We start from the raw sequence: 57,671 nt of genomic DNA on the forward strand, positions 1-57,671 counted from the left end.
TGAGAAAATTGATAAGTAAATTATTTTTACGACGAGCGACAGAGGACATATCCCCCAATACCAGAGGTTTCTCCGGAACACCCCGATTGGAGAAGGTCTTTAGGATCAGGAACATCGGAATCGCCATGGTCCTTCTGTTTGTTGGATCGTTGCTTTTTAAGTTGTTTTTTGAAGGTAGTGAGCAGGGCCACGGTGGTGAGCAGTCCTTTTTCCTCACAGGAGCCTCCTTACTCGTCTTGACTAGTGGCTACCTTATGCTACTTGCTATTTGGGCAGGTCTGCGCCGCAATCGGCTCTTCCTGCTCCGGCATGTGGTATCCGCCACGGCCATGTGGTTCCTCGTAGTTCTGTATCTTAATGCCTTCGGCGGCTTCGGATTCAACATCCACAGCTGGAATCGGTCATTTGCCAACGCTTCTGTTGTCCTGTACGCGGTGACGCTCGCAATCGGCCCCCTCGCCCGACTTTGGCAGTCAGCCACCCAAGCATTGGTATGGCGTAGGGAGATGGGCATTTGGGCGACCATCGCGGCTGCCATACACATAGGTATATTCTGGGAAGGAGCCTACGGCTGGTCAGGTTGGCGAAGCTTCTTCTATCCTGGGCGAGGCGAAGCGGACACGCTAATCGGAGGGGGAGCTATCAACATTGCAAACGTCGTCGGGCTGGTCGCTCTCGTCTATGCCATTGTCTTGGCGATCACTTCTAACGATGCTAGTCAGCGCTTGCTCAAAAGCGGTTGGTCATGGATCCAGAAAAGATCAACCACGATGTGGTTCTTGGTACTACTACACACATGGCTCTTCGCGTACTACATCGAGGGATTTGTGTTCACAATCAACACACTCTGGATCAGCTTCTGGACAGTGCTTCTTCTACAGACGGCGGCATTTATAAAGACCGTTTGGTTCCGTCGACGAAAACGATAAAAGGTAATGTGAGTAGTGAACGCACGGAGACTGTTTCTCTCCGGCTCCCGAATAGGAATTGAAAATAGGATTTAGAATTATCGAAATGCTAATATACACTGCTATACTTGATTTGTACACTTTGATTGTAAAAAAGGGAGGAAACACAATGAATAAGTTCCGAAACTCCAGTAACGATAATGGCGAAAAGTCGACCGAGAATCAGCCACCAGGCATGCCACGCTGGTTGAAGGTTTCTGGGATCATCGCAATTGTCTTTGTCCTACTGTTCGTTATTATGCATCTCTTCAGTGGTGGAAAAATGGGTCCTGGGAGCCATATGCCTGGGGGTGCTTCTGCCGGACAGATTAAGCAAGAGGTGGTTGGAGAACAGAAACCGCCCAGAGGTGGCTACTGATGATTATGAGACCCGCACTACGCAAGTTCGCACTGACCGCGCATATTGCTTTCTCAGTGGGGTGGATTGGTTCGGTCATTGCATACGTGGCTCTTGCCATTGCTGTTCAAGCTAGTCAAGACGCTCAGACGGTACGTTCCGCTTGGATCGCGATGGAGTTAATCGGCTGGTATGTTATCGTCCCGTTGGCTCTCACCTCTTTACTTACCGGGATTGTAATGTCTTTGGGCACACCGTGGGGTTTATTCCGACATTATTGGGTTCTTATCAAATTGTTACTAACGGTCTTTTCCACCATCGTCTTGCTGCTGCACATGCCATTAGTGAGCTCATTAGCTGACATAGCAGCAGAGACGGATTCCGCCGGTCTCAGTAGGTTGCCGAGTGAACTTTTCCACCCTGGGGTAGGCTTGCTAGTGTTGCTGATTATCGTGACACTGTCGGTGTACAAGCCGCGGGGCGTGACCCGGTACGGGTGGCGTAAGCAGCAGGATCAGCGTAAGGGATCGCAGCCATAGATGCAACAACACCATACTCGGTATTACTAGTACAGCAGACAAAAATTTATGCTTAACAGGTCAAAAGTTTTCTTCATTCACAAAGTTTTTTGGATTAAACAACCTACTTACTAGAAACAGCCGCATTTAACATAGAAATGCGGCTACAAATTATTGACTTTATTTAGGATCATACCATTCAGATAAGTTGGTATCCAATACCAATCCAATAATTGAAAGGACAGGATAATGACAATCAATATACTAAATCTTCCTAGCTTAAATATTATAGATATGACTGAGAGTGAGGATGATTACAGATTCCTAGTGGAGACGACATCTCCATCTCCCTCATACTGCCCAAAATGCGGTACGGTTCCGAACTTATATAAGCATGGTAAGAAGAAGCAGCTATTCTTTGATTTGCCCATGCATGCTAAACGGGTAGGCATATATGTGAAACGGCAGCGTTATAAGTGTCGTGAATGTAATGTAACATTCTTTGAACACTTACCTGATATGGATGAAAGTCGTTCAATCACTAGACGATTGATTAAAAAGTAGGGTACCAAAGGCACCCTACTTTTCTATTAACAGCTACTGTCATATTGTCATATTTTTAGAAAAAAGACAGAGAATTACTATTAGATTCGAAGGTACTATAAGAATAGCCTTAATCTTAAACCATTCAAGGTATTATTTTAAACTATGATTCGAATAATAAATTAAGTGAAATCATAGATCCTAGTGGAAAAACTATTTCATATGGTTATTCTTTTAGTGGATTAACGATTACCTAACCAGATAACAAGGAATCCACGTTTACATTTGACTCCAAGAACAACCTAAAATAGGTATTCACTCTATTGATGGTTATGTTGAGGAAGGCAATGGTTTTTCAGAAAATATGAATCTATCTCAAAGAGCAAACTTATCCCTATTAATTAAAAGATCGTGTGAAAATGACTCCAGCTATGATTTGTAAAATAATATGGGTATGAAGAAAGTGCAATGGTGCAAAAAAGATAGAGATATCCAAACCTAATAAAATGGAAAGAAGATTAACTGGAAAAATGCTAAATAGAATTAGGATAATGGAAAAAGAGAAAGATAATAAATTTATTTTCAATTTTTTCCACACATAAAAATCTTTATTGACCAGTAATATTCCAAGAAAAATTCCCATTATACTAACTTTTAGATTAGAGAAAAATGCTTCTTCCAATCTAAAACTTTTCATTTCTCGTGTGTATTGTTCATATGCATTATCAATAAATAAAACTATGAACAAAATAACCATGATTCTGATTATTAAATAAATATAAGTCCGACTAATGATTTCCACTCCTTTACATAATAAATAAAAACCAAAAGCCATGAATATAATCCATAGCTTTTGATTCGTCTAAAGTTTTTAATCTATAGAATCACTATCCAAAAAGCTTTTGTCCGGCTTACCCCAGGAACCATCCGGTTTATCTGCAAATTTTCCTTCTTGGTATGCCTTTCTATTTTCGTTACTCCCTAAATAGATACCAATTCTCCTTTCTATCTCTGCTTTTCTTTCATTTAATTCTCCCTGTGTAGTTTCAATAAGCACATTTCCTTCTGGGCCAATTATCCTAACCTTAGCTTTTTTAGATAATTTAGGATCAGTTTTTATTTTATCTTGATTATTTAATATCCATTCTTTATCTTTACTATGATCACTAAAATTCGCAGCACCTACCGCACTGCCAACAATAACGATACCACTTATAAAAACTAATATAATTGAAAAAGCTTTTAATTTTGTCATAACTATAACCTCCTTAATAGCCGATTGTTAAAGGACCATCTAAATACTCAATAGGGTCAGTCGGAAAATCACCGTCTACAATTTGACTAAACATCCCGTGGTAATTGGAATAACTACCAAAGTGTTGCCAATCAAATGTGTCTCCCCACCATGGCCAATCAAGCACCCCATACCCAACATCTCCTCCACCTAATGAATACTTTAGAATATAAGTGACTTTTGTAGAATCGGATGAATGCTTAACAATATCTGTTGATGGTACCTCGTAATCCTGTGAAACCCTTAGATTAGGATAACCTACGTAGTCTGTATCAAAGGTAGTGCGCCAAGCATAGTTATAAGTACTATCCATATAATTTCCCATCCATACTTGAGAGTGTAATTCATCATTATAATCTGCATACCTAGTAGTTTCTTCTTGCGCCCAAAACATGTTATTACTAATATTTACAAAATACCATTCTCCTTGAGAACTGTTATAAGTTGCAGTTGTAGTTGTAGTTCCAGCATTTAAAACGGGTACAGCAATTAAAGTAATCATAATTGTTAATAAAAGTGTTTTATATATACTACTCATCTTCGATCAATCCTCCCAACTTTTTTAGATTAGTTATCATCTTATGAATGTTTTTCCAAAATAATACCATTTTATGGATTAACTTTTATTTAAAAGGAGTTATTAAAAGTTATAAGTTTATCTGATAAGTTAGTACAATAACTTTAATCATAATATATTTTTACATTAATTTCCAATTGTAATTTTGAACTTTATAGAAAAAGATCGCCATTGACGATCCTCTTCTACAGAAGAGGGTATACTTGAGAGGGCAAATTTTTTACTATTATAGTGTGATTTATAAGCATTTACCTGATGATAATCCTCTATCACCATTGGGGATTACTCCTATGTCCCAAAGAAGCGATTAAGAGAGTTACGTACTTAATATGAAATAATAAGCCGGATATTTCATAACCTTAGAGTAATGAAAATCGGCTTTTAACTTCCAAATATTGTATTATCGTACATTTTCCGCTTTTTTCAGCCAAGACCCCAAATAGAAATAGAAGTGGATGAGGCATACCATCAAGACAATCACGAGACAGATAAACTTCGTATGGATGATATTATTTCTGCTGTTAATGAGGAATCTATTGAAGACTTTTTATGTCTTAGAGTTGGTGCTACTAAAACAATAGAAGAGATTACTGTTAGAATCAATGAAGTTGTATCAATTATCAAAAATAAGGCTTCAAAAACCCCTTTAAAATGGCTATCATATGAAGAAGAATTAGACAAAGTGAGACAACAAAAATATCTATCAATTTATGATGATGTCTCGTTTAAGTACATAAAAGATATTGCCAATATTATATTTGGTAGGAACGTTAAAGGTTTTCAACATGCTGTTTTTAAGGCAAAAGATAATGGGTGGGCATGGTGCCCTAAACTATCCATTAATGCAGACGGGGATCTCAAATCTATGGCTGGTGGTTGGATTAATTTCTTGGCAGAAGACTGGACATACATCGATGAATCACACCAAGATGGAAAAATAGTTAAAGAAAAAAAGTAAATATATGGAGGAAATGAACTCTGATCGTGAAAGAGCGGTATTTGCAAAATATAAAGACAATCTCGGTTATAATAGATATAGGTTTGTGGGAGTTTTCAAAAGTTCTGGTTTATCCCCTGAAAACGAAAACTGTATCAGATATACACGTATAGCTGATAAGATAAAAATAGTGAAGTAATATATGCAGGGACTTTATTTGCGATGAAACCATATAGTTGTAATAATCTGACTTGTAAAGACAACCTTTATTTATGCTTATGTTTATTGTTTCTCATTTCCTTTAGACGTATCAAATGGGTTTCAACAATATGGCGCTAACCATGAAAAGGTTAGTGTCTTTTTATTATGTATGTAAGGTTGTATAATCTGTAAAATTCCCGATTGTTGAATAAAATTAATAAACAGTGAACATACTGATCCTAGTTTTAAATCCGATTTATAGGAGTTGAAGAGATTGCTAGTATCACAGGTTTGGGATAGATATGTGTCTGATAAGAAAATTGAAGGGTATTCAGCCCTCACTATGAGAAACTATCATTATCAGTTTTGTGTATTGATTCGGTATTTTGGGGACATAGACTTAAATGAATTTTCTACAGAGTTATTGAAGGGATTTTTTGTTAAGGAGGGGGCAAATCTAAAACCATCCAGTTTGGGCCATAAGATAAGATTTCTAAAATCTTTATTTAACTGGGCTTATGAAGAAGGGTACTTATTAAAAAATCCAGCAGCAAAAATTAAAGAACCCAAATTGGGAAAAAGAATCCCTAAGTATCTTTCTGAACAAGAGATTGAACTATTACGGGAAGCTTGTCAAAATTCAATGGAAAAAGCTCTATTCGAGTTTATGTATTCAACGGGCTATAGAATTGGTGAAATTACAAAGCTTAATCGAAAAGACATTAATCTTCAATCTCAGTCTGTTATTGTTAGTGGTAAAGGAGATAAAGAGAGGGACGTTTATTATAATGTCAGATGTGATATTTGGCTGAAGAGGTATTTGGATGAGAGGCATGATGACGATCCTTCCTTGTTCGTAACGGAGAGAAGACCTCAACATCGGATGAGTGTTGATTTAATGAGATACATCATAAAGAGAATTTCAAAACGTGCTGGCATAAACAAAAATATTCATCCTCACCAACTTAGGCACAGTTATGCAACACATTTAATGAATAATGGTGCTCCTATAGAAGTAATTCAAAGTTTGTTAGGACATGAAAAAAGCGAAACGACTAAAGTTTATGCTCAATTGAGTGGGAAACTAAGACATACGTTTTATAGTCAATATTTTTAAGAGGAAAACAATACAGTTGTGCTCTTTTTTTGTGTTTGGACCAGACTGTAAAGTAATTATTGTGTTACGTAGTAGACTCTTACTGCGCAATAAGCAACTTCTGTTTTAGAAAATTCACTCCGTCACAAATATGGCTCGGTCTGTTTGTTCTTGAATGTAACGATTTAACCAAATATCACATCTGATATTAAAATACACTTTCCTTATCTCCTTTCCCTTTTATAATCGCTAACCAATATCCCAATTAAGAAACTTCTTATTTACTGAAACAATCTCTCCAATTCGACAACCCTATAAATACATTTTGAGTGTGTGAGAGGAATTGTTTTCATATTTATGGAAAATAAGAACGAAATTTATCTATTTTCTGGTAAAATTATGTTATGTAGAATTTTGATTTTGTGAAGTAATGTGGAATTAGAAAATAGTGATTTTTAACTGCTGAGTAGACGTTATAGTTTACAATAAGTAATTTTGCTTAAAAAGAATGTGCTTTAGAATAAAGAAGTTTTATTTATAAGTGCTAGGTATATAAACAATCAGGTCAATAAGTGGATGACTTAATGGTCGTTACGTTTATTTGTTTCTAACCATTTATTTTATAGGAGTTGAATTTATGTCTAAAGAAAACTTACCATTAAGACATATTAGTCATGAACAAGAATTTGAGAGCCGTATAAAGTTCGAAAATCTAATTCCAATGAATAAATTTATATATCGAGAAGAATCAGGAGGTGATTATGGAACAGACTCGATTTTAGAAATAATAAAAGAGAGTGGTATGGTGACTAATTATAGATCTCATGTTCAAATAAAAAGCAAAAGAGTAACCAAACGTTTAAAAAATGGGAGTGTTAGTTTTCCGGTAGAAGTAAAAACAATAAATTACCTAATAAACACACCAAGTTCGCTTTATTTTTTATATTTAAAAGATGAAGGAAAGTTTCTTTGGGAATGGGTAGCAAATATTTATGAACGATTTCATAGAGATGGTTATGATTTAGCAACAACACCTAAAAAAAAGATTAATTTTCACTTTAATAAAGAGTTAGATTCAGCTTCATTCGATACAATTTATAATACTATGCGAGAAGCAGACGAAAAATTAAGAGAATCACTAAAATCTAACATTGCCTTTCAACCGATATCACAATTAAAACTAATATATGCTAGACATTCTTCCATTTTTAGTGATTTTGAGGAAGATGAGTCTAGTATTCTAAAGAGTTTTGAGGATAAATACCAAACAGCAGAGAAGTTATTTGAACAAGAACAATACAATGAAGCACTACAAGAGTATAAAAATATATTAACTTTTTTGAAATCAAATAAACAAATAAATTTGAAATGTGCCGCTCTGACAGAAATTTTAGGAAAATATGATGAATGTATTGAATACTGTGATACTTTATTAGAACATGAAGAAATTGAAGAAGCTTATATTATGAAGGGGACCTGTAAAGGATTTAAAAAAGAGTATGATGAAGCAATTAAACTTATCTTAAAGGCTATCGAGATACGACCTTCAATAATATCGTACCATAACTTAGGTTACATTTATTTATTAAATGAAAAGGTGAAGCTTGCTATTGAGAGTTATGAAAAATGTATTGAGATTGATCCGTCATATTCACCAGCTTATTTAAATTTAAGTATTTGTTATTTAGATCAATATAAAGTTGATAAATCAATAAAGTACATAAATAAAGCAATTGAACTGGATCCTAATTCACATTTCGCATATGCTGCTAAAGGAGATATTAATAAGTTTTTAGGATTGTATAATGAAGCAATAAAAGAATATGAAAAGTGTTTGAGTATTGACTCTAGTCATTATCCAGCTTTATTAAATATTTCTCTAAGTTTATTTGCGCTAGGAAAAAATAATGAAGGTTATATTCATTTACGAGATTTATTGAAAAATCATGAAAATAAGTTATTTTCTAAAGGGAAAAATGCATTAATATTTGATTTAGGATGGGATAATACTGTAAGTTTTGCTATGGAAAAAATTGCTGATGGTAAGGTGAAAATTTCTAATTTAAATGGTTATGAACGATATCTTGAATATAAGACTAATGATTTCATTCAAATTGGTGTAATATCACATGGTAAGATTGAAGGCTGTCTTCCTATTGTAGGGAAAAAATTTGAAAAAGATAGAAGTTATAAGGAAGTAATTACCCAAATAAAAAAAAGTATCAAATTAAAAGAAAATCACCATCTGCTAATTAGTGAAGAAAATGATATTAAAGTGAAAATAAAGGAAAAGGAGAAAAATGTTTATCAAGAAATAGACTTTGGAGGTAAATATTGTATAAGCGGTATGACCTCTCTTGAAGAAAAAGAGGATGGTAAGTATAAGTCTGGATTTAATTTTTTTGCTTTCTTTTATAAAATTGGAGGAGAAGCTGCAATTTTATTAGAGAATTTAGAAAAAGGAGAGGAAGTACTAATAGGTCCGATTAAAGAAGTTGAAATTGACTCCTTTGAAAAATAAAGTTAGAATTTAAAAATTACTAGACAGGACTATTGTTTTTTTATTTTTAAATTTCTAGGAGGATATGACAGTTCGAAGGTCTATGATGGCTGGAATTGCTATATGAACAATTAAATGTTTATGATACTTGAGAATATGTTAACAGGAGTATAAAAAGCATTCGATTCGAATTATTGCGCAGTACAAAGATACTGTTCAGCAATCGAGGCGCGATTGTGGAAGAAAACTTAGATTTTTAAACGAATTTATTGTTATATTTTAAAGTACAGTGAAGTATCTACATCTCTTTGATGGAGAATATATGGATCCTTCTCGTCAAAAAGTGGAACAGATCTGAAAGAAGTGTCTACTGTAACCTTAGAGTTTGTGGTGGAGTATTCAACTGGAGTTATAAAAAATCACCTTGTTGATGTAAAAATCATTGTTAATGTATATGATGCTGCTGATTTACACCGTATAAACTAAGAAGGGAAGCGGGATACTGTGGGTATCCCCTGCCTTTTTGTTATGTCACTTATAGACTGTAGACAATAATAAGGTGTAATAATACGCTTACTTTTATGGAGAATAAAGAAGCAATGCCATCAATTAAACAAATCTTTGGAAATAATATGAGGAAAAATCGGTTGGAACGAAATTTGTCCCAGGAACAATTAGCTTTTGAAACCAATTTACATCGGACATACATAAGCGAAGTGGAAAGAGGAAAACGGAACATTTCAATAGAAAATATAGAGCTGATCGCAAAAGCTTTAGATATTCCTATAGCTGAACTTTTTAAATCGCAGTAAATTATGGAAATGGAAGGTTGCATCATTTAGATTCGTTGTTCTATGATATAATATAAACGGATTTTTTATTTTTTTATTTTTTTGTTTTTTATTGCGGAATTCTACAATTTGAAAATAAATAAATACATATACTATTAATATAATAAATACCGTTTTATTCGATATAATATAAGAAATGATTTAGTATAAGGGGTTTTTTAGTATGCCGGTGTTAGAGGATGTAATGCACATGAATCCATCAACAAATGATGAAATGAAAAATAGCAGTTATATTTATCGGAAATCTTTCTTCCTAAAAAATGAACATACTATTGTTGAGACGGCCTCTCTATCGGTCGAGACGATAGAAGTTTTAGATGATGTGGTTGATCGAACTTTAGATATGGGCGCTTCTGATATCCGGGAACATCCAATAGGTACGTTAACGGTAGAAGTACAAGAAAGAGTAAAAAGATTAGAAGAATATGAGGAAATATATGTAATGCCGAAAGCAATTTATAAAAAATTAGTAGAAGAGTATTCTCATAACTTATTTGATATTCCAACCGAATATATGATTTTACTAAATTGATTGAAGTTTGACTGTAGGGTTTGCTATACTAAACGTGTATTCTTTTACTTTTATTTTAGTTAGCAACCTTTTATGGTTAGCGGGTGAATAACAAATAATAAAGCCTTTGGGCTTGGTTTTATGCACCATTTGTGTATGAAAAACCTTGTCCAAAGGCTTTTTTTGTTTTTGGAAAAAGGTGCTGCACAAAGAGAGGTAAAAGAGTGCAAAATCAACAAACGAAAGGGTGGTAAGATGTACAAACACGAATTTCAATTTACTGTGTTTGTCAATCACAAGGAGAGTCTCATCGAAAGGGGATTAAAAGGGTTACGCTTTCGTAAAAAAGGGGATTCCTTTACATTAGATATGGATTGTACATATTTTCATGTTGTCCCTTTTCAACATCAACCTCGGTCTTCTTTAAACGGCTATAGATGTTATTGTAATGGTTCCATCGAAGGGGCAACTTATTTATTAGATACGTCCTTTGGTTGGACCGATCCAGAGGTAACAGGTATTTTATGTACGATCAAAGATGATGATAAGACACAAGAGGATTGGATCCATCATTTACAAAATCATGTGCATTGTCATATGGTCGATGCGAGAGGATTGTTCCGTTATAAAAAAACAATGGTGTCAATTGTTCCGGAGGGAATTTGCTTACATCTACATGCTCCGAAAGGAAAAAAACTAGACACGTTAAAGAGTTTACAAGAGATCGATTCAATGCGAGAAAACATTTCGCCATTGAAATACGATCTCTTTTCTTTTTTAGAAGAGGAGGATGCAGTGTGACACAGTTTTTTACGAATCAAGGTAAATATGAGGTTCAAATAGGTGGTGTAACCGTCAAGTAGAATTAAACAATTTTCCACAAATAATGTCCAACAGTTTTCCCCAATTAAGACTCAACACCTGAATCTGGAAATAGTACTTGTCTATATTTCATTCTTATACTGTCTTGATTCTCATCAAATGTGATGATTTCACTTCTATGGAGGAGGCGATCTAAGATCGCCGTTGTTAATGTTGTATCTCCAAGAAACTTTCCCCATTCACTTGGTCCTTTGTTGGAAGTCAAGATAAACGCGGTTTTATCATACATCTCATAAATAAACTGAAAGAATAGCTGGGCATCCTGTGTTTCGTAAGCCATATACATGACATCATCAATTATGATTAAATCGGAAGTAGTAATTCGTTTATGTCTTGTTCTTGATTTACTAATATATTCTTTTGTTTTTAATACATAAAGTAAACGTTCCATTGATACAAAAGATACTTGATAGCCTTGTTCAACTGCATGTATGCCTAATCCAGTAGATAGGTGAGTTTTGCCCACCCCAGGTGGGCCCATCATAATTAATGTGAAGTTTTCTTCTACCCAGGATAGTTCTTTTAACACATTTAATTGCTTTTCTCCAATCGCTGATTGTTCTTCTAAGTGAAATTGATCTAGTGTTAATTGCTGCGGAAACTCTGCCCATTTCATCAACTTAGCGCAGTTCTTCTGTTCACGACAAGTCAATTCATATCCTAGTACATGATCAATAAACTCATGGTATGTCCACCCTTTCGACTCTGCCTCTCTAAGCATACTTGGTAGTTCTTTAGCGGTTTCTGCTAATCTTAACGTTTTGCACTTATCTTGGAGTACTTTGTAGAATTCGGTCATTTCACACTACCTCCTTGAAGTACTTTGAGGTAGATATCTTGATTACGTTCAGGTGCTGTTATGTCTTTATACTTCTCATTAATCACTTCTTTCTGTGGTAGTTGTTTGTTCCTTCGTATCTCCAATGAGATTGCAATATCTCTTAAATCATTAGCACTTGTTAAACCAAGTCTCTTCATTTCCTTAACGGCATCATTTACATACCCTGGATACTTGTCGATGGTTTTTATTACAACCTTGTATTGATCAATAACATGCCGAGGATAATGCTCAAGTAGAATCTTAATGAGCCACTCTGAATCTTCTGAGTTAGCTAATAGATTCACTATCTCTTGAGCTAGTGCGTCTTTTCTTGTTTGGGTTCGTTTTCGATGGTCAGGATCCGTTATAACCGATCCTTTGTCTTTTGATAATTTGTGCTTTGCAATTGGCTTACTATTTGGATGAAGAAAAATACTCAAAAATTCATCGGTTACAGATACATAAGCGATATTTTCTTTACCATTTTGAAATGTTCCAAGCGGAACACTATAACGATTCCCTTCAAAGCGAATTACATTGTCTTTATGAATCTTTCTTGTTATATTTAAAGAGGATACATTTTCAAAAATGTAGTTTGTATTGATCTTTTGAAGGTGCTGCTTTTCCAGGGCGTGCACCTCGAAAGGTCTTTTCTTTGTATTATGATGGATTTTATAGTTTCCCGTTCTTTTGAGCCAGTTCATACATGAATTCTGCCATGACTCTAAAGTTTCAAAAATACGATGTATTGCAAAATTATTTTTAACATACTTTACAACCTGTTCTATTTTCCCTTTTGACTCAGGATCACTTTTCCTGCATAAATAAATTTTGAAACCTCTGGTTTCATGATATTTCGTAAACGATTCTGTCAATATTAAGTCTCCAGAATTTTCACTGACTGCTAATAGCCGGTCTTGATCATAAACAATTTCTTCAGTCATCCCCCCAAAATACCGAAAGGCATTTTCCTGCATTCTTATCAGGTCATCTGTACGTAGAGGTCTATCTATCCACTCTACATATTTGTATCTTGAATGAGATAAGACAAATCCAGCTAAATATAATTTCTTTTTTTGGCCTGATTTCGTAAATATGTATATCTCTCCAAAATCTACTTGCATTTGTTTTCCCATGGGAAGCTCGTTTACAGTACCATAGATTCGCCCCGTGGTTTCTTTAGGAATTTGGTATTTATCTCTTAAGTCATTTACATAGTTTCTTACTGTGTTCTCAGCTACTGATTTAATCATTAACCTTTCTTGGAGCCAGTCATGTATTTGAGCACTTGTCATGTCTGGATGTTCCTTTAACCAGCTCAGTATATGATCCTGGTAAGGGTCAAGCTTTTTTGTTCGGTTCTGTAACGAGTGAATAAACTTGTTAAAATCTTCTGGTGTCATATTCAAATATTCAATGACTCTATTTCTTGAAATCTTCAATTTCCTTGCAATTTTGATGTTTGAAAAACCTTTTCTTTTTAACCGATGTATTTCTTGATAAACCATCCACTTTTCCACTCCTCGTATCCTCCCTTTCGATACACGATGATTCAAGTATATCGAAAGTGGATTTAAATAAGTAAACTGTTTAGTCTTATTTGTAGAAAACTGTTTACTTTTAATTGTGGAAAACTGTTGAGTCTAGTTTAGCAGTTACAGGTGGTTTGTATTTCAATGGCCATTGTATAGCTGAGGGATCTGTATATGTTCAAACGCTATTGCTTGGATTAACTGGTCATGTTGTCATAGCTGCTAACCATGAAAAAAATGTAGAGATAAAAACAGGTGTGGTAAAAGCGGTATTGCAGGAACATGAAGTATATCGAGGAGAAAAGACACCTTTTAAAGAGTTATACCAGGTTCAATGGTTGGATGATGAATATGTCATTCCTGCTGTACATGAAGAACATGCTCACGTCCTAGCTAAGGTGTTATTTGGTGACCAGCCTTATCATGTTTCGAGATACTGTGATCATAATAAAACCTCTAATCAAAAGGTGACCGCTTATGTTGGATAAGAAAGTATCGAAGGCATATCGTAAGGTTAAAACGGCTGAGAATGAATATAAAGCATTTCAGTTAATAAATCGTATGTCTCCAACATTGGCGAAGAAAGTATTAATAAAGTATGTCATGCAAGAGAAAAAAGTATAAAAATATATGAGAGGAATGGAAATAATGAAAACTGCAGCAGAGTTATTCGAACAATATATGGAGGATGGTCAGTATCCACGTAAGAAATTCTTGGAGAAACAAAAAGAGGCCGTTCATACTCAAATGAAAAATTGTCTGAAGGATAGTGAAGCGAAACGCATTGCTTTTGATAAGCAAGGCATGGTGGCAAAGTTTATTAATAAAGGGATTTATCATACACATACACAAGCGTTAAATGAGTATTTATATCAAAAAGGATTGTTACCTTATATTGTGGAGATTGACAGTAAGAAAGTGAAAAACAATCCTTATTGGGCAGAGGAATTAGAAGACTTCCAACACGAGACATCCTATTTCGTTGCACCGTATTTTAATAAAAAGGGAAGGGCCTTAATTAATAAGAAAAAAACAGATACTTTTGAAGATGTTGCTGCGAAAGATTTGTTGCTTAAATATTCTCAAACTAATGAGGAATTAGAGCGCGTGTTGCATTCTTATGAAATCTTTAAAGAGAAATTAATGAAATGCGCGGAATTAAGAAAAAAAGAAAAGGTCACACATCAATATGGATCGCTTAAATTAAGAGCACATGATCCAACCTTTGATAATCATGCTATTTTACATGAGTTGGGAGAAGAAGTTCTAATAGAATATGGTAAACCAAACAACAAGAGGATTCAAAAAGTAATGGAGAAAGGATTGTTAACAAAGGCTGAGCTGAATCAATTTAAAACTTTAATGGATCATCGCCTAGACTTTGTCATCATGACATTAGAAGCTGAAGCACGAATGTTTGATCACTTGAATGACAGAGCTGGGGAAACTTAAAAAAAAAGCCTAAAGAGTCAAAGATGGCCAAAGAATTATTGGCCATCTTTTATTGTTTTTACCTTAGGAATACAATAGACTGAAATGGGAGGAGAACACATATTATGAAAGAGAATAAAAATTATCATAGTAGACTATTAGGCTTGAGTAGAATATTTGATGATGTCATAGAGGAGATAAAAGATAGTTATCGTGATGAAAAGTATTCTAATTGGCTTGTGTATTTATTATGCAGTCCTTTACTCGAAATTGGTAAAGTTAATAAAAGAAGAAAAGGAATTGAAAAGTTTTTTAATCTTTCCCTAGTACAAGCAGTTTTCCCTATGATTACGGGAACATCAGGTGTAGTACTTGCTTACTTTCAAAATATAAACCCGTGGATGTTGTTGGGGTTAGGTTTTTTGTTAGGATACTTTTTTATGTTACCGATCTATTATAGTCAAATGCTTACATTTAAAAGTGGTCATTTTCATGCAGGTGCATATCGTAAGTTCAGAAGACAAGAATATAACCTTTTTAGATCTGCATTCTTAGATGACAAAAGAGATTTTTTCTTCAAAGGTTTATATGATTATGTTGGCGAAATGGCATCCCACAATAGCGATGCTCTACAGATATATGGAATGATTGAAGATAAGTTGGATCGGCATCTAGAAAGGGAGAAGAAACAACTACAAACAAAAGTGTCTGTATTAAAAGATCGATTAAAAAGAAAAGATAAGGATCACCATAAAGCCACAGAGAAGTATGAGAACTTTATAGACAGTTTACTTAATAGAAGACAAGACTTGATAGAAGGTCTTGAATTCATTATTAGTTTGATAAAGGATATCAACATTATTCTATATCGTATGCGGAATGGTGTGTTTTCTACAAAAGATCTGAATATATTAAGCGGTTTTACCATTTTTCAGCTTGAAAATAAAAAATTAGTGAAAATAGAGGATGTAGGTACAACAGGTTCTACCCCAACCGTATTATCACTAAATTCAAAAAGAAATTGGGGAGCTATTGAAGTGGTAAAGAAAAATCTAGATAATCCGGTTGTTAACACACCTTATCTTAACCATACGGTCATTTCTTATAAAATGAAAATGGGCATTGATAGTGGTGGTACTTGGGTATATAATTTTCATTTCGATTCAGATGATAAGAAGGCCATGCATTTACTGGAAAAAGATGATATAATGGATTCAAGGGAAGTTTATCGTTTAATCCATGCTCTTTGTTTGTTATCACAAGGAGAGTTTCAATTTACCAGTAAAAAGGAGGCTCTACGAAATGACCAATAAAAATACATTCAAAGTATTAGAGTTTAAATCACAAAAAGAAATCAATGATGAAAACACAAGAAAGATCGAAAAAGAAAGACAGGCGTTACGTCGAGAAGTAGAGTCGATATGGAATCGAGGAAACAATAATCATCGGACTCGCAATAAAAGTTTAATTTAAGAACTATATAAATGTAAGGACATCCAAATGAAAATCAAGGGTGTCCTTTTTTATGTTAGTATCTTTTAAAAAGGATATCTCTTACTTCTTTTTTTATGTCTTCATATTCTTTACGAATGTTTTCTTCTCGTCTCTGTAACCTTTCTTTTCTTCCCCCTAATTTAAGAGGGATAGGCTTTGTAGAAAAAGGTAAGATTTTTCCCATAAATAATAACCTCTCCTTTGTATTTTACGCCTGAAAGTCATATTCACTATTATGTTATTTTTATGGATAATAAATGTTCTTTTTAATATTCCCGCTCTATTTTATTTTAGTCTTTCTATACTTATTGATTAGGAATTTCATTGAAAAGGTATCGATTTTCTTTTTATTTTGTAGGCAACCTTTTAGGTTAGCGGGAAACTACGTTAGGAAAAAAACCGATCTAAAGATCGCCTTGTATGATTATTACTTAGGTTTAAAAAATCTTTCCGAAGATCGTCTTTTTTTTTGTTTTTAAAAAGGTTTCTTCTTTTAAAAACATAAAGGGAAGATGGGTGCATTTTGGAAAGGGGGAATGTTATAGAATAGGAGGAAACGGCATGGTCAAGGTGCTGGATATTCTAATCAACAGTGAAAAAGAAGCCATTTCGGAAATACGAGAATCAATGAATAATACCTGGACCAAAAAAGGTGGAGACCGTTACCATCAACAGATTATAAATATTATAGAAGAGGCAAAGGAAAGATATCAGAATAAAAAAGATCATGCTTGGTAGATATACGAGTATGATCTTTTTTTGTTGTATTTTATACTGGGCCATAGTACAATAATAGTGTAACTTTTTATTTTAACTTTTTAGGCAACCTTTTGAAGGTTAGCGGGATTTCACAAAACGTAAGCGATCTTTGGATCGGGATTTATTCACTCTTATTGAAGAGTGAATTTCCTTTCCAGAGATCGCTTTTTTTTGCGTTTTGTACACAAAATTTTGGAAAGGAAGAGGATAGTGAGTAACATTACGACATTATTTGGTAAAACAGATGTTGTGGAGGATTGTCGTCCAAGTCTCCATGTGGTAAAGAAAAAGTCGCTTCGCAAAAGTATAGGAGTGGAGGTTATTTTACGAAACGGTACTCGTCGTTATTATCGCCCTCGTTCTACCAGTAAGAAGGATATCCAGGTAGAAGTTTTTACGTTTATCAAGTCCCTTGAAAAAGCGACGAATCAAAATGTGATGTGGCGTTTTAGAGGTGATGAGTTGTTTCATATGGGTACCGAAACATTTGCTGCAGCAGTAGAAAAATCATCTCTAAAAGAAAAAGGAAAAAAGATCTTAGACTATTTCTTTGATCTAGAGGATTAATCATATAAAATACCATTTATAATTGGGAGGAATGGAAATGTTAAACAGAGTAGTATTGGTGGGGCGTTTAACAAAAGACCCGGACTTACGTTATACACTGAATGGAGTATCCGTAGCGAACTTCACTATTTCATGTAATAGACCTTTTTCTAACCAACAAGGACAGCGAGATGCAGACTTTATTAATTGTGTGACCTGGAGAGGACAGGCGGAAAGTCTTGCAAATTACATGGAAAAAGGAAACATTGTAGGTGTAGATGGACGGTTGCAATCACGTTCATTTGACGGAGATGACGGAAAAAAAGTATTTGTAACAGAGGTTGTAGCTGATTCTATCCAATTTCTTGAACCCAGAAATAATGGAAGTAAGAATCAGAATTATTCAAGTGGTCGTTCAGCCGCTTCTCCAAATCAACCGAGTGGACAGAATCAATCTTCACATTCCCAATCATGGGAACAAATTGGAGAGCCAATAGATATAGGTGATGATGGATTGCCTTTTTAAATGGAATATTCATCACATCTTGTGGTAAGGGCATTGCGATATATCGTAATGCTCTTTTTTTATGAAATAAAAAGGAGGATTAACCATGTCTCATATAGGCAACAAGCTTAAAGCAGGATTTTTCAAAACGCCAGAGAAGCAAGGAGAATACTTAAAACAATTAATAGATGTAAATGGTGATTGTAGTTTTTTTGATCCAACTTGTGGAGAGGGAGCGATTTTACACCAATTAGCCTCTTATTACCGCAACGAGGAAACGTCGATTACAACATATGGAGTGGAATTGGATAAAGGAAGAGCTGAAAAAGCGGATAGCGTTTTAGATCACGTGGTGAACGGTCCCATTGAAAGTATGGTCGTGAGTCATAACGTATTTAGTTTTCTATTCCTTAATCCACCTTATGACCATACACAGAAAGGATTGGAAGATGATATATCGGATCGTAAGGAATGGTTAGAACTCACACGTAATTTTAAGTATTTAAAGGAAAATGGTGTGATGGTCTATATCATCCCTTCGTACCGATTCGCTGATAAAAAAATTCGCCGTTATTTATCAACCAACTTTTATGATGCAGGTATCCTGCGCTTTTCTTCCGAGGATTATGAGGATTTTAAACAATGCATATTCATTGGTAGAAAAAAAAGCGGCACGGTCAAGAAAGTCAATAAAAAGCTACATCAGTTTTTAGAAAATATGGAAGAGGAAGCTTTTATTGATAAATATGTAAGTCCTATTGAACAAATCATTGGACATAAAGTGTGGCACGTACCAAGTGGTGCTACGGAGGTTAAGACATTTTATTCCAAGTTAGAAGAGAAATCTAACTTCTATAAAGGCATTCGAGAATCTAAGGGCTTTGCTGCATTTAAAGAGCGTTCTAAACCGAAACAATTATCCATTGGTGGTAACCCAGCTTTGCCAATAAATCAAGGACAAATGGCTTTATTATTAGCGAGCGGTGCCATTAATGGTGAAATGGGACAAGGAGATCACTATCATCTTGTACAAGGGCTAGAGTTAGTGGATAAGGTGGTAGAAATAGATAAGAACGTTCAGGAGAATGGGAATGTTACAGAAGTGACAAAAGAAAGAACCCAAAGAAGTGTTTCCGTGAAAATTATTACACCAGAAGGCGTTGTTCGGAAATTAGTATAAATTTCAGCAATAACAAAATTGGGAACTGACACAAAATTTGAGAGGGAGAGAATAATATGTCCAAACAAACATTAGAAGAGATATTCAATTTAAAAAAGGATCAGGTGATTGCTCAATTAAAAAAGAAAGGTAAATATATCAATTGTAGTAAGGAATACGGATATATTTATAGCATTGATCAGGTCATCAAAGGTAAAAAAATGCTGTTCACCTTGGGTTTAAAAGCAGGCAGAATACTGGTCGTGGATATGAAGTATTCTTATATAGCATAAGAGGGAGAAAGAAAGTGAGTAGATTGCTTTCTTTTTTATTTTGTCTATAGAGAAGAAATGATCATGGCATAAACAAGAGATAACATTAAGGGAGGAACGATACATGAAAGAAATAGTATATTATCTGAAAAGCATGGAAAAATTTATGGAAGAGGATGCCTACATCCGCTTCGTAGTGAAAGATTTAATGCGTAGAGGGCATACACGTGAAAAGGCATTAGAAATCGCCTTTAACACTGTTTTAGATGATCATCTAATGGTGGAACGATACCAAAAAATAAATGACAAAGGAGAGGCATAATATGAAGCAAGTCACTTTGTTTGATTTTGAGAAAAAATCGGAGGATATAAGAACGGATAAGCAAAGAAATCGAAGAATTGCTTATGATGTTGGAGAAAAGATTCGTGGTTCACGAAAAGAGGAAGCATCCTTGCGAAAAGCTTTTGGAGAAATGCAGAATAACGAGCGCTTGCAACAACTAGAAGACATAAGTCCTCAAGTTGCTGCAGAAATGGTGACACGTGATTTAATATTTGACAACTTTTCGTTAAAGGAAGAAAAAGAAAAAGGTACAGAACCCGTCGTCGCACGAGTGAAACAGTTAGTCATTCAGCGTATCGGTAAAGTACCACAAGAGGATTCACCAGAAGGCAGAGCGGCTTATTTACGAGCCGCTCTTTTTTATAAAGAAACCATGGAATCCGTACTTACGTTTGACGATTTAAAAGATAAAGTGTACGAATTAAGAAAGACCATGAATTATGAGGGATCTAATCTACAGTATGCATACGAACGCATTCAACAAGCGGATGCATATCTACGTCAATTAGATGCGAAAGAAAATGATAAGCTCTATGAAAGGTCAAAGCGAGATAAGAAACAATACACGGAGTATATCGCCAAAGTGCACAAAGCGAATGAACTTCCATTACGTTGTTTAGGAAAGAAATTCTCTAATTTCTTTTTGCAAGCCAAGAGTGCCAATAACACGATAAATAACGTCATGGATAAGGTTCAATCGTGGGACGATTTATTAACAACGAAAAAGCGGACGCAAAGGAAAAAAACTTCCCGTGTTTGGGAACGAGAGCTACCAGAACGTCCTAACCGTATAGGTGGTCCAATATCAAAAGTTCGTACACCGGAACAATTACAAGATGCTTTTTCATTGCGTGGTGTGCAATTTGGTCACTGGACCAATGATGACATAGGGGCTAATCATTTGTTCCGCTTTTCAGAAGCTTTTTATGATTTAGCGGATATCTTACAAATCAATACCTATACTTCTTTGTCTTTTAACCAACGTCTTGGAATCGCTTTTGGTAGTCGGGGGCGTGGCACTGCATTAGCTTCTTATGAGCCACTAGAAAAAGTTATTAATTTTACACGAAATAAAGGTAGTCTTGGTAATACTGCTCATGAATGGTTTCATGGGTTGGATCATTGGCTATTTGACTTTTCGCATAACTATCAAAACGGTCAACTTGGTTATATCACCAACCAACAAGGCTGCGGTACGAACTTATCTGTAAAAGTCCGTCATGCAGTAGAACAATTAATGGATATGATCATAAAAGGTGAAGGTATTGAGATGATTACCAATAAGAATGAGGATCATACTACCTGGCGTTTATCTTCCAGAATCAAGTCACTTTATCGACGAGAAAATGGTAGTGTCAGAAATGCCCTTCTTTCCTATCGATTACAACAGGAGGAGCAGCTAGATCGCCGTATTGATATGATCGATAAAATGTACTCTGCTGTTTCCAAGCAACAGATAGAGAAAATGAAGAAAAAACAAATAAGAGAATTAAATAAAATAGCGCAAGCTTTAGCATGGTTACATGAATGCGAAACAGGGGAACGTCTTCAGGAGATACCGATTCCTACCGATAAATCCAATTTTTATTTACAAGCTATCAAATTGGATAAAGGGAAAAAGGGGTATTGGAGTCGACCTATCGAATTAGCAGCCCGTGCTTTTGAAGCTTATATTGAAGATAAGCTCAAAGAACAAGGTCGGCGAAATGACTACTTGGTGTGTGGCACATATGATAAGAAGGTATTTCCCGTGGGAGAAGAACGAGTAAAGATAAATAACGCCTTTGATCAATTCATTCGTGTTATTCGAGATACTTTCGCTTTATAATAGAATAGGACAAGGAAAGGCTTTTCCTTGTCCTATTTTGTATAAGTATAATGAACAAATACCAATTCAGTAGATTACATTATGAAAGAGTTAGATGATATAGATGAGTTTTGTTATGTATTTTTTAAAAGTTTGATCAAAAAACCTGTATTGATATTTTATTAAAAATCAATACAGGTTTTTTCTTTTTCAGCAATCGGGCCAAATTGTGAAAGAATTGACTTCGAGGTAATGTAAAATATATCAGAATTAGATACTATTCCGAAGAGCGTAAATCTTCCATTTTTCTTTTATTACCTCACTCATAATCCAATCGAGCAAAGCCCGAGAACATTCAAGTCATGTCAGATGAAAAAATAGCAACAAAGCTCGGTATAATGCCGAAAATTCTTCGTCAGAAATATGAGTAAATTCCGCAAAAAGAAGGGTATTCTGATCTCACATCAATGCAAAATAGCCAAATTATACCGTTCATCCAGATCTAACGTTCAGACAAGCAGTTGAAACCATTAAAAGAATTTTTTGATCACTATACGTATGATGATGTGGAAGAGTCTTCTGCAGCTGCAAAAAATCCTGTTAATTTCACCATAAAATCGAACATTTTTTTCCTAGTATTCATGGCCAATGACATAAAGACGAATATTATAGAAAAGGAGCATGCCAATTAAACCGAATAATCATAATATAGATATCATTGTGAGTCGTAATTACGTAGAGCATCACGGTAATTATCAGTACTAATAAGCTTAAATGTATTGTCATCCTCAATAAATTCTAATACAAGTATTTTCCCTCTTATAGAGGAATTCTTATCTGTATATACAACAGCGATTTTATTCTCTCCTAAATTTACTACTTTTTCCCCAGTTGTATAATCATTTTGTATTATTGGACGTGTGGAATTCGGAGTAGGACTAGGTTTAAAAGCAATAATAAGTAGTGATAACAAAATACCTGCTAGAATTATTTTTGTGAATTTATCATTCATTAAAACACTCTCCTTTTTATTTAACTTATATAAATAGTACAGTTACAAATTAAAAAAATAAATAGGTAATCTTCATTTTTTTATAAATTTATACAAAAATTACAAAAAATGTGATATTATGGAATAAATATACAAGATAGGGGTAGATTAAATGGAAAAAGTAAAAAAGTTATCAGGCAAGTTAGTTTTAGGTAGTGTCTTTTTCTTAGTGTCTCTTTTTTTTATAACATCTGTTAACGCTGACTCTCTTCAATCTGACGTAGCCTTAAATATTGAGCGGGCAGATGAAAGACAGATAGACAGTTACTTAATTCGAAATGGATTAACTAGAGAAGAAGTTTCAAAGCTTGATATTGAAACTAAAAAACTAACAATAGAAGATTTCAAGGATATTTTAGCGGAAAATCCTCAAGAAAAATTAATATTTAGAGAAGAAGAAAAGAAAAAGTATTTTAAAAATAGTAATGGTCAATTAGAAGAAATAACGGAAGTAGATGATTCACATTTTTATTTACAAAGTACAATTCCAGAAGAAGATTTAGCGTTATGGTTTGGCTCTATTGGAACTAGCCATTCAGATATCTATAGAATTTATGCAAACTTTGAATGGAAAAAGGCAGAGACAGCGCCAAGAGAGTTTATAGGTTTTGCAAAAGAAACAGACCTAGATATTGCACCTGATTCTTATGAAGCTCGTATTCAATATAAAACTTCATCGGGTTCATCTTGGTATTATTATGGAGATGCTGGAGGAAGACCATACGAAATTGATAGCAATAATGGAGCCACGTGGAATTGGAGTGGACCAGCTTATTACTATAAAGGGTTTGTAAGTTATCGAATTGTAAAAGACTCATCTGATACAAGCGCTATATTTGAGATGGAATATGCATCAGATTATAATTCTACTACTACTAGTGTATCTGCGAATCTTGGTCCAATTACAGTTAACCACAAATTATCAGATGGGTCTAGTATGCTCAAAGCCCCTCACAGACAAACGGTATATTTTAATTAAAACTTTTAAGGTTCTTCACAAATGAAGAACCTTTTTCTAGATTCTTGTGAAATTCTGTCTTAACTGAGCAGGATAAAGTTATTATTTGTTTATCTTATAGTACTCAAAAATGAATACTTGTGATGGGATAAGAATAGAGAAAGAGAAAAATAGCACCTATTTTTGTAAGAACAATCATTATTAAAGATGAAGAAAGATTAACCGATGTTGCGAAGATGCTTTATACAAACGCTTGGAGAGTAACAAGAAAAAAATCACGTTATTCTAATCAAAACACATCAAATAACGATAACCGTAGGAAAAATGTAAGGCTAGTAAAACTTTAATCATGTTTCAATTAAAGTGGTCCAGAATTATTCATACTTCCTAGCTGATTCATGTTCGAAGCCATAATCAAACATTTTCTTGGTCGCTAGGCAAACATTCTCGTGATTTCGCTACTTAAGTCGTGATTTTAAAACAAATCTCTTAAATAAATGGTTTTTTGGGCAGACTCCCCCCTTGTTCTGACATTGAAATTTTTTTAATAGGTATTTGGCTCGTTCACACTAGCTTTAGCTTCTGAATTCGCTGAATTACTTTCCAAAAGAATTCCTGGTACACGAAACTTGAAGCTAGTTTGAAGTACAGGGATCGTCCTGATTTCACTAATTTACTGGCAACTTTAATAATTCGTGTACGTATGGTGTCGATTTGCATGGTCTTTTGTTCTTCTGGAAAACAAAGTGTACGCAACCAGTTCGTTAAGTTATAAGCCAAGATACTAAACATCATCTTTACTTCGTTTACTTGGTAGGAATGACTATTCATTTTATCAAAACCGAACCCATTTTTGGCTTCCTTGATATAGTTCTCCATCGTTCCTCTTTTTTGGTAAGTAGAGATAATCACTTTAGGAGAAAGTGCATCTACTAAGTTGGTCACAAAGAAAGAATGGGTAAACAGTAATTCGCCAGCAGGGCGTATCGATTTTATCTTTTTTCATTTTTTAAGTGAATGCCCACTTTACAAAGTAGCTTGTTAGATAGACATTTAGTAGACAATTAGTGATTTTTCGTGAATAATTCAGGGTGGTTTTTATTTTTTTCTTGTAGAATTCCGCAATAACCTATATAATAGAACTATACATGTTTACGTTTAATTTTTGAAGCAACCTATATATAGGTTAGCGGGTGAATTACGATATAACACAGCCTTTGGGTTGACGTCACTTTTTCTACAGCAGTAGGAGAAGTACATCAAACTCAAAGGCTTTTTTGCGTTTTAAAAAAAGTGTTTGTGAGCGGTTATGAACGAGGATAGTAGGATCTACAAAGATCTTATTATGCTCGTTTTTTTTATATAGATAAACCATAGGGAGGATGAGGTGACATGCACCACAAAAAGAAAACACACAGGGAGAGAGTAGAAGAATTATTAAACACCTTAGACAAAGGAGTAAGAGAATTTGAATATTCGCCAGAGCAATTTGCCGCTGTTTTGGAAATGAAGGCATTAATGCCCTCTTATTCATTTCGAAATCTGATGTTAGCAAAAGCACAGCTACCAGGTGCCTCTTTTCTAGCAGGATTTAAGCATTGGAAAGAGTTGGGGCGAAGTGTTCAAAAAGGTGAGCGAGCATTACGGATTCTTGCTCCAAAGATTGTGAAAAAAGAAAACAAAAAGGGAGAGGAAGAAGACACGTTAGTCGGGTTTGTTGCTATTCCTGTATTTGATGTGTCACAAACAGAAGGAGACCCACTTCCGATTGATAAATTGCAGATTGAATTGGAAGGGGATTGTCCAGAAGCGCAACAAATTATAGAGGTTGCTACGAAGATGGCCGAAAACGATGATTGTCCCATTTTTTATGGGGATACAGGTAATGCCAAGGGTTATTATCAGCCTCATTTACATCGTATTACCGTTTCATCCGCTTTATCGGTCAACCATTGTGCCAAAACTCTGGTACATGAGCTTGTTCATAGTCGAGTAGATTGTATGGACTATCTGGTGAAATCATCGGAAGAAAAGGAGGTCGTAGCGGAAGGGACAGCGTTTATTATTTGTCGTTATTTTGGCTTAGATACGTCTGATTACTCATTTCAATATGTAAAAGGATGGGCAAAGCAATCTGAATCTCCTCTTTTAGATTATGGAGAAAAGATTGCGAAAACTGCCGGCCAATTAATTCAAGAGTTTGAAACTATACAAAAAGAGATATCCAGCTTACAAACCGCTTAATAGGTGGTTTTGTATATAAATAAATACTAAAAGGGAGGTGTTCCCTATCGGTGCATTTAGATAGGGGACACACCCCTTTCTATCTGTATCGGTAGGATATTTTATGACAACAATTATGGACTTAGAAAAAGAGTTTCCAAGGATGTTAGAAGTTCGTTTAGAAAACACCTGGCAACATTCGTTTTGTTATGCCTTAGTGACGGACGAACCTAAAAATCCCCATTATCCCAAGAACTTGCTGCTGACTATCATCAGTGGTAATGATTCGACAATTCAAGCAACGAAAGCTGCTATTGATTCTGGTACCAATGGCTTAGCGTTTGGGTATGGGGAGAAAGATACAACTGATTATCGCTTTCATAGAGATGATAACTTGTTATCTGAAAAAGGGAAATATACGAAGTTTCCTATCTCTATAGATCCAAATCGGAAAGCGGTGGCCATTGTCCATAATTCCTTATTAGGAGATGACGAATATGTCCTTTCCTTTGATGGAGATCCAGCAGAGGATATACGTCAAATTCTAGGTGGTGGAAATTATGGATTGCATATTTTGCCTGAGTGGAAAGACATCTTATATCAAACTTTATTAGAAAAAGGTTTTATTGAAAAATTAGATTTCTATTGTGATAAAGGTGTCTTCCCAAATGGCTTTGAGGTATACCGTCTCAAATTTACAGAGGAAGAAGCGGATGATATCGTTAGTGATTTAATTAAACGAAACATCCTAACATTCCCTAAAAGTGGGACTGGTACCAAAGTAAAAGAAATTCAGGATTTATCATCTTATCTAGTGGAGCACATGGATGATGCCGTGGAAAAATTATCAGAGGAGATAGAGCCAGAGCAGAATCCATTAACAGATGATATTTTTCCGTATTTCAATGAGTACAAAAGGCCTTTATTCCCTGTGCAAGGACATGTGGCAACCGCTATTGCCAAACGCTTGAAAAAGCAGAAATCCATGTTATTACAAGGAGAAATGTCGTGCGAAACGTTCAACAGTGAAAAGCTGATGCACTAGGTTCTTATCACTAAGAGCCTAGGAGAACTCATATCTGGAAAGGTGGAATGATGGGGAAACGCCTTGAAACGCCTTCCCTAAGCTCCGACAAGCAATAAGGTTCGGTGTATAATGTAACCTTATTGTTTGAAGCTCGGTAAAGTCGGCAGAGAGAAGTCGTAAGGATACGAGAACTCTTGTATCCACGAAAGCGATCCAGAGGTGGATTGTACTTCCTATATGCCGGGGGTCATTAAAAGCCTGATATGGTGAGAATGTTCAAAAGGAACTGACGAACTGGCGAATGAAAGAGTCTATATCTCCGGAGTATAGAAATTGTACTCACGCATTGTTCAAATGTGGCAATAGTGGTGGAGTAAGAATGACATTTATGAAACACCATATTCGATTATAGGTCGAGTCGTTATTGCAGGCTCATAGTCAGCACCTAAGTCAAGCATTGATACAGATGTGGGAACGTTGGAAGCTAGAGCGTGGAGTTAGCACCAACTAAGAAGCGTTACAAGGGAAAAACATAACCTTGTTTAACTTTAGTGAAAGTAGAGGCACGAGCGAAGAAACTTCTGTAATGGAAGAGGAGCAGCAGCCTCAAGACGGTGATTACTTATGGGATACTCGTTCACTAATGGATTCCTGTATGACTCAAAAGGTCACAGCATCCAATGATTGGAGCGTGATATACCATTAAACAAATGGCGAATAAAGGACCAAGCGAAAAGAAATTACGACATGTTGAGTATTATGGATTACAAGACACTTTCGATGACCTATATGCTGAAAGCAAACAGGGTAAGACATTCAAGAAATTAATGCAGTTAATAACCTCAAAGAACAATATTCTATTAGCATATAGGAATTTAAAGAGGAATAGCGGTAGTCCAACCGCTGGAGTAGATGGAATAACTATCTATGACATTGAGAAACTCTCAGAAAGTGAATTCATTAAAATTGTTCGGAAAAGGTTCTCTTTCTACAACCCTCGCAAGGTTAAAAGAGTCGAGATACCTAAACCAAACGGAAAAAAACGACCACTTGGCATTCCTTCCTTATGGGATAGGATTGCTCAACAAAGCATTCTACAAATACTAGAACCTATTTGTGAAGCAAAGTTCAACAAGCATAGTTATGGTTTCCGCCCTAATCGTTCAACAGAACACGCAATAGCTGATTTGAATGTGAGGATAAACAGAGGATATCTACACTATGTCGTAGACGTCGACATAAAAGGGTTCTTCGATGAAGTATCACATACAAAACTAATGCGTCAAATGTGGACAATGGGAATAAGGGACAAACAGCTTTTAGTTATAATCAGAAGGATGCTAAAAGCACCAATTGTCCTTCCTAATGGAAAAACTATCTATCCTAAAAAGGGTACACCACAAGGTGGGGTCCTATCCCCATTACTTGCTAATGTGTATCTGAATGAATTTGATTGGTGGATAGCCCATCAATGGGAGGAACGTAACTTAAAGGAACTCAAACCTTTATTCAAGAAAAGTGGGGAACGAATACGAAGCTATGAATACAAAAAAATGAGAAAGACTACAGGTCTCAAGGAGATATACTTCGTTCGGTATGCAGATGACTTTAAAATCATTTGTCGCAATAGAAATACCGCTGAACGAATTTTCATGGCTACTAAAGATTGGTTAAATGAAAGACTTAAACTGTCTATCTCAGAAGAAAAATCTGGAGTTACCAATCTTATAAAACGCACCTGCGAATTCTTGGGTTTTAGTATTAAAGCAATAAAGAAAGGCAAACAAACTAAAAATGCGAATAAATATGTGGTCAAATCTCACGTGTCACCTAAAGCGATTAAGAGAATAAACGATTCTCTTAAATCGCAAATCAATAAAATCCAACAAAGTCCTAACAGTCACAAAACGATTGAGGAAATTATCAAATACAACAGTATGGTAATAGGGATACACAATTACTACCGTATCGCTACTCACTGCAATGAAGACTTCTCAAAACTTCACAAGCATATTAACCGTACTATGTACAACCGTTTTAGGAAAAAGGGGTATACTCGTCATGGTAATTACGATGGAAAGGATAAAGGTTTAAAGCCATATCTTAAATCCAAACGATTAAGGTATTTAATGGAGACACCCATATTACCGATTGGATATATTCAAACGAAAAAACCCCTTAACAAAAGGACAGCCATAAACAAGTACACTCCAGAAGGTAGAAAGTTAATTCATAAAGAATTAACCGAAGTACCGGAATGGAAAATAAAATGGTTAAGGGATCATCCTACTATAGGTAGAAACTCTTCTATTGAATATTTAGATAACAGGATTTCTAAATTTATTGCACAGAAGGGGAAATGTGGGGTTACAAAAGTGGAACTACTTATGAATGAAATTCACTGTCATCATATAGTCCCATACCACCTATCACAAGATGACTCATACCAAAACTTGATTATTGTTCGGAAAGATATCCATAAACTAATACACGCAACCAAATCGAACACGATCAAGGAACTTATATCTGCTATAAACCTAAAACAAGATCACCTCGATAAATTGAATGAACTAAGGACAACAGTTGGAAATGAACCAATTCAGAGCTAAATAAACCGAAGCTTGGTTATCGCTAAACACAAACTGTTGAGAGCGAGATAACAAACATTTAGTGATCATCGTTGGAACGCCGTATGCGGTGAAAGTCGCACGTACGGTGTGGAGCGGGGGAAAAGGTGGCGATGACATCAAAACCTTACCTATCGCTATGACAGGAAAATCGGTGATGCTCACCGCTATAGCGGATGCGTACCATCGAGAAAAAGGAAATAAAGGCTTTTTTGCTTGCCTCATGGTACCACCTAGTTTAACGAAAAAGTGGCCAGAAGAAATTCGAGAGGTACTTCCAGATGCAAGGGTACATGTCATTACAAATACTGAGCAATTAATCCAGTATCACACAGCATGGACTAAAGCAGGAAGGAGAAAACCGCGAAAGCCTACATTCTTTGTTATTTCATTTACCACGATGAGAGGAGATTGTGCGATCCATCCTGCAACAGATTATGAACAAATTGCGACGACCTTAGAAAAAACAGATAGTGATCGCTCTTATTATCGTGACGGATATTATTGTCCGGATTGTGGTCATCCACACCAGGTGGTTGAGTCCACGAAACTCGAAATGTCAGAAGAAGGCGAAGAAGTAAAAGTGCAAGAGAAACGAGATATGAAAGAAAATGAGTGGGGGAGTGCAAGAAGGCTGCATTCCAATAATGGAAAGTATCAAAATGCTTTCTGTTTAGAGTGTGGTGCTAGTCTTTGGACGAAAAAAACACCTAATCGTTATCACTCTTTTAAAGAGTGGACCAAACATGAAAATAAAGTAGCGCATGCTGCTGCAAATGGTAATCATCGACTCGTGAAGCATCTGCAATTATCTCAACCGGATATTCCAAAGCAAAAAGGAAATCCGAGGCGTATTGCAAGCATTGAGTATATAAGGAGGAAAATGAAGAACTTCTTTGATATGACACTTGTAGATGAAATTCACGAATTGAAAAGTGGAATGACAGCGCAAGGAAATAGTCTCGGCTCTCTAGTTGCAGTGAGTAAAAAAGTCGTAGGTGCGACAGGAACATTGTTTGGCGGTCGTGCGGAAGATGTTTATTATTTACTATGGCGTTTATTCCCTTCTATGATGGTTGACTCAGGTTTTCAATATTCGAATGTCCGCCCTTGGAATGAGGAGTTTGGCAATATTGAAACAACAACCGTGGAACAGAAAGATCGTGGAGAACAGACGAACAAACAAAGTCGAGGAGGAACAAGGCGTTCTGAAAAAGTCTTACCTGGTATATCACCGTTTGTATTTGGGAAATTCCTGGTACACAATTCGGTATTAGTTCGATTAGTTGATGTGTGGCCGGATCCAGTTGAATTGGTGAATGTTCCGACTATGCTAGTCGACATGGATAAAGATATTCGATCTAATTATGCAAACATGGTAAGCACGTTTGAGAATGAAATAGAAAAGCGAAAAGACGGGAAAAAATTATATTTACCGCTAACGCAAAATGGTATTGCTTATCCTGATAATCCGTTTACGTATCCAGATGTCTGGTATAGAAACGAAGCAGGAGAACGTGAACGTATTTGGTCAGCATTACACATTCCAGAGGAACGTCTAACTAATAAAGAGAAAAAATTGCAAGAAATTGTACGAGGCGAAATGGGAGAATCTCGGCCATCAATTGTGTATGTACGTGATACAGGTTCTTCTGTAAAAGGTAGAGACGTTCGTCCCCGCTTAAAAAACGTACTAGAGCAAATAGGAGCGAAAGTAGGCATATTAGATACGTCAACAACCGCTACCAATGCTCGAAGTGATTGGCTAAGAAAAAAGGTAGAACAAGAAGGATACGATGTCATTATCGTATCACAGGAACTGGTAAAGGTAGGATTGGATTTATTATGTACGCCAACACTGATCTTTTACCAATTCTCTTGGTCCTTGTTTACTATTAATCAAGCATCACGTAGAGCTTGGAGGATTTCACAAGATCGAGAGTGCAGGCTTTTTTATATTGCGTATAAAGATTGTTATCAGGAACAGATGGCAACCCTTATTGCACAAAAGAACAAAGCAGCAAGCGCCATTAATGGTGAAGTTTCTTCCGATGGTTTATCCGCGATGTTAGGGGATGATGGGGATCTACAAAGTATGCTTATCAAATCCATTAAGAATGGTGAAACCCTAAAAGGTTCTACAGAAGAATGGGTGAATCAATCTTCTGATAGAGCTCGCGAGCTATTACAAGGTGTTGGCAAGAAGAAGTCTCTATCGGTTTCTGATCAATTAAAAGCATGGATCATACAACGCATTGAAACGGAAGCGACACGTAATATTTTATTACGGAAACAAGAAGAGATTGCTGTGCGCATAAAAAATCGAGAGGTACCTGGGTTTACAGTCCAAAAGGATACGTTAGAAGTAGATCTTATCGAAGCATTTGGTTTTGATCTGGTATCCGATGGTGCTGTACTCAAGCACTTAGTAAACCAAGAATCGAAACCAGCTGTATCTAAGACTTCATCGTTTGATGCTTCTATTTTTGAAGTGAAGCAAAAATCAAAGAAAATAAGAGGAAAAAAAGAACCAGTTGCTGGGCAACTAGGATTCGAACTATTTTAAAGGGGAGGAATATGGGATGATGGAATTTTTACAAGGGGTGTTAGGGTTCCTTTTGAACCTTGCCCAATTTAAATTCGAGATGATGTTAGGATTTGCAGTAGCAATTGAATGCTTGTGGGTGGAAAATTGGATAAAGCAACACATGAAAGAATATATGCAGCAGCAAGTAGAGCTACGAGAGTATCGAAATCCACTATTGGAAAAAGCAGAAAAAGAGGAAGAAGTGGTACAAACGGCAGAAGATATGGCCGATTCTGTACATAAAGAACCAGTGGTATCAGAACTAGATGAAGCGGCAGTGCAGTTATTAGAGGATTTGCAAGCAGAATTTGCCGAAGAGGATCAACCAGAAGAACCTTGTATCCATGTTGAAGCGGAAAATTGTCTCACTATGGAAGATTGGTCTGTAGATGAAAACATCGATGAAATTGCATCAGATGATCGACCAACCTTCCAACCACAAGAAAGCTTTGTCGCATCGGTTGTAGGCTTCGAAGCAAATTTTCTTCATTTAAATTGTTCGGGGAGAAGAACATGGAAGCAAGTAGCAGATCATATTCACTCAGCATCCATTGAACTCGGTGATTTAGTGTTGGTGCATTGTGATGAACAGAATGTCGTTACATCTATATTAACTTTAGATACGGATGTATCAGATGATTATATTATTCCAGATGAAGAATATGATCGAAAAATTGTATAAGGAAAGGAGAGCGACATTTGTCGCCCTTTTCCCATAGGGAAAAAAACATTTTTTCTTATTTTTTTCTATGGGAAAGGTTAAACTATTACTCGGAGGTGGTACTTATTACCCAAAAAAGGGTAATTTTACTTATTTGTTAGGATAAAAAGTACCTTTTTATAAATAAATTTGCCTACATCGACATGGTTCGACTGAACTATACAAAAAACTTAGGTAAACTATAAAAGTATTTTTTTAAAAGGACTTTTACAATCATCAATTTATCAATTTTATTATGTATTAACTTTTAATGGGGTGACAATATGCTGTTAGCAGAAGAAAAAATAGAAGATGTGGTGAAAGACTTTCGAAAAAAGAAATTAAACGTTGGGTATATGAAATTTAAGGTGAATATGATGGATCATCAACATCAATCACCCAATCTGGTCTTACATAGTGACACGACAGAAGGGGTACAACAACAAGCGGATTATTATGATAACATTTCTGATAATCTCATGGCGCTTCAACATCAACTGTTAAAACCTTTATATGACCATTTACAAGGACTTTATGAAGTAGAAATAGCAGTGGATGATGAGGGGCATTTTTTAATGGATTCGGTATCTATTAAGTTGCAACTGTTATTACCACAAGGTATTGATAACATGAAAGCTCATTTATATACACGTTTACAACCTTATTGTCTCCTTTATAAATATATTCATAAGATGGAATTTAAAGGAACTAGAGGACAACTTCGCAACGTGTTGTTTCATGCTGAACTGAATCCAAAGGAAATCAACAAAATCTTTAAGCAATCTCAAGTGAATTATAATATTTTGAATCATTGGATGACGATCGTTCATAAAGTTTGTCGAGATATTTACACAGATAATGAGCACTCTTATTCAAATGGGTTTCGGGTTGTTGCGGGGAAGATGCATTATCATAATCGTACTATTCGTCGTATGAAGAAGTTTACATTATAAAAGAAGGGGATGTCATATGTACTGGATTTACACAGGAATGGTTGATTTTGTACCTAAACCGGAGGAACGTCAACAATCTGCTACGGGTAATGGTATAGAGCAAAAAGATATGGGAAGTTTCTTTATGGAGATGGGGGCTTCCCTCGATGAATACGCACCACTTGTTGGGTTTTTATTTACAGCTATCCTAGCTTTAATGTTTGTATATGGTGTTGTTAAACTAGGATATGCTCTTACGACGAAGACGGGGATGCAATTAAAAGGGTCTACAGGAATGTTGATTACCATCCCCATTATCGTGGTGTCGGTTCGATTGTTTTTTATCTTTTCCTTTACAACAAAAAAACCGGATGTTACACTCATTGTAAGTGATGTGATAGCTTTTGTTCAAGGAACTGGGTTTTATACCGCTTTAGGAATGGTCTTAATTGCCTTGATTATGCGGTTGTTTTATAAATTACTCAATCACCCAGAGTATGGTAGGTGGAGTAAACGGCTCTTTCAAGGAGCTGTCCTCCTTACCATTTTATCTGCTATCATGCCGACTGTAATTCAGAGCATTTAAGCATGGAGTGGAGGGGGATTACGATGCTACGTGTTGTCGTGGATAATACGATAAAATATAAAAGAAAGAAAAAGGACATTCCAACTTGTCGTACACATTGCGAACTGTTTGATCCATTCACTGAAGAATGTGGCGTATTTAAAGATGTAAAAGTAGATGATCCAAGCATTGCCATCCGCTGTGGTCATATGATTCCGAAAGAGGAACCAGAAGATGAATCTCTTTATCTTCCTTCGACGATAGAGGATGAGGAGGAGTCTGATTATGTTTTAACAGAAGAGATCGTATCTTATGATAACGATAATACATTCTATGAATTTAACGGGGAAAAATTTGTGGAAAAGGATTCTTCTTATCCGTCTAAACCAGATTATGATTCCCAACGAGAAGATGCGATTTGGTATATTTCAGAGGACGAGTCATTTGGTTGCTGGATTATTAATAAATCGAAACATAAATTTTTGGATGTTAGCCATACAAAAGAAGTAAAAAAAGGATGGCATGAAAAGGTATATCAATCTCCTTTTCCGCTTCATGATCACAAAGCTGCGTTAACCTTAGCGTCCAAAATGGTGTGGTTTGTGGATAGAGATGGTTATGGTCAGTATGCGTTATTGCATGATGGGAAAGTAGCTATGATTTCATCTCCTCGTCCGAAGGGCTGGAAGCCATCCTAAATTCGTATCTATGCAGAGAATTATATTTTTGCTATAATAACGTTAATAATGAATAGCAAAAGGGAGTCCCCCTAACAGACCTAGGTATGTTGCATACCTACTTTGTTAGGTGGGCTCTTTTTTTTTGCTTGTAGTGGAAAGGAGGTCTTTTTCATGTCGCAAGAATTATGGATTGTAGACAAGCAATTATCTTTTCGTGAAGGGTTACAGTTCTTGTTGCAGCAACATTTGGAACATTTAGAAGTCCAAACATTTTCGTCTGTGGAACAATTACCCTTCCATAACAGTAGTCAAGTGGCTTTAGTTATCATCGAGCCCTTTCTGCAGAATCATTTACTTCGTTATGTACAGCAATTAAAGCAATGTCACATTCCCACTGCATTCATCACGATGGAGCAGGAGAAGGAGAGGTTATTATTTTATTTAGGCATGCATATGGAAGGCTATCTTATGAAGGATATGTCTACGAATGACTTAATCAGAGTAATAGATTCCTTATTGCAAGGGGGGCGATATCTCCATCCACATCTTGGTTCCATGTTGTTAGATTCAACGTACACAACACTTATTCAAAAATGATATTTACTTTCGGTGTAATATATGGTATATTTATTTTAAACACAAAGCACTGGGAGGAATTAATTATGCATACAATTGCTATTTTTGGAGGATCGCAAGAGAACACTTTTAAGAAAATTGGAGCAAAACACCATTGTAGAGTACTTTTTCATAATGGGAAGACCAGGAATGGTGGATTAAAGCGTGAATTTAAAAATATTATCAAAAAAGCGGATGTCGTGATTGTGTTGTATGGAGCATGTGGTCATGTTTCCGTTGATTGTGTTAAAGAAGTGAGTAAGAAACTAGGAAAAAAAGTTTTATTTCATAAAGGATTTGGTGCATCTGGTGCTATTCAAAAAGGGGTCCATGCGATGGACAAACAAGCAGCATAACGTAAAGAAGGTGAGAATTAGTGACGAAACCTCTGATCATTTGTGAAAAGCCGGATCAAGCACAAAAGCTTGCAGATCCATTCCCGCACCAAAAAGGAAAAGGGCACATCAAAATACAAAGTTGTGATGTTTTCCCTGATGGGGCAATCGTAACCAATGCGGTGGGACATGTTCTGCAACTAAAAGATCCAAAAGCGTACGATGAAAAGTGGAAGGAGTGGAATGTTGAAAACTTGCCGATCATTCCACCAGATTACCAATTTGAATATGAAGTGGATCCTTCCAAAAAAGGTTTGTTTCAAGAGATTAAGAAATGGGTGTATTCGAATGATATTTCTTATATCGTGAATGCAGGTGATCCAGCTCGTGAGGGTCAAGCCATTATCGATGAGGTACTTACTTTTTTAAATAATAAAAAGCGAGTGAAACGATTTTGGTCCACCTCTTTATCTAAAAAATCCGTCAAACGTACCTTTCTAAACTTAAAAGACAACAACGATTATCAACATTTATATCAGGAATCATTGGCAAGGCAACATGCCGATTGGATCATTGGCATGAATTTTACTCGTTTAATGACCAGGTTGATTCAAGCCAAAGGAATTCAAGGTAAGCAGGCTATTTTTTCAATTGGGAGATGCCAAATACCCTTAACCTCTATCATCTATGATAGGGAAGTGGCTATTGAATCCTTTGAATCCGAGCCCTATTGGGATGTGATGGCTACTATTCAGACAGCTAGCGGTACATTTCAGGCACAATGGTTTAATGAAAAGCAAACACATATATTTCAAAAGCAAGGAGCGGAAGCCTTACAAGATATTTGTAGGGGGAAAAATGCTTATATTTATGATGTCAAAAAGGGAATCCAAGCAAGAATTGGCCCCGACTTTTTATAACCTGCCTGCTATACAAGCAGCTGCAAATAAAAAGATGGGCATTTCTTCTAAAAAGACATTATCTATATTACAACGGCTATACGAACGAGGTTTAATTAGCTACCCAAGAGCAGAGCCGGTACATGTGACAGAGGAAGAATCCAAAACATTTCCGACCATACTGGATAACCTAAAAGAAATACCCTTTTATCAACAGCATATTCCGGATCCTTATCCGGATTTGACGAAAGTTAAGCGATATACAGATGCTTCTAAAACGGATGATCATTATGCTATTATTTTAACCGAAGAAAAAGTAGATCCTAGTACGCTCGACAGAGAAGAAAAGGTGCTTTACGATATGATTGCTCGCTCTATGATTGCTGCTCATTTACCACCCTATAAATATGAGCAAACGGAAATCATAGCTGTTATTCACGAAAGCTTCTCATTCAAAGCCAAAGGGAAAAAGACCATCGACCTAGGGTGGAAGCGTTTGTATCCACGAGACGATGGAAAGGGACAGGAAGCACCACTAATACTACATGTAGAGCAAGGAGAATACTTAGACGTTCAGAGTATGCAGCTATCCGAGGGAATGACTAGTGCTCCGAAGCGATTCTCACAAGGGGATCTAGTACAGTTAATGTCTAACGCTAAAGCATATATGACAGAAGAAGAAAAGAAGGATTTTACAAAAAATGAACTATCATTAGGAACCGTAGCCACAAGAGCAGATATTATCGAAAAGGTAATCAAAGTTGGTTACATTCGTATTGAGAAGAATAAAGTTTACTTAAAGCCGAAAGGTCGTTTATTGATGGAAGCCTTAAAAGAAGAATCTTTCTTTACATCACCACTGACGACAGGGAAAATGGAACAAACATTATCGGAGATTGGGAAAGGAAAACAAACATATCATTCGTTTGTGCAACGAGTAGCGGAGATTACACAGCAGCGAATACCTGCCATTCAAGAAAGGTCTCATGCCTGGGACTTCCAATCGTATCATCACTATTTTCAGAAAGAAGAGTCAATTGGAGCTTGCCTGGCTTGTGGTGAAGAGGTAATAGAGTTAAAGGACTTTTATGGATGCAGTGGTTATCGCCAATCACATCAATGTCGTTTTAAAGTAAATAAAAAAATAGCTGGTAAATCGATATCTTTACGTTATGTCAAAGATTTACTAACAAAAGGACAAACGGAGTTCATTACAGGGTTTCAGAGCTCCACCAAAGAAGGAACATTTAATGCCTGTTTAGTATGGGATGAGACCAAAGGAAAAATTGGCTTTCGATTTACACGGTGATGACAAGGGGAGGAGTTAATATGCATTCAGCAACATTAGCAAATCAAAAGATCGTCAGTGCTCGAGAGTATCATGCAGAAGTACATGGTAGTCGTCTATATTGTATGGACAAGTCTTGTCACGTTCCGGTTATATTTGTACCTGGTAACGAAGAAAAAACGCCTCATTTTAAAACCACTGGTAAAAATGATTCAAAGCATGTAGAGTCTTATGGCTTTTACAAGCCGTTATCGTTTATAGAGACCATTCAGAAAGTGGAAGAATACCAGGAAGACTTTTTAAAGGAAAGAGGAATGAAAGAGAATATCGTACGCTTGAATTTTAATAAATTAGATCCAGATTATGAGCCTAAAACGGTAGATAGGGATCCAAAACAACAGAAAAAAGAGGATACATCTGAAATTAAAATCAAAGCAGAACAAGACACGCCAAACAGCATCACTTCCCTTTCTTCCCTGGTAAAATTAATGACGTCATCCGATCCTGATATTCTAAGCTCCATCATTGTAAGTATCAAAGGGAAGAAAATACCAATTTATTCACTTATTATTAACCAAGAGGAAGCACATGAAAAGGTATGGCACGATGAAATAATTTCGAATGTCGGTTATTTTGTGTTCGGTGAAATCGATAAAGTCTTACGAAGAGAAAAAGTCATGTATATCAATTTTAAACCAGTCAATCAGGTGCTTTTTTCATTGGTAATTTTCGATCAGTATTTCAAGTACTTTTCATATACAGATGACGAGTTAATAGGCAAGAATGTTCTAGCATGGGGACATCTTCGTAAAAATACATATCAGGACAAAAATACGACGGAAATGGCCATAAAGTCCGATAAATATATAGAGTTCTTAAAATAAGAGAGAATAAAAGTTTGTAGAACGTAACGGTTTTACAAGCTTTTTTTATCAGCTCAGTTACTTGAAAAACGTTAAAGATATGGTAGAATATATCTATAATGATATAGGAAAAGCGGGAATCCCCCGAAAAGATCTGATGCCTACACGATACGTGTGTTTATTTTTGGTGCATTCATTGGATTTTTTCGGGGGATTCTTATTTTCTTTATACAACGTCTATAATACCCAGTTTAATACTTTTGTAAATGGTGTGTGACATGTTATCCGCTTTTAATTTTTGTAAAAGGCGTTGCTTGTGATTTTGTACGGTCGAAACACCGATGGACAGGTGGTTCGAAACTATATCTGTGCGAGACCCAATATTCACGAAACATTCTAACACATCTAATTCCCGATTGGTGAGCAACCTCTTTCCTTTCCATCTATTAACGACTAATACCCGAGTCTTACGGCTATTTTGTAGCATGATAGGTTCTTGCTGCTGTACAGATTCAACTAAATATTGATGATAAGAAGCACTTAAATAGCTGAGGTATTTTTCACTTACGTCCAACATCTCATAAAAGTCTAAGTCATCCACGTTCACTAAGTAGTAAAAGCCGTTTAAAATAAACGATGATACGGTATGCAAAGACAGATGTTGTTTCGCGCGGATCAAGATTTTGGTCTTGGATAATGTATGTAAGGTGGAAAGGAAAGGTTTATATTGTTCAAATAGGTCACCTTTTTCTGCATCGTTAATATAAAGTACGAGATAATTCGGTAATGTAAGAGTATGCGTAATATTGCTGTGTTGTTTTATATCAAGCCGATTGGTATCCAGTATGTCTCCTTGCAGGTTTACTATTACCCAGGTAACCGGTAGGTTATTCATTGGATGAACCCCTTGTTTAAGTATTGTCAGCATATACGCATCTCACAACATAAGCCTCATTTATATCGAGTATTCTTTTTTGTCTTAATCCAAATAGTTGATGCGCATGAACCTTATCCATATAATACCATTATATGTCATAAGATAAAAGTTATTTTATAAAAATAATTTTATGATATGATGTAGATGTGCTATTTATAGTGTATATTTACCTGATAAGGGAAGTGACAAATCATGAAACAGTTAGACTTATTCGGGGAAGAGTCGAATTTACCCCATAAAAGAGATCACCCAGCCACTATCACTTTGGATGTGGGAAAAAGAGTAAAAGTAAGAGATGTTACAGAAGTGGAAGGGAATGCATTATCGATTGAAGACTATTATTATTTGCTTCCTTTCCGCAATCGTAAAGGTGTCATTGAAAGCAAGAGACAAAATATACAGAAAAACCTTTATACATATGTTGTGGCATTTGATACGGATGTGAAAGGGTGTTTTTATGGAGCAGATTTAATCACTCTATAATTAGAAAGGAGTAAAGATGAGTGGACATGTCACATAATGAATTCATGAACATAGAAGAAGTCGCTAATTATTTAAATGTTTCGATCTCAACCGTAAATCGATATATGGCGAATCACCTGCTATACCCTTATAAAAAAGATCAGTCGGATAAAGGAAAATGGATCTTTCATTATGAAGAGGTGAAAAAAGTCAAACAAAGCTTAGATAAACCAGGTTTAACAACTGGTGAGGCTGCTCAAGAGTTAGGTGTCAGTTCGGTCACCATACATAATTACATTAAGCGTGGTGAATTAAGAGCTATTAAACAGACTTACAAGCGAAAGAATCGCTATTTTATACTGCAAGAAGAAATCAATAGGTTTATCGCTGATCGGGATAAACAAGGGAAAAATTTTTATGATGAAAAAAATAATTACTATTTATATCAACCATTTTATCGTGAACAAGATGGCTATCAAGCTCGTTTGATGTCGCTGGAAAAAGAAGGGGAAGTACAGACAGAAAATCAAACTATGACTATACAGGAAGCGATAGAAAATGGTTATAAGCCTTCACCTATCCAACCAACTAGTGATTGGATTACCAAGATGGGATATGTGGTCTTATCTTTCCAAAAGAAGGCTGTTCCTATGGAACGTGTGTATCAGATATTAGAAACATTTTACCATATCATCGGACATAAAAATATTCGAATCTATGATGAAAAAGATCGTCTTTGTATTGAAATGAAGCCATGCAAAATAGAAGATCCGTCATTTCGAGAGGAATCTACCCTATCCTTTTTAAATCATCACTTGGTTGAGGGAAGAATTGAATTAGATCCTAAGGGCGTATTATTTGAAAGTGAATTATCGGGTATTACAGCTCACGTTCCCATATCTGTAAAAGAAATGATTGTTGAAGAAGCTAAAAAACAAAATAAGTCCGTTAATCAATATGTTGCGGAGTTATTGATAAAACATCATGTACCGAAAGAGGATACTAAACAGTAAAGCGAATTGAATGGACCCTACCTGTAACAAATGAAGTAGGATATTCTGATACGAAAACTATAAGATATCGAAGGATCAAAAAAAAATATATGGTGGTGATAGTATTTGAAGTCAAAAATTATTGTCATTACATTAATCGCATGTACAATAATTTTCTCTTTCTTAGATCAACCAACCGCTGTGAAAGCATATACAAACCAGTCAAAAGTAGTAGAATTTGAAGAAAGCTCATCTAGATCAAGATCAAAGACAATTACTCTACCGTTTGTAGATAGCATACAAAATGTAACTGTAGATACAGGTGATGTATCTTATTCTTTAAATGGGGATCAATTAAAATTATATGTTAGCAATGGTCGCTGGGTGTCAAGAGATTCTTATTGGGATTCCAAAAAGTATAGCAAATCTGCATCTTTAGTCGATTCTAGTTGGTCTACTGGATGGAGCCAAGTATTATACTCATGTGTAGATGGTTCTTGGAAAGAAGATTCCAGTTATCGAACAAACGATAAAGGAGATCGCTCTTATAGTGATTCTGATGGTTATAGTGGTACTTTGACATATGACGATCATTGGCCTTCGTATACACGTGATACAAGAGATTGGCCATGTAAAGATGGAGAAACTGCTGAGTATTATAATCAAAATGATATTTTATTTACAGGAACAGCTTACAAAGGTGGATATTATTACTATAACTATAAGTATGCCTATAATGTAACTATATCATATGTAGAACATACACTTTCTGGTCAAGTGAATCATACTGATAAATGGAAGCAAATACATGATAGTTTAAATCATTCTCCAGATCAGTTTTATTCAGGGGAAAAATTTTTGTTGTTATCAGAAGTAAATGATGTGTACGCAATTGAGGATGTAACAGTCGAATTTGTGGGAGAGCAATTAAATGATAATGTACTAGAGATTACGACAAGTTTACAAGAACAATATGCAGGGGCACCGTTGTATGATGGTGAAATATATAATAATTCCATGTCAAATGCGGAAACTTACTTAAAGAATGGACCAGTTTATTTTATTTTTACTGCTGAGTGGGCGAATGGCGAAGTTAAACAAGATGTAGTGGAGGTAGAAATTATCGGTAATGTTTATGAGCCGTTCTTTTATCATAGAACTAATTAAAAAGAGAAGGGTAAACCTTCTCTTTTTCTCTTATGGTTCAATAATATATTTATGCTTCACTTTTACTTTTAATTCCATTTAACAATAAGATCGTTATCATATACATAAACTATACTATTGTTTAATTGTACAGTATCACAAGTAGAAAGAGTTTCCTTTATAGCTCCATCCAATTCAGAATATGTTGCATCTACTCCATAATCGATAGTAGTGTTGACGAATCTGTCATAACTACTATCATATTCCAAATTTTCAAGTGGGAATGTACCGATATATTCATAATGACTAGTGGTTACATCTGAATTATTAGTGCAATATTCTTCTACTGGATCTTCTGTAGATGAATCTTTATCATCATTGGTATTATCATCTATCGGATCTTCTGTAGACGAATCTGTTCCATCATTGGTATTCTCGTCTATCGGATCTTCTATAGGGGCTTCTGTTTCATTCTCTGTACCGTCATCAACCGGATCTTCTGTTGTAGAGATTGCTCGATATAAAAAAGTAGCAAATTGAGCTCTGCTTACCTTTTCATTAGGACGAAAATCATCAAACTGATTCGTTATGCCATGTTTGGCAAGTAATTGTACACTTTCCTTATGAGAAGATGAAACATTAGAAAGATTAATGCCTTTATTGACTCCATTATCTTCAAGATCAAAGGCTCTAGATATAACAGTAGCCATTTGAGAGCGACTTAAATACCCTTCATTAAAATTTCCTTCACTTCCTTTAAAAATCCCCTCATGATATGTTGTGGCTATGTAATCAGCATAATAATGAGATTTATCTACATCTTTAAAATTTGATAGGACTTCTTCTGCATTATTTACGATAGGTAGATCAAGTGCTTCAACAAAAAGTTTTGTGGTTTGTGATCTTGTTATACTTTGTCCAGGTTTAAATTCTTTACTCCCATCCTCTAATGTATATCCATTGATAGCCCCTTTATTAACTAAGTAATCAATTCCTTCAAAGTGAGAAGATGCATTAGGAACATCTTTGAAATTACCTTCATTTGCATAAGCGAAGTTAGTAGGTAAAATGAATAAAATTAGAGATAATACAATGAAAGTAGAGCTTAATTTAATTTTTTTCAACATAATCATTTCTCCTTTTAATTTTTAGTTGTCTTATTTATAATCCTATTATACACTTAAAATGTTTACACGTAAACTATTTATAGGAAAATATTAGAATTATTTAACTTATTAGTTAATATAAACCAATTATAAATATAATAAAGGAGTGATTTTATGAATAAAAAAGACAAAGAGGTATTACCAAAAGCATATAGAATTTATCCTTTTTACCATAAATTGTTTTATTCTTGCTTTATGATTGTAAATCGAGACAATTTATCTGATTATTTAATACGTAAGCATTATAACTATCAAGATATTCCAAAGATTATTGATAATTCTACTACACATAACAAAAGAGAGTTTTTTGAAAACATTATATTAGACCTTGAAGATGCAATAGATACAGTGAAAAATATAAAAGATAGTAAACGTATTACTCAGCTAGCAGAACATCATTCAACTAAAGATAATAATAGTAAAAAACCAATCGTTATTCGTATATCAAGTGAAGTCGATCAGAAAATAAAAAAAATTGCTAATAAAAAAGGAATGAAGATCGGAGAGGTTATAGAAATTGCAATAGCCCATCATATTGAGAATGCATCGAATAATTATTATGATTTAATTAAAATAGGCATAGAAGCCCTTAAAGATTTAAGTCCAAAGTAGATTCTTATATTCAGTTATAATCCGTGATCTAATTTGGTCTTTAACTTCTATTTTTTAATATTATTTTTGTTTCCTTACATGTGGGGGATAGGAGTAAAAGATATTCCTGATATGTATAGTATTTCGCTGATCAAGCTAAACGATTGAGCCGATACCACCACCGCACATAAAAAACCCTCTTAGTACGATGTTCATACGTATCAAAAGGGTTTTTCTTTGGTTAATGAAATGTGTTTCCTTCACTTTTCACTCGTTCTATGTATGTTCGTTTGTATTGTAAATATTTCCTTATATCGTTTAATTCTTTAGGTAAGTAGTCTATTTCATCCTCAAAATAAGAAAACAATTGTTGGCTCTCCTTGTCATATACTCGGATGATAAGAAGATCTAAGTCCTCATCTACAAGAATGGAACGTATTTCAAATCGGTTTCTGATACTTCGAGTAATAAACAATTTAATCCCTCCTTTCCCACCTAATACATTCGGTATTTACCATATTATTCCTCGTTAAATTTCGTTTACATATTCGTATCGTAAAAATTAATTGGTCTTAAGATGGGATGGTTAAGGCATGTAAGGATAAAAAGGTATTGTTACTTTAGTTTACCAGAAGAATATTCTTGGAAAGGGGGGAGAGCAACCGATAACTTCTTTGGAACATTTATATTCCGAGGTATAGACGTGTTTATTTACTTTTTCCCACAATTATTATATAATTTATTTAGGTGACGAGAACACTAAGGTCTTTGGCGGGACCTAGACTCTCATGAAAACAATGCAGTACTGGACAAAACAAAAGACGATGTCGCGACAATGAAACCATTGTCGCCCCAGGGAAAAAAGTCACAATCAACTGAGGGATTGTGGCTTTTTTTATATATAATGGGTATAACGAAGTCATATTCATAACATAATAAAGGAGAAGGGGCCAACCCTCCACCTTACCGTTCCAGCCACTCAGTGAATTTTTGGCGTTGCAGTCTTTGTTTTTCTTACTGAGGATAAGAAAAACGAACGGATCGATAGAGTTGTTCCCCTTCATACTAGCCATGAGTGTGATGCTATTTACACCACTCAATCAATAATCTTATAACATTCGTTATGAGATTACCTGCATTCAAGGAAAGTTGGAGCCTGTCCTTCAACTTTTCTCTTTTTCGTTGGCGACGAGAAAACACTAAGGCATTCACCTCCTTGGGCTGGCTGCGAAAAAATTATATCATACTATATAAAAAAAATAACGAAGTCGTGATTTTTTTATTTTTATTAAAAATATATTCTATTAAAGTAAAAAGATTGTTGAAAGACAATTCTCATTGTTTTAACAGAGGTCCTTCCTTTTGGGTAAGGGGTTTTTTTGTATTTAAGGGGAGATTAAGGATTAAATCATTTATTTTGTCATATATTTATTTTTTTCGTAACCTTTTGCTATTTGAAGTGTTTATAAATTGAATACATAACAGAAAGGTGAGGAAAAAATGAAAAAAATATCACTTCGAATCGTACCAGCAATACTTATAGGTGTTATTGTTTTACTATCTTTCTCGACAACCACAGACGCTGCAAAAAGGTATAAATATGGTGCTAAGACACCCCCTCCCGTTGAAGAAATGAATACAGAAGGATTTTTTAACTCTAATCACAAATACTTGCTAGATGGAACTAATCTGTTATCCCAATATGATTCTTCTTATGTTCGTTTAGAAGGAACAACATACGCTAAGCAAATAGTAGATTCTATTGGAATAACCTTCTACCTTCAAAAATGGAATGGGAGTTCATGGGAGTATGTTGGATCAGGTAGTACTTATAGCGATTCTAATCGAGATGTATTTGATAAAACTGTATTACGTTATGCAGAAAAAGGATATTATTATAGATTAAAAACTAAGCATTGGATCTCTCACGATGGGGTATATGAGCAAGGAGAGGTAGTAAGTGATTATATTTTAATGAAGTAATTCAAAAAATTTAAAAAAATCATTAAAGAAGGCGTTACCAATTTGATTGTTGTTTGTTTTATTAATAACAACATAAAGAGACTTCTCTTAATCCTTCTTTACGATTCTATCAACGTGATATTTAAATTGAACTATGAGTGAAAGTCATTCTATCTTTTTCATTATGGGTAGGAAGAAGGATAGAGAAAATTAATATTAAAAGGAAGTGATATAGAAGGGAAAAAAATAAAGAAAACGAGAAATTCAAAACAAGGAGGACGGTTAATATATTATTCGTAAAAAATGACAGATATGAAAAAAATAAAAGGTAGTCAATTCAAAAATTTTGTGGTGTGGTAGATATACTGGTTGCATTCAAATATTTATTTATTATGAGGTGATTAATCATGAATAAAATATTGTTCTTTTTATTAGTATTAGCACTCCTTATTCCAAATGTTGTTTATGCTAATCCAACAAATAGTGAAAGTATCAGTGGAAGTTTCTTAGATGAAACAATTGTTGAGCAAACTTTAAAAAGTGGTGAGTTAAAGGTTCCTCAAAATAAAAGAATCAAACTCCACCCTGATAAGCTGTATCTAGATAATAACCTTATAGAATTGGAGGGGTATATAACTAGAAGGGAAGGAGCGGTAAAAAAACTTAACCTAAGCGGACAACTTTATGATAGTTACACCCAAAAAGAAGGTTTTGATAGTTATGTTGGAGATTTGAGTGACCAAAGCGAGAATTTTCAAGTTCTCTATTTTATGATAAAAAATGACAATGTGGACTATAAATATGCTTTTAATCAAAAGCTTTCAGATGAAAAAATCTTTATGCTTTATTTACAAGATGAAGACGGAAATCTTTACATTTTTGAAGAAAAGTTAGACCAAATAAATATTGATGCTTCTAAGATCAATACAACTAAAAAAGCTCAATCAAATATTGATTATCTATGGTTTACTAACGTATTAGAGCCAGACGAAATAGGTAAATCAAAAAATAATAATTACCATGACTCAATCGGAATTGCTTCTGTTAATTCTGATACAAAAGTATCACCTATTGTTTATAGAGATTGGACTTACGGAGGGGATGAGTTTAGGGAAAGCGCTTGGGCTAAGGTTTATGGATTGGTAAACGATGTACCTCAATACGGATCTTCGACAGCTCAAACTGACCTCAGACTTCAAGAATATGTATATAAAAATGGTGAGTTTTATAGTAATGATTCCAATTATAAACTTCAGGCTGCTGGTTCCCAAGCTCAACGTGACATTGAAGGGAAAATTGCATTTGGTTACAATACAAATGTAAATTATACCTATTGGGACGGCGAATATTGGGTTTGGAATGAACCTAATGTAGCTATTAAATTAAAATTAGCGACTGGATTATCACTTTGGAGTAACGGTCCATCTCTAGGCTTAGAGCTTGTTCAAGCTGAAGAAAAGTATTCAGGAAGTTCCAACTACACAACTTACTATCCTGAAGGTGATGATTTCCCCAAAAATGGTGTAATATATATCGAAAAAGAAAAGGATTTATATCTCGATAATCATGAAGAGAAACTATTTTTAATTGCAGATATTTCAACAGCTAAAAGTAGTGCAACAACTAATGTTTCTACAAGTGCTGAAATTGGATGGACATTTGATATATTTTATTATGACGAATTTGAGCCAGATGATTCGCAAACAAATTTCGGTTTTTCATTAGATTACATTTCAAACGCTAATTAGCATATAAAATTCCATTTGGGGGTAACCCAGATGGAATTTATTATTTTTTTTATATGTGATATCATTTTTATGAAAATAAAAGTAGAGGAAACAACATAAGAATCATTTTTAGAGAAATGTTATATATGGAGCATAAAATCACAATCAATAAGACAGTTACGTTACCTCTTATCTAAGGATTATTGTCAGGACAAGTTAAAGTACGCTGACGTTAAGTGCTTAACTTAATAAGGGTTCGCTTCAATATTTAAAGAATTAAAAGTTCTAAGGGAAGAAGTCATCGCTCTTTAACAAGTTTACATTTGGCGTGTCGGAGTTTTTTTAATGTTCTTCGTTCTTCAGTATTCACATAATTAGAAAAGTAACAAGATGTTATTTGAGCGATTGCATTAAATCTGTTAATTACTAGCCTCATGCTTGAACCAAGCATCTCTAAAAAGTGTGGTTCTATACTGTTTTTCGTAGATTGGTCTAATAACTACTTTTATCCCTGTATTTATGAAGCTTAAAGAAAAAACTAAATCAATGAATATAATTAAAGTTGAAGAGCCATAGCTCTGGTCATAGAAAATCAACAGTTTCCAGGTGAAAGTTGGGTTCCGTTCGCAATTGTAAAAAAGAGTGAATGGCAGTCCATTTTGAGTTACAGATTCTCACTCTAAGTGAACGAGACTTCGGTTAGTCTATTGTAAAGAACCTACAGGGAACTGAACATATCAATTTTTTCGTACGAAAGTTTAATATTAGATCTTGTATTTGAAAGGAGCTATAGAAAAATGCTTAAACAATACTATAAACAATTATTGATTTTTAGTGCTTTCTTAATCATTATATTATTACTTATTATTTATAACCAATATCAAGAAAATAAGAAGTATGAAGAGTACCTATCAAACGGGCTTAATGATGACATTCAAACACTTAATGATGCAATTGTAGATAACCAGAATATATATCAACAAGTGTCGGATTCTGAACACATAACGAAACAACACTTAATATCTCTTATAAAGAACAATAGTATTATTAAGAATCTTACTCAAAAATATGAGTATTTAGCTCTCCGCTTAAACCGTTTAGAATCTAATAAAGATTATAATGAAACAGGAAAAAATGCACAAACAATTTCTAGTTTTTTTAGAGTACTAGCAGGAAAAGAAAATTTCTGTTTAGAACCAAATAATCATTTTAAACAATCACGGAAATCTGAGCCAATTGCTGATTATTTTACTGAGGTTCGAAGAGATATTTGTAATCTTGAATCTGATGAAAAAAATGACGTACTTGTGAATTTAGACTCCGATTTGAAAGAGAAATTAGGACATATTCAAGAGTTGAATTCCTTTTGGATTGAAGCATCAAAAGCTTACGAGACTACCGAACGAGCAGATGACACTTTATCAAATGATCATTGGATAAACTTAATTGTTGATTTGGAAAAAGAAACTAAAGATTATTTATATAATAAACACAAAATATCCAATATTGAATTATTTTTGAAGAAATGAAAGGTTTCTTGTATTTGGTAATCAAATATTGCTGTTTTTGGCAGTATGTTATGAATGAAAAAAGAGCCTGAATATACAAGAAATGCATAAAAACTGCATATTTTTGGCTCTTTAAATCTATTCCTTATTGTGTTAAAGCACCCCGTTACTTCAATAACAAAAGCTGCTACTCACTTTTACTTAATTTCGTTACTTTATCTGCTCTAAATGGTTTAGCATCATTCATAATGTCTTTGTTAGAATTAAGGGTTACCTTTACTACTGAACCTTCACTAAAGTTCTGGATATTTAATTTCTTTCCACCTTGTTCTTCCAAAGTTGTTTCATCAGTAACTTCTATTGGACATTCATACCCCAAAGTATCATCCGTTTTGTTGACTTCATCAGAGCAATCTACTATAAACACATTATCATTTATCGCCTTTATTTCTCAGATAAATTGTTCAGTTTGATTTTTTTCTACATATTTTCAGCAAAGCGTATCAATTCTTCTTTTGGTAGATCCCCTAAAATAATAATGTATATATTCCCTTTTAGGAATTCAAGTTTTGAACTTCCGTCCTTGGAAACAGTTAAATACCCTTTACCATATTTAAGCTGCATTTCAGTAATATTTGCGCTTTTCGAACCTGAACCAACAGTAGTATCATTTTCAAGAGAATTTAATGTTACCCAAAAAGATTTTTCTTGATTTGAAAACGTAAGCCGTACCTTCTTTGAAATGCTCTTTCCTTGTAGCATAAATAAATCCGCATTTTTGAATTCATAGCCTTTTGGAACGTAATCAAAGGACGGGATAGGAATATCAGATTTCATTTGAACTGCTTCTAATGTTTCTACAGACACTATACTATTGGTAATATCCAAGTCATTATTTATGTTTTCAGTAGGAGGTTTAGTTTTAGCATCATTTTCCGCTTTGTCCTTATTTCCGAAGAATAAGGAATTAATCTCTCCTGGCATTTCCTTTAATGTTTGATAAAAAGGATTAAATGCCTTCGTTTCAACCATATTCCCAAAAATAAAAGCGCCTAAAAACATTGATATAAAAACAACTGATACGTTGCGAAGAAAGGTCTTTCGATTTCTCTTTTTTTCCATAAACCTTAATTGTTTTTTTAATTTTTTCCAAGATGGGCGATAATCAGACGAGTGCTCATCTGGTTTGTTATGTACCATCTTGTCGAAAGACTCATCAAATAGACGGTCAAATTCGTCCTTATTCATCTTGGAAACCCCATTTCATCATTTTCTTTTTTAGAACTTTTCTAGCACGGTGGAGCTTTTGCTTAATTGCTCCTTCTGTTGAATTTTGTTCTTCCGCAATTTCCTTATTAGACTTATGATCGATCCATTTTGCCTCTATAATGTTTTGGTATTCTGAATTGATCTCTAACATGCTTTCAGCAATGTTTTCTTCTAACATTTTGGCTTCAACCTTCATTTCGATTGGTTTGTCTCGTTTATTTATATCACTATTTATAACACATTCAACATCATCTTGGTTACGTATCTTTTTGTTTTTTCTAATTATATTTAAAGTTAAATTTTTAGTAACCACTCGTATCCATCCAATTAATTGTTGTTCATTCTCGATGTTAGGAGAGTTGTAAATTGTTTTTATAAAAGCTTCTTGCACTATGTCTTCGGCGGTTGAATGATCATTGATCATTTGTATAGAAACACCATAAACAAGGTTGTAAAAATCTTTGTAAACTTCTTCTTGTTGAGACCTATCCAAAGAGGCAAAATCAGTCTTAGTAAGAAGGAAAATTTTTGTCTTCATATATGATACTCCCTATCTTTTTTAAAATTTTTAACTGATTCTAATCTCCTATATCACTATTTTATTCTTTTATTATATTCTAGTAAAATTATACCAAAAAAATGATAGATAATGACAAATTAACATAAAACACGTCATTTTTCCGTAACCATTTTGTTTTCTAGGTGTTTTAATAATAGGTTTAGCAAATGGCTACTATTTTCTTTCTACCATACACGCCATATCTTAAGGAAAATAGGAATCAGCCAAAAAAAGGAGGGTAAGGAGATAATTAAAGCTAAGCATTTGTTATTTTTATTCTTTAAGGGAGGATCATTTTATGATTAAAAAAACGATTGTCGCATCATCATTAGTAGGAATGTTGTTAGTTAACATTGTTTCTACAACAGTATTTGCCGAGACCCCTAACAAAGCACCCGAGTATACGGGGAACGACCAGAATACTATAACACGTGAACTTACACCAGAAGAAAGATCTGCTGCCAAGAAAAAGGAAGCGGAAGTAGAGTCTTATTTAAAAAGTAAAAAAGAACAAGGTTCTGATGGAGGTGTAGAAGCCCAAGCGTGGTCGGCATTAGCCGTTCCTCATCATAAACAAATAGAGACGCATTGGTGCGGTCCTGCTAGTAGTTTAGCAGTAATTGATTACTTAGTTGACTCTACTCCTTCTCAAGCACAACTAGCAGATGTATGGGACCCTAACAATAATAAATATGGAATGAACACAGATCTTTATAATGGAACAACCTCACCTGATATGGCAAGATCAATTAATCACTGGATTGGTAGCAGCTGGTATGTGGCTGTATCTGAAGATAGTAAAGATAATCTTTGGAATAAAATTGTGTTTGCAACGGATTATAAACATCCTGCTAATTTGTTAGTGAATACAAAACATTTAAGTTGGTATAACGGAAAAGAATTGAGCCACTTTATTACTGCAAGAGGATATAATGATAACTATAATTATGAAGGTAAAAAAACACTCTATTTAGTTGACCCTCACTACAGTGATACTTATTCGGGTTATCATGAAAACGAACCTTTTAATAATGTATATAATGCAGTAGCTGATCAAAGCTGGCGCGAGAATGTAGTTTACTAGATGCGAAAGTTTCATCCCCTTCTTTCATTTAAGAGAAGGGGATATTTTAAAAAAGGGGGATACGATGAGACATCAAAAAATTCAGATGATTATTTTAGTTCTTTTCATGCTTATTGGTTGTTCAAATGAAACAAAGAGTGTAGATGAATCAACTGAAAAACAAATCGATCAATCTATGACAGAGGAAAAGTTTATAAAAGAGACTTATAATATAAAAACTGAAAGTTTCAACGTTGCACAACCAGATATTTATTCAGATACAGTTGTATGGGCGGGAAAGAATGAAAGGAAACAAAAAGGGATAGAACGTTTAGACTCTATATTTGTTTACGACAATAGCGAAAAAGAAAATAAGCAACTTTTTAAGACGCAATTAAAAGGTCAAACTGATGAAACACAGATAAATGAAAACTGGATTTGTTGGGTTGATTGGTCTGATGAATACGCATCAAATTGGGTTATTTATGGGTATTCACGCAAAGATGATGAATTGATACAAATATATTCTTCAAATGATTCTCCAAGTCCTGATAAGGGAATCTTACCTAGATTAACTCTATCAGATAATGATTATCTTTCCTGGATTGAGAAAGTAGAGAACGAAAATACCATAAAAAATGAAGTGAAGTTAGTTCATTTACCTACAAAAGAAATTAAGGCCATTTCAGACGTTAATTACGGTCAATCTATTGCTCATATTTCAAATAATTATCTCGTATGGTCGAGCGAAAAAAGCATCTATATCTATTCGTTGCAAGAAGAGGAGATAGTTGAAACCATTAACACTAATCAACTAGTTAATTTTCCAAAAGTGAACAATGATTATGTTGTATGGCAGGAGTTAGGGTCTGAGGGTCCAAGTGATTCAACTTTAAAAATAAAACAAATAGATATGGATGATAAGCCAATAGAAGTCGTCTTTAAAGGGAATATGTTTTTTTATGATATTGGTCATGATTATTTAGTCTGGCAAACCGGTGAAGAAATAAGGGCTTACTCGATAAAAACAAAAGAAACCAAGAGTTTAGGTGATGGATTTTTGCCATACATAAGAGGAAATAAAGTAGTCTGGGAGCAAGGTGAAGAGGATGATTATGTAATATTTAAAGTCGCTGAACTACAATAAATATAATACAATGTTCTAGTCGGAATGAAGTTACTATATTAAAAGGCACGTTGCCCAATTTCAATCAGGGTAGCGCGTCTTTTTGCTTTTTTTGTGTTTGGTTTCCTCTCAGCTTCATGTGTGTATATTTACAAACGAAATTTAAAAATTTTTTTAAAAAACCATAAATTATGAATTAGTTTTCAAACTATTGACGTCTTACTTGTGAGTGCTCTTTTATGGTTAAGGAGGGAAATAGGTGGATTATTTAAATGCTAATGACTTGCAATATAACAAAAAAACGGAAACGGAGCAGTTAAGTTCCTCCGAGTTGAGCTTTGAAAAAATTATGAATGATTACGGTACTGAAATTAAAAGGTTGGTATATAGCTATTTAAAAAACAACAGCGATGCGGAAGATGTAACACAAGATGTTTTTGTAACGGTATATCAAAAATGGAATACGTTTCGAGGACAATCAACCATTCGAAGTTGGATTTATTCGATTGCAATTAATAAGAGTAAGGATCACTTGCGGAGTTGGAAAGGTCGTAGCCATAAGTTAAATGAAAAGTTAAGGCGTTTCAAAGCTTCTTCTGAAAACCAAGTTACACCGGAGGACCAGTTAATCGAAAAAAATAGTAATAATTTATTACTGAATCAAGTAATGTCTTTACCAATAAAATACCGTGAAGTAATTATCCTCCATTATTTTAAAGAGTTTTCAGTTAAAGAAATTGCAGAAACATTATCTACAAAAGAAACCACCATAAGAACACGATTAAATCGTGGCCGCAACAAAATTAAAGATTTAATCCAATCTGAAAGAGGTGAGGAAGTATGGAAAAGAAATTAAAACAGTTAAAGGAAACATATGAAAGTCAGATCGGTACAACATTTACAAGCAAAGACAAAGCAAATGTGTATCGTAAAATTCAATCCGCTCAAGATAAAAGTCGTTTTAACTTATTGAATAAAGTCCCTAAGACGTTAACAGTTATAACATATAGTCTCATGGTTGTTTTAATTTTAGGGATCGCTTCCCATCAGTTGGAACTAATTCCAAAAGTCACTAATGGCGGAGAGGGACAAACACCACAAATCAAAGAACCGCCAATCAAGAAACCAATAGATGAATCAATAAAGAAACCGACTACAGATGATATAGAGGAAGAAAACACTCAAGATGAAACCTCCGAAACAATAAATACAAAGATGCAATTATCTTCAGAATTAGAGGAAATTTATAAAGAATATGAACAACAAAAAAACGACACCCTTTTAGAAGGATTAACCCCAATAGATGTATTTAAATTGTACTTTCATGCCATTAATAAGAAAGACTCAGACACTATTTACGCTCTCTATATAAAGGGTGAAAATTTTGGTACTCCTTCTAAGAAAGAGTATTTTGACGATCTTGACTTTTATGAATCCCCTTATACAGAAGATGCTGAAAATGATGAACTACATCAAGTTGATGAATTTACAATTCAATATCCTGATGAAAACAGAGCAGTAGTAGCATGGGAAAGTTCGAGGGGATCTACTCGTACCTTTCAGTTAATACACGATACTGATAAAAATGTTTGGAAAGTTAATTGGCTACCGTTTCAATAAGGTGTGGTGATCATAACTCAATTGAAAAAACATGCACTTATCTTTAATTTTACAAAGTTAGGTGTGTGTTTTTTTTGCTTGGCTGGTATATCAGCATTTATACGGATTGATTCTTACAATTTAATGACATGCTCACTAATAATAAGAATACACTTATAAAATGTTAATCTATGAAAGTGTGAAGAAAAAATATTTTTAAACCGTAACCAATCACGCTCCTGATTGTTCTATATATGTAACTAAGTAAAGTGAATTAGAAAGGGGAGCGTTATGAAGCGTTTATTAACAATAATCACATCTTTATTCTTCATTTTAGCTATTACATCCACTAGTTTTGCTTCAGAAGTAGATGGAACACCAAATTTTAAGGATTATTTAGTATCTTTTGACAATGATGAAGTTGATGTTAATCTAATTAAGAATTACGGTGGGGAAGTAAAAAGACAGTATCAGTACATGCCTGTTGTTTCAGTTAAATTGTCGGAGAAAGCAGCAAAAGCATTAGCAAAGAATGCAAAGGTTGAATACATCGAACCAGACGGTAGAGTTAAAGCTATTGGGCAAGAAACTCCTTGGGGAGTTCCACATGTGAAAGCTACGGAAGTTCAAGAAAGTGGTATAACAGGAACTGGTGTTAAGGTAGGTGTTTTAGACACGGGTGTAGATTTCTTGCACGAAGATTTAAATGTAAGTGGTGGAGCTACGTTTGTCTCAGATACGGATAATTATATGGACGACAACGGTCACGGAACACATGTAGCGGGAACTGTTGCAGCTCAAAATAATACCATTGGAGTTATTGGTGTGGCACCAAAAGTAGAACTCTATGGAATTAAAGTTTTAGACCAATCTGGCTACGGAAGTTATAGTGATGTAATTGCAGGTATCGAATGGGCAACTACAAACAATTTAGATATTCTAAACATGAGTTTTTCAGGGGAAACAGGATCTCGTACGTTACAAAGAGCTTTAGATAATGCTTATAATTCAGGAGTTCTTCTTGTAGGAGCTGCGGGTAATAACGGGTTTGATAGAAAGGGGAATGTTGGGTATCCAGCTAAATACGATTCTGTAATAGCGGTAGGTGCTATTGATCAACAAAATAATAGAGCAGATTTTTCAAGTGTCGGACGCGAATTAGAAATAATGGCACCTGGCGTTACCATTAAAAGTACTATACCAGGAGGGTATGCTTTCAGTAGCGGAACATCAATGGCTGCACCACACGTAGTGGGTGTAGCGGCTTTACTATCGGAGAGTAGCCCCGAATTAGATAATATTCAAGTTCGAAATCGTTTAAATGATACCGCTACTAATTTAGGAGATTCTTTTTATTTCGGAAATGGGTTAGTAGATGCCCAAGCAGCAATAAGCACTTTAGAAACAACATCAACTAAAGGTAACGGGACAAAGAAACCAAAGAAATAACAGAGATATTTCTTAAAATCGCTACCTTTTTGGTTCTAATGTGTTTTACAAATGAGATGTGAAAAAAAAGGGGGATAAAAAGAGGTAAGTATCAATGGATTAAAAAATTAATGAGGAGGATATTGAATGAAAAATTCTTTAATAACGTTGAAGTTATCTGTTGTTTTGTTGGCGGCTGTTTTAACATTAGGGATATTTATTCCGACTTCTTTTGTACATGCAGATGCCCCTGATTATATTGAGGGTGATGTAATGGGCGAAAAGGATAAAAGCATAAAGGACTCAAAAAGTAAATCTAAAGCTAAGTTTAAGAAATCTGAAATATCAATAGATAATGGTGAAATCACGATTGATGGAAAAGTAAAATACAATAATGAAAAATTGAATATTTCACTAGACGGAAAAATATTACCAATTGAAAAAGGAGAAGAGGGAGATCGCGTATTATTCGGTGATCTTACGGTTAATTCTGGGAGTGAAAACTTAAAATTTTTACAATTAAAAGTTGATAAATATTATAAAAACAATAAAGCTTCTATTAACATTCTATTAGAACACAAAAATACAAATGAGGTGTTAGTATTTCAAATTGAAATAAAAGAGGATATATTTGATAACCTCTCGCAAGCTGCTCAAACTAACGCTGATTCGTTAAGTAAAGAACAGTTATCACAAAAAATCATTGAATTGGATAGAGCACAGAGAAACAAAAGAAGTAGCTTACCAGAACTTGAAGATACATTTGAAGATTCCGCTTCATCCGACGAATTTACTACTATGGATACTGATATTTCTTACGTTAGTCGTTCAGAGTTAAGAAGGCTTATAAGTGATTTGGAAAGCGCAGGATATTACACATGGTTAGATTACTCTAATTATTCC

The 57,671-nt window shown here is 34.7% G+C and carries 62 protein-coding genes and 2 pseudogenes (2 of these 64 cut by a window edge); 50 read left to right on the plus strand and 14 right to left on the minus strand.

Annotation, left to right across the window (positions count from 1 at the left end; all coding sequences use genetic code 11):
• The 4 genes from GHD00_RS06320 to GHD00_RS06335 form a co-directional block, all read left to right on the plus strand.
• A protein-coding gene (locus tag GHD00_RS06320) for a hypothetical protein (RefSeq protein ID WP_163537309.1) crosses the window boundary here: on the plus strand, window positions 1-929 show its 3' portion. 1 nt of this gene lie to the left of the window's left edge; the window shows 929 of its 930 coding nt (coding positions 2-930); only part of the start codon is in view: it crosses the left edge, with 2 bases visible at window positions 1-2; the stop codon is at window positions 927-929.
• A gap of 148 nt (window positions 930-1,077) precedes the next feature.
• Window positions 1,078-1,326 carry a hypothetical protein gene (locus GHD00_RS06325; RefSeq protein WP_163537210.1) on the plus strand — a complete coding sequence of 83 codons (249 nt, stop codon included), beginning with the start codon at window positions 1,078-1,080 and terminating at the stop codon, window positions 1,324-1,326.
• On the plus strand, window positions 1,326-1,844 hold the full coding sequence (locus GHD00_RS06330) for a DUF2269 domain-containing protein (protein WP_163537310.1): 519 nt from the start codon (window positions 1,326-1,328) through the stop codon (window positions 1,842-1,844). The genes GHD00_RS06325 and GHD00_RS06330 overlap by 1 nt, the downstream gene beginning before the upstream one ends.
• 228 nt (window positions 1,845-2,072) lie before the next feature.
• The gene (locus GHD00_RS06335; RefSeq protein WP_240468618.1) at window positions 2,073-2,387 is read left to right on the plus strand and encodes a transposase family protein; all 315 of its coding nucleotides are present in this window, start codon (window positions 2,073-2,075) and stop codon (window positions 2,385-2,387) included.
• 850 nt (window positions 2,388-3,237) lie between these two features.
• On the opposite strand, the gene GHD00_RS06340 is transcribed toward GHD00_RS06335, so the two are convergent.
• The 3 genes from GHD00_RS06340 to GHD00_RS06350 form a co-directional block, all read right to left on the minus strand.
• Window positions 3,238-3,621 (minus strand): hypothetical protein, encoded by a 384-nt coding sequence (locus tag GHD00_RS06340; RefSeq protein ID WP_163537311.1) that lies wholly within the window; start codon window positions 3,619-3,621, stop codon window positions 3,238-3,240.
• Between the two features lie 13 nt (window positions 3,622-3,634).
• Window positions 3,635-4,198 (minus strand): hypothetical protein, encoded by a 564-nt coding sequence (locus GHD00_RS06345; protein WP_163537312.1) that lies wholly within the window; start codon window positions 4,196-4,198, stop codon window positions 3,635-3,637.
• 165 nt (window positions 4,199-4,363) lie between these two features.
• Window positions 4,364-4,513, minus strand: a complete 150-nt coding sequence (locus tag GHD00_RS06350; RefSeq protein WP_163537313.1) for a hypothetical protein — start codon at window positions 4,511-4,513, stop codon at window positions 4,364-4,366.
• 223 nt (window positions 4,514-4,736) lie between these two features.
• On the opposite strand from GHD00_RS06350, the gene GHD00_RS06355 reads away from it, so the two are divergent.
• The 7 genes from GHD00_RS06355 to GHD00_RS06385 all read left to right on the plus strand — a co-directional run bounded on the left by GHD00_RS06355 (window position 4,737) and on the right by GHD00_RS06385 (window position 11,134).
• Window positions 4,737-5,195 carry a hypothetical protein gene (locus GHD00_RS06355; RefSeq protein WP_205600712.1) on the plus strand — a complete coding sequence of 153 codons (459 nt, stop codon included), beginning with the start codon at window positions 4,737-4,739 and terminating at the stop codon, window positions 5,193-5,195.
• Window positions 5,196-5,199: 4 nt separating this feature from the next.
• Window positions 5,200-5,373, plus strand: a complete 174-nt coding sequence (locus GHD00_RS21415) for a hypothetical protein (RefSeq protein ID WP_481810376.1) — start codon at window positions 5,200-5,202, stop codon at window positions 5,371-5,373.
• Between the two features lie 276 nt (window positions 5,374-5,649).
• Window positions 5,650-6,492 carry a tyrosine-type recombinase/integrase gene (locus GHD00_RS06365; RefSeq protein ID WP_163537316.1) on the plus strand — a complete coding sequence of 281 codons (843 nt, stop codon included), beginning with the start codon at window positions 5,650-5,652 and terminating at the stop codon, window positions 6,490-6,492.
• A gap of 616 nt (window positions 6,493-7,108) precedes the next feature.
• Window positions 7,109-8,992 carry a DUF4365 domain-containing protein gene (locus GHD00_RS06370; protein ID WP_163537317.1) on the plus strand — a complete coding sequence of 628 codons (1,884 nt, stop codon included), beginning with the start codon at window positions 7,109-7,111 and terminating at the stop codon, window positions 8,990-8,992.
• Between the two features lie 578 nt (window positions 8,993-9,570).
• Entirely contained in the window at window positions 9,571-9,783 is a 213-nt protein-coding gene (locus tag GHD00_RS06375) for a helix-turn-helix domain-containing protein (RefSeq protein WP_163537318.1), read from the plus strand.
• A gap of 202 nt (window positions 9,784-9,985) precedes the next feature.
• Window positions 9,986-10,354, plus strand: coding sequence for a hypothetical protein (locus GHD00_RS06380; RefSeq protein ID WP_163537319.1), 369 nt, complete (start codon window positions 9,986-9,988; stop codon window positions 10,352-10,354).
• 234 nt (window positions 10,355-10,588) lie between these two features.
• Window positions 10,589-11,134 (plus strand): hypothetical protein, encoded by a 546-nt coding sequence (locus GHD00_RS06385; RefSeq protein WP_163537320.1) that lies wholly within the window; start codon window positions 10,589-10,591, stop codon window positions 11,132-11,134.
• 106 nt (window positions 11,135-11,240) lie between these two features.
• Here GHD00_RS06385 and istB read toward each other — a convergent pair whose 3' ends face one another.
• Complete coding sequence (gene istB, locus GHD00_RS06390) at window positions 11,241-12,014, minus strand: IS21-like element helper ATPase IstB (protein WP_163537321.1); 774 nt, start codon at window positions 12,012-12,014, stop codon at window positions 11,241-11,243.
• On the minus strand, window positions 12,011-13,555 hold the full coding sequence (gene istA, locus GHD00_RS06395; RefSeq protein WP_240468619.1) for an IS21 family transposase: 1,545 nt from the start codon (window positions 13,553-13,555) through the stop codon (window positions 12,011-12,013). The genes istB and istA overlap by 4 nt, the downstream gene beginning before the upstream one ends.
• Window positions 13,556-13,659: 104 nt before the next feature.
• On the opposite strand from istA, the gene GHD00_RS06400 reads away from it, so the two are divergent.
• From GHD00_RS06400 to GHD00_RS06420, 5 genes are all read left to right on the plus strand, one after another.
• Window positions 13,660-14,055: a hypothetical protein gene (locus GHD00_RS06400; RefSeq protein WP_205600713.1), complete on the plus strand. Its 396-nt coding sequence runs from the start codon at window positions 13,660-13,662 to the stop codon at window positions 14,053-14,055.
• Entirely contained in the window at window positions 14,045-14,191 is a 147-nt protein-coding gene (locus GHD00_RS06405) for a hypothetical protein (protein ID WP_163537323.1), read from the plus strand. Before GHD00_RS06400 ends, GHD00_RS06405 begins: the two co-directional genes overlap by 11 nt.
• Window positions 14,192-14,215: 24 nt before the next feature.
• Window positions 14,216-15,019, plus strand: coding sequence for a hypothetical protein (locus GHD00_RS06410; RefSeq protein ID WP_163537324.1), 804 nt, complete (start codon window positions 14,216-14,218; stop codon window positions 15,017-15,019).
• Window positions 15,020-15,123: 104 nt separating this feature from the next.
• Entirely contained in the window at window positions 15,124-16,311 is a 1,188-nt protein-coding gene (locus GHD00_RS06415; RefSeq protein ID WP_163537325.1) for a hypothetical protein, read from the plus strand.
• Window positions 16,301-16,471, plus strand: coding sequence for a hypothetical protein (locus GHD00_RS06420; protein WP_163537326.1), 171 nt, complete (start codon window positions 16,301-16,303; stop codon window positions 16,469-16,471). Before GHD00_RS06415 ends, GHD00_RS06420 begins: the two co-directional genes overlap by 11 nt.
• Window positions 16,472-16,526: 55 nt before the next feature.
• Here the strand turns inward: GHD00_RS06420 and GHD00_RS06425 are convergent, their stop codons facing one another.
• Window positions 16,527-16,676 (minus strand): hypothetical protein, encoded by a 150-nt coding sequence (locus tag GHD00_RS06425; protein ID WP_163537327.1) that lies wholly within the window; start codon window positions 16,674-16,676, stop codon window positions 16,527-16,529.
• Between the two features lie 377 nt (window positions 16,677-17,053).
• Between GHD00_RS06425 and GHD00_RS06430 the strand changes: the two genes are divergently transcribed.
• The 7 genes from GHD00_RS06430 (at window position 17,054) to GHD00_RS06460 (ending at window position 21,904) form a co-directional block, all read left to right on the plus strand.
• Window positions 17,054-17,230, plus strand: coding sequence for a hypothetical protein (locus GHD00_RS06430; protein WP_163537328.1), 177 nt, complete (start codon window positions 17,054-17,056; stop codon window positions 17,228-17,230).
• Between the two features lie 231 nt (window positions 17,231-17,461).
• The gene (locus GHD00_RS06435) at window positions 17,462-17,818 is read left to right on the plus strand and encodes a DUF6018 family natural product bioysynthesis protein (protein WP_163537329.1); all 357 of its coding nucleotides are present in this window, start codon (window positions 17,462-17,464) and stop codon (window positions 17,816-17,818) included.
• A gap of 37 nt (window positions 17,819-17,855) precedes the next feature.
• Window positions 17,856-18,323 carry a single-stranded DNA-binding protein gene (gene ssb, locus GHD00_RS06440; RefSeq protein ID WP_163537330.1) on the plus strand — a complete coding sequence of 156 codons (468 nt, stop codon included), beginning with the start codon at window positions 17,856-17,858 and terminating at the stop codon, window positions 18,321-18,323.
• An 85-nt stretch (window positions 18,324-18,408) separates the two neighbouring features.
• Window positions 18,409-19,482, plus strand: a complete 1,074-nt coding sequence (locus GHD00_RS06445) for a DUF6094 domain-containing protein (protein WP_240468620.1) — start codon at window positions 18,409-18,411, stop codon at window positions 19,480-19,482.
• A 56-nt stretch (window positions 19,483-19,538) separates the two neighbouring features.
• A complete protein-coding gene (locus GHD00_RS06450; protein ID WP_163537331.1) occupies window positions 19,539-19,754 on the plus strand; it encodes a hypothetical protein in 216 nt (71 codons plus the stop codon).
• Between the two features lie 103 nt (window positions 19,755-19,857).
• The gene (locus tag GHD00_RS06455; protein WP_163537332.1) at window positions 19,858-20,055 is read left to right on the plus strand and encodes a hypothetical protein; all 198 of its coding nucleotides are present in this window, start codon (window positions 19,858-19,860) and stop codon (window positions 20,053-20,055) included.
• A gap of 1 nt (window position 20,056) precedes the next feature.
• Window positions 20,057-21,904, plus strand: coding sequence for an LPD1 domain-containing protein (locus GHD00_RS06460; RefSeq protein WP_163537333.1), 1,848 nt, complete (start codon window positions 20,057-20,059; stop codon window positions 21,902-21,904).
• 694 nt (window positions 21,905-22,598) lie between these two features.
• Here GHD00_RS06460 and GHD00_RS06465 read toward each other — a convergent pair.
• Entirely contained in the window at window positions 22,599-22,895 is a 297-nt protein-coding gene (locus GHD00_RS06465; RefSeq protein WP_163537334.1) for a hypothetical protein, read from the minus strand.
• Between the two features lie 151 nt (window positions 22,896-23,046).
• On the opposite strand from GHD00_RS06465, the gene GHD00_RS06470 reads away from it, so the two are divergent.
• A complete protein-coding gene (locus tag GHD00_RS06470; protein WP_163537335.1) occupies window positions 23,047-23,913 on the plus strand; it encodes a hypothetical protein in 867 nt (288 codons plus the stop codon).
• 543 nt (window positions 23,914-24,456) lie between these two features.
• On the opposite strand, the pseudogene GHD00_RS06475 reads toward GHD00_RS06470, so the two are convergent.
• Window positions 24,457-24,888, minus strand: a pseudogene (locus GHD00_RS06475) (transposase); the annotation flags it as partial.
• Window positions 24,889-25,284: 396 nt separating this feature from the next.
• On the opposite strand from GHD00_RS06475, the gene GHD00_RS06480 reads away from it, so the two are divergent.
• The 13 genes and pseudogenes from GHD00_RS06480 to GHD00_RS06540 all read left to right on the plus strand — a co-directional run bounded on the left by GHD00_RS06480 (window position 25,285) and on the right by GHD00_RS06540 (window position 39,254).
• Window positions 25,285-26,136: an ArdC-like ssDNA-binding domain-containing protein gene (locus tag GHD00_RS06480; RefSeq protein ID WP_163537336.1), complete on the plus strand. Its 852-nt coding sequence runs from the start codon at window positions 25,285-25,287 to the stop codon at window positions 26,134-26,136.
• 103 nt (window positions 26,137-26,239) lie between these two features.
• A complete protein-coding gene (locus tag GHD00_RS06485; RefSeq protein ID WP_163537337.1) occupies window positions 26,240-27,160 on the plus strand; it encodes a hypothetical protein in 921 nt (306 codons plus the stop codon).
• 692 nt (window positions 27,161-27,852) lie between these two features.
• Window positions 27,853-29,751, plus strand: a complete 1,899-nt coding sequence (gene ltrA / locus GHD00_RS06490; protein ID WP_163537338.1) for a group II intron reverse transcriptase/maturase — start codon at window positions 27,853-27,855, stop codon at window positions 29,749-29,751.
• A gap of 88 nt (window positions 29,752-29,839) precedes the next feature.
• Window positions 29,840-32,335 carry a helicase-related protein gene (locus GHD00_RS06495; protein WP_205600714.1) on the plus strand — a complete coding sequence of 832 codons (2,496 nt, stop codon included), beginning with the start codon at window positions 29,840-29,842 and terminating at the stop codon, window positions 32,333-32,335.
• A gap of 16 nt (window positions 32,336-32,351) precedes the next feature.
• On the plus strand, window positions 32,352-33,038 hold the full coding sequence (locus GHD00_RS06500) for a hypothetical protein (RefSeq protein WP_163537340.1): 687 nt from the start codon (window positions 32,352-32,354) through the stop codon (window positions 33,036-33,038).
• A 302-nt stretch (window positions 33,039-33,340) separates the two neighbouring features.
• Entirely contained in the window at window positions 33,341-34,009 is a 669-nt protein-coding gene (locus GHD00_RS06505; protein ID WP_163537341.1) for a hypothetical protein, read from the plus strand.
• A 16-nt stretch (window positions 34,010-34,025) separates the two neighbouring features.
• Entirely contained in the window at window positions 34,026-34,574 is a 549-nt protein-coding gene (locus tag GHD00_RS06510; RefSeq protein ID WP_163537342.1) for a hypothetical protein, read from the plus strand.
• A 23-nt stretch (window positions 34,575-34,597) separates the two neighbouring features.
• Window positions 34,598-35,251, plus strand: coding sequence for a hypothetical protein (locus GHD00_RS06515; RefSeq protein ID WP_163537343.1), 654 nt, complete (start codon window positions 34,598-34,600; stop codon window positions 35,249-35,251).
• A gap of 153 nt (window positions 35,252-35,404) precedes the next feature.
• Window positions 35,405-35,830 carry a response regulator transcription factor gene (locus GHD00_RS06520; protein ID WP_163537344.1) on the plus strand — a complete coding sequence of 142 codons (426 nt, stop codon included), beginning with the start codon at window positions 35,405-35,407 and terminating at the stop codon, window positions 35,828-35,830.
• A 65-nt stretch (window positions 35,831-35,895) separates the two neighbouring features.
• Entirely contained in the window at window positions 35,896-36,204 is a 309-nt protein-coding gene (locus tag GHD00_RS06525; protein ID WP_240468621.1) for a DUF2325 domain-containing protein, read from the plus strand.
• A gap of 20 nt (window positions 36,205-36,224) precedes the next feature.
• Window positions 36,225-37,953, plus strand: a pseudogene (locus GHD00_RS21010) (DNA topoisomerase); the annotation flags it as partial.
• Window positions 37,954-37,956: 3 nt separating this feature from the next.
• A complete protein-coding gene (locus tag GHD00_RS21015) occupies window positions 37,957-38,391 on the plus strand; it encodes a topoisomerase C-terminal repeat-containing protein (RefSeq protein WP_240468629.1) in 435 nt (144 codons plus the stop codon).
• 20 nt (window positions 38,392-38,411) lie between these two features.
• Window positions 38,412-39,254, plus strand: coding sequence for a hypothetical protein (locus tag GHD00_RS06540; protein WP_163537347.1), 843 nt, complete (start codon window positions 38,412-38,414; stop codon window positions 39,252-39,254).
• Between the two features lie 205 nt (window positions 39,255-39,459).
• Here the strand turns inward: GHD00_RS06540 and GHD00_RS06545 are convergent, their stop codons facing one another.
• Window positions 39,460-40,128 (minus strand): response regulator transcription factor, encoded by a 669-nt coding sequence (locus GHD00_RS06545; RefSeq protein ID WP_163537348.1) that lies wholly within the window; start codon window positions 40,126-40,128, stop codon window positions 39,460-39,462.
• A gap of 234 nt (window positions 40,129-40,362) precedes the next feature.
• Between GHD00_RS06545 and GHD00_RS06550 the strand changes: the two genes are divergently transcribed.
• The 3 genes from GHD00_RS06550 to GHD00_RS06560 all read left to right on the plus strand — a co-directional run bounded on the left by GHD00_RS06550 (window position 40,363) and on the right by GHD00_RS06560 (window position 42,791).
• The gene (locus tag GHD00_RS06550; protein ID WP_163537349.1) at window positions 40,363-40,653 is read left to right on the plus strand and encodes a hypothetical protein; all 291 of its coding nucleotides are present in this window, start codon (window positions 40,363-40,365) and stop codon (window positions 40,651-40,653) included.
• A 26-nt stretch (window positions 40,654-40,679) separates the two neighbouring features.
• Window positions 40,680-41,645, plus strand: a complete 966-nt coding sequence (locus tag GHD00_RS06555) for a helix-turn-helix domain-containing protein (protein WP_240468630.1) — start codon at window positions 40,680-40,682, stop codon at window positions 41,643-41,645.
• Window positions 41,646-41,750: 105 nt separating this feature from the next.
• The gene (locus GHD00_RS06560) at window positions 41,751-42,791 is read left to right on the plus strand and encodes a hypothetical protein (RefSeq protein WP_163537351.1); all 1,041 of its coding nucleotides are present in this window, start codon (window positions 41,751-41,753) and stop codon (window positions 42,789-42,791) included.
• 68 nt (window positions 42,792-42,859) lie between these two features.
• Here the strand turns inward: GHD00_RS06560 and GHD00_RS06565 are convergent, their stop codons facing one another.
• Window positions 42,860-43,897, minus strand: a complete 1,038-nt coding sequence (locus GHD00_RS06565) for an S-layer homology domain-containing protein (protein ID WP_163537352.1) — start codon at window positions 43,895-43,897, stop codon at window positions 42,860-42,862.
• 153 nt (window positions 43,898-44,050) lie between these two features.
• Here GHD00_RS06565 and GHD00_RS06570 point away from each other — a divergent pair, with 153 nt between their 5' ends.
• Complete coding sequence (locus tag GHD00_RS06570) at window positions 44,051-44,548, plus strand: hypothetical protein (protein WP_163537353.1); 498 nt, start codon at window positions 44,051-44,053, stop codon at window positions 44,546-44,548.
• Window positions 44,549-44,768: 220 nt separating this feature from the next.
• Here the strand turns inward: GHD00_RS06570 and GHD00_RS06575 are convergent, their stop codons facing one another.
• Complete coding sequence (locus GHD00_RS06575; RefSeq protein WP_163537354.1) at window positions 44,769-45,002, minus strand: hypothetical protein; 234 nt, start codon at window positions 45,000-45,002, stop codon at window positions 44,769-44,771.
• A 1,025-nt stretch (window positions 45,003-46,027) separates the two neighbouring features.
• Between GHD00_RS06575 and GHD00_RS06580 the strand changes: the two genes are divergently transcribed.
• The 3 genes from GHD00_RS06580 to GHD00_RS06590 all read left to right on the plus strand — a co-directional run bounded on the left by GHD00_RS06580 (window position 46,028) and on the right by GHD00_RS06590 (window position 49,745).
• Window positions 46,028-46,510: a hypothetical protein gene (locus GHD00_RS06580; RefSeq protein ID WP_163537355.1), complete on the plus strand. Its 483-nt coding sequence runs from the start codon at window positions 46,028-46,030 to the stop codon at window positions 46,508-46,510.
• Between the two features lie 386 nt (window positions 46,511-46,896).
• Window positions 46,897-48,237 (plus strand): hypothetical protein, encoded by a 1,341-nt coding sequence (locus tag GHD00_RS06585; RefSeq protein ID WP_163537356.1) that lies wholly within the window; start codon window positions 46,897-46,899, stop codon window positions 48,235-48,237.
• A gap of 776 nt (window positions 48,238-49,013) precedes the next feature.
• A complete protein-coding gene (locus tag GHD00_RS06590; protein WP_163537357.1) occupies window positions 49,014-49,745 on the plus strand; it encodes a hypothetical protein in 732 nt (243 codons plus the stop codon).
• Window positions 49,746-49,911: 166 nt separating this feature from the next.
• Here the strand turns inward: GHD00_RS06590 and GHD00_RS06595 are convergent, their stop codons facing one another.
• From GHD00_RS06595 to GHD00_RS06605, 3 genes are read right to left on the minus strand one after another with little or no spacing between them, the layout of a single operon-like run.
• Window positions 49,912-50,151, minus strand: a complete 240-nt coding sequence (locus tag GHD00_RS06595; RefSeq protein ID WP_163537358.1) for a hypothetical protein — start codon at window positions 50,149-50,151, stop codon at window positions 49,912-49,914.
• Window positions 50,152-50,204: 53 nt separating this feature from the next.
• Window positions 50,205-50,972 carry a DUF4367 domain-containing protein gene (locus tag GHD00_RS06600; protein WP_163537359.1) on the minus strand — a complete coding sequence of 256 codons (768 nt, stop codon included), beginning with the start codon at window positions 50,970-50,972 and terminating at the stop codon, window positions 50,205-50,207.
• The gene (locus GHD00_RS06605) at window positions 50,965-51,531 is read right to left on the minus strand and encodes an RNA polymerase sigma factor (RefSeq protein WP_163537360.1); all 567 of its coding nucleotides are present in this window, start codon (window positions 51,529-51,531) and stop codon (window positions 50,965-50,967) included. Before GHD00_RS06605 ends, GHD00_RS06600 begins: the two co-directional genes overlap by 8 nt.
• A gap of 319 nt (window positions 51,532-51,850) precedes the next feature.
• On the opposite strand from GHD00_RS06605, the gene GHD00_RS06610 reads away from it, so the two are divergent.
• The 6 genes from GHD00_RS06610 to GHD00_RS06635 form a co-directional block, all read left to right on the plus strand.
• The gene (locus GHD00_RS06610; RefSeq protein WP_163537361.1) at window positions 51,851-52,636 is read left to right on the plus strand and encodes a C39 family peptidase; all 786 of its coding nucleotides are present in this window, start codon (window positions 51,851-51,853) and stop codon (window positions 52,634-52,636) included.
• Between the two features lie 64 nt (window positions 52,637-52,700).
• Entirely contained in the window at window positions 52,701-53,762 is a 1,062-nt protein-coding gene (locus GHD00_RS06615) for a hypothetical protein (RefSeq protein ID WP_163537362.1), read from the plus strand.
• 238 nt (window positions 53,763-54,000) lie between these two features.
• A complete protein-coding gene (locus tag GHD00_RS06620; RefSeq protein WP_240468622.1) occupies window positions 54,001-54,597 on the plus strand; it encodes a sigma-70 family RNA polymerase sigma factor in 597 nt (198 codons plus the stop codon).
• On the plus strand, window positions 54,582-55,361 hold the full coding sequence (locus GHD00_RS06625) for a hypothetical protein (RefSeq protein WP_163537363.1): 780 nt from the start codon (window positions 54,582-54,584) through the stop codon (window positions 55,359-55,361). Before GHD00_RS06620 ends, GHD00_RS06625 begins: the two co-directional genes overlap by 16 nt.
• A 270-nt stretch (window positions 55,362-55,631) precedes the next feature.
• Complete coding sequence (locus GHD00_RS06630) at window positions 55,632-56,789, plus strand: S8 family peptidase (RefSeq protein WP_163537364.1); 1,158 nt, start codon at window positions 55,632-55,634, stop codon at window positions 56,787-56,789.
• Window positions 56,790-56,915: 126 nt separating this feature from the next.
• Window positions 56,916-57,671: the 5' portion of a hypothetical protein gene (locus tag GHD00_RS06635; RefSeq protein ID WP_163537365.1), read on the plus strand. The gene runs 666 nt beyond the window's last position; 756 of the gene's 1,422 nt are visible here — the first part of the coding sequence; its start codon is at window positions 56,916-56,918; the stop codon falls past the right edge of the window.

This window comes from Gracilibacillus sp. YIM 98692, from assembly GCF_010993965.1.
Classification (GTDB): Bacteria; Bacillota; Bacilli; order Bacillales; family Amphibacillaceae; genus Gracilibacillus.

Excerpts from the sequence above, each read along its gene's own strand:
- GHD00_RS06325 (WP_163537210.1), top strand. The coding sequence starts at position 1,078 with ATGAATAAGTTCCGAAACTCCAGTAACGATAATGGCGAAAAGTCGACC.
- GHD00_RS06330 (WP_163537310.1), top strand. The coding sequence starts at position 1,326 with ATGATTATGAGACCCGCACTACGCAAGTTCGCACTGACCGCGCATATT.
- GHD00_RS06335 (WP_240468618.1), top strand. The coding sequence starts at position 2,073 with ATGACAATCAATATACTAAATCTTCCTAGCTTAAATATTATAGATATG.
- GHD00_RS06340 (WP_163537311.1), bottom strand. The coding sequence starts at position 3,621 with ATGACAAAATTAAAAGCTTTTTCAATTATATTAGTTTTTATAAGTGGT.
- GHD00_RS06345 (WP_163537312.1), bottom strand. The coding sequence starts at position 4,198 with ATGAGTAGTATATATAAAACACTTTTATTAACAATTATGATTACTTTA.
- GHD00_RS06350 (WP_163537313.1), bottom strand. The coding sequence starts at position 4,513 with ATGGTGATAGAGGATTATCATCAGGTAAATGCTTATAAATCACACTAT.
- GHD00_RS06355 (WP_205600712.1), top strand. The coding sequence starts at position 4,737 with ATGGATGATATTATTTCTGCTGTTAATGAGGAATCTATTGAAGACTTT.
- GHD00_RS21415 (WP_481810376.1), top strand. The coding sequence starts at position 5,200 with ATGGAGGAAATGAACTCTGATCGTGAAAGAGCGGTATTTGCAAAATAT.
- GHD00_RS06370 (WP_163537317.1), top strand. The coding sequence starts at position 7,109 with ATGTCTAAAGAAAACTTACCATTAAGACATATTAGTCATGAACAAGAA.
- GHD00_RS06375 (WP_163537318.1), top strand. The coding sequence starts at position 9,571 with ATGCCATCAATTAAACAAATCTTTGGAAATAATATGAGGAAAAATCGG.
- GHD00_RS06380 (WP_163537319.1), top strand. The coding sequence starts at position 9,986 with ATGCCGGTGTTAGAGGATGTAATGCACATGAATCCATCAACAAATGAT.
- GHD00_RS06385 (WP_163537320.1), top strand. The coding sequence starts at position 10,589 with ATGTACAAACACGAATTTCAATTTACTGTGTTTGTCAATCACAAGGAG.
- istB (WP_163537321.1), bottom strand. The coding sequence starts at position 12,014 with ATGACCGAATTCTACAAAGTACTCCAAGATAAGTGCAAAACGTTAAGA.
- GHD00_RS06405 (WP_163537323.1), top strand. The coding sequence starts at position 14,045 with ATGTTGGATAAGAAAGTATCGAAGGCATATCGTAAGGTTAAAACGGCT.
- GHD00_RS06410 (WP_163537324.1), top strand. The coding sequence starts at position 14,216 with ATGAAAACTGCAGCAGAGTTATTCGAACAATATATGGAGGATGGTCAG.
- GHD00_RS06415 (WP_163537325.1), top strand. The coding sequence starts at position 15,124 with ATGAAAGAGAATAAAAATTATCATAGTAGACTATTAGGCTTGAGTAGA.
- GHD00_RS06420 (WP_163537326.1), top strand. The coding sequence starts at position 16,301 with ATGACCAATAAAAATACATTCAAAGTATTAGAGTTTAAATCACAAAAA.
- GHD00_RS06425 (WP_163537327.1), bottom strand. The coding sequence starts at position 16,676 with ATGGGAAAAATCTTACCTTTTTCTACAAAGCCTATCCCTCTTAAATTA.
- GHD00_RS06430 (WP_163537328.1), top strand. The coding sequence starts at position 17,054 with ATGGTCAAGGTGCTGGATATTCTAATCAACAGTGAAAAAGAAGCCATT.
- ssb (WP_163537330.1), top strand. The coding sequence starts at position 17,856 with ATGTTAAACAGAGTAGTATTGGTGGGGCGTTTAACAAAAGACCCGGAC.
- GHD00_RS06445 (WP_240468620.1), top strand. The coding sequence starts at position 18,409 with ATGTCTCATATAGGCAACAAGCTTAAAGCAGGATTTTTCAAAACGCCA.
- GHD00_RS06450 (WP_163537331.1), top strand. The coding sequence starts at position 19,539 with ATGTCCAAACAAACATTAGAAGAGATATTCAATTTAAAAAAGGATCAG.
- GHD00_RS06455 (WP_163537332.1), top strand. The coding sequence starts at position 19,858 with ATGAAAGAAATAGTATATTATCTGAAAAGCATGGAAAAATTTATGGAA.
- GHD00_RS06460 (WP_163537333.1), top strand. The coding sequence starts at position 20,057 with ATGAAGCAAGTCACTTTGTTTGATTTTGAGAAAAAATCGGAGGATATA.
- GHD00_RS06465 (WP_163537334.1), bottom strand. The coding sequence starts at position 22,895 with ATGAATGATAAATTCACAAAAATAATTCTAGCAGGTATTTTGTTATCA.
- GHD00_RS06470 (WP_163537335.1), top strand. The coding sequence starts at position 23,047 with ATGGAAAAAGTAAAAAAGTTATCAGGCAAGTTAGTTTTAGGTAGTGTC.
- GHD00_RS06480 (WP_163537336.1), top strand. The coding sequence starts at position 25,285 with ATGCACCACAAAAAGAAAACACACAGGGAGAGAGTAGAAGAATTATTA.
- GHD00_RS06485 (WP_163537337.1), top strand. The coding sequence starts at position 26,240 with ATGACAACAATTATGGACTTAGAAAAAGAGTTTCCAAGGATGTTAGAA.
- ltrA (WP_163537338.1), top strand. The coding sequence starts at position 27,853 with ATGGCGAATAAAGGACCAAGCGAAAAGAAATTACGACATGTTGAGTAT.
- GHD00_RS06500 (WP_163537340.1), top strand. The coding sequence starts at position 32,352 with ATGATGGAATTTTTACAAGGGGTGTTAGGGTTCCTTTTGAACCTTGCC.
- GHD00_RS06505 (WP_163537341.1), top strand. The coding sequence starts at position 33,341 with ATGCTGTTAGCAGAAGAAAAAATAGAAGATGTGGTGAAAGACTTTCGA.
- GHD00_RS06510 (WP_163537342.1), top strand. The coding sequence starts at position 34,026 with ATGTACTGGATTTACACAGGAATGGTTGATTTTGTACCTAAACCGGAG.
- GHD00_RS06515 (WP_163537343.1), top strand. The coding sequence starts at position 34,598 with ATGCTACGTGTTGTCGTGGATAATACGATAAAATATAAAAGAAAGAAA.
- GHD00_RS06520 (WP_163537344.1), top strand. The coding sequence starts at position 35,405 with ATGTCGCAAGAATTATGGATTGTAGACAAGCAATTATCTTTTCGTGAA.
- GHD00_RS06525 (WP_240468621.1), top strand. The coding sequence starts at position 35,896 with ATGCATACAATTGCTATTTTTGGAGGATCGCAAGAGAACACTTTTAAG.
- GHD00_RS21015 (WP_240468629.1), top strand. The coding sequence starts at position 37,957 with ATGGAACAAACATTATCGGAGATTGGGAAAGGAAAACAAACATATCAT.
- GHD00_RS06540 (WP_163537347.1), top strand. The coding sequence starts at position 38,412 with ATGCATTCAGCAACATTAGCAAATCAAAAGATCGTCAGTGCTCGAGAG.
- GHD00_RS06545 (WP_163537348.1), bottom strand. The coding sequence starts at position 40,128 with ATGAATAACCTACCGGTTACCTGGGTAATAGTAAACCTGCAAGGAGAC.
- GHD00_RS06550 (WP_163537349.1), top strand. The coding sequence starts at position 40,363 with ATGAAACAGTTAGACTTATTCGGGGAAGAGTCGAATTTACCCCATAAA.
- GHD00_RS06555 (WP_240468630.1), top strand. The coding sequence starts at position 40,680 with ATGTCACATAATGAATTCATGAACATAGAAGAAGTCGCTAATTATTTA.
- GHD00_RS06565 (WP_163537352.1), bottom strand. The coding sequence starts at position 43,897 with ATGTTGAAAAAAATTAAATTAAGCTCTACTTTCATTGTATTATCTCTA.
- GHD00_RS06570 (WP_163537353.1), top strand. The coding sequence starts at position 44,051 with ATGAATAAAAAAGACAAAGAGGTATTACCAAAAGCATATAGAATTTAT.
- GHD00_RS06580 (WP_163537355.1), top strand. The coding sequence starts at position 46,028 with ATGAAAAAAATATCACTTCGAATCGTACCAGCAATACTTATAGGTGTT.
- GHD00_RS06585 (WP_163537356.1), top strand. The coding sequence starts at position 46,897 with ATGAATAAAATATTGTTCTTTTTATTAGTATTAGCACTCCTTATTCCA.
- GHD00_RS06590 (WP_163537357.1), top strand. The coding sequence starts at position 49,014 with ATGCTTAAACAATACTATAAACAATTATTGATTTTTAGTGCTTTCTTA.
- GHD00_RS06600 (WP_163537359.1), bottom strand. The coding sequence starts at position 50,972 with ATGAATAAGGACGAATTTGACCGTCTATTTGATGAGTCTTTCGACAAG.
- GHD00_RS06605 (WP_163537360.1), bottom strand. The coding sequence starts at position 51,531 with ATGAAGACAAAAATTTTCCTTCTTACTAAGACTGATTTTGCCTCTTTG.
- GHD00_RS06610 (WP_163537361.1), top strand. The coding sequence starts at position 51,851 with ATGATTAAAAAAACGATTGTCGCATCATCATTAGTAGGAATGTTGTTA.
- GHD00_RS06615 (WP_163537362.1), top strand. The coding sequence starts at position 52,701 with ATGAGACATCAAAAAATTCAGATGATTATTTTAGTTCTTTTCATGCTT.
- GHD00_RS06625 (WP_163537363.1), top strand. The coding sequence starts at position 54,582 with ATGGAAAAGAAATTAAAACAGTTAAAGGAAACATATGAAAGTCAGATC.
- GHD00_RS06630 (WP_163537364.1), top strand. The coding sequence starts at position 55,632 with ATGAAGCGTTTATTAACAATAATCACATCTTTATTCTTCATTTTAGCT.